This window comes from Arthrobacter halodurans, from assembly GCF_041877255.1.
Lineage (GTDB): Bacteria > Actinomycetota > Actinomycetes > Actinomycetales > Micrococcaceae > Arthrobacter_N > Arthrobacter_N halodurans.
This window is the reverse complement of record NZ_JBHDLJ010000006.1, coordinates 112,963-169,283: the sequence shown is the minus strand read 5'-3', so window position 1 is coordinate 169,283 and position 56,321 is coordinate 112,963. Positions and strand designations below refer to the sequence as shown.

At 72.8% G+C, this 56,321-nt stretch carries 52 protein-coding genes (2 of these 52 only partly in view); 24 read left to right on the top strand and 28 right to left on the bottom strand.

From position 1 onward, the window contains the following. The 3 genes from gdhA to ACETWP_RS09560 all read right to left on the bottom strand — a co-directional run. On the bottom strand, positions 1–743 hold the 5' portion of the coding sequence (gene gdhA / locus ACETWP_RS09570; RefSeq protein WP_373972008.1) for an NADP-specific glutamate dehydrogenase. Its footprint begins 598 nt before the window's first position; only the first 743 of its 1,341 coding nucleotides appear in the window; it begins with the start codon at positions 741–743; its stop codon lies beyond the left edge, outside the window. A gap of 386 nt (positions 744–1,129) precedes the next feature. Continuing rightward, entirely contained in the window at positions 1,130–1,873 is a 744-nt protein-coding gene (locus ACETWP_RS09565; RefSeq protein WP_373972007.1) for an ArsR/SmtB family transcription factor, read from the bottom strand. A 79-nt stretch (positions 1,874–1,952) separates the two neighbouring features. Continuing rightward, positions 1,953–3,155 (bottom strand): acetoin utilization protein AcuC, encoded by a 1,203-nt coding sequence (locus ACETWP_RS09560; protein WP_373972006.1) that lies wholly within the window; start codon positions 3,153–3,155, stop codon positions 1,953–1,955. Positions 3,156–3,309: 154 nt separating this feature from the next. On the opposite strand from ACETWP_RS09560, the gene ACETWP_RS09555 reads away from it, so the two are divergent. Both ACETWP_RS09555 and ACETWP_RS09550 read left to right on the top strand, forming a co-directional pair. Continuing rightward, on the top strand, positions 3,310–4,728 hold the full coding sequence (locus ACETWP_RS09555; RefSeq protein WP_373972005.1) for a TrkH family potassium uptake protein: 1,419 nt from the start codon (positions 3,310–3,312) through the stop codon (positions 4,726–4,728). Continuing rightward, positions 4,721–5,392: a potassium channel family protein gene (locus ACETWP_RS09550; protein WP_373972004.1), complete on the top strand. Its 672-nt coding sequence runs from the start codon at positions 4,721–4,723 to the stop codon at positions 5,390–5,392. Before ACETWP_RS09555 ends, ACETWP_RS09550 begins: the two co-directional genes overlap by 8 nt. On the opposite strand, the gene proC is transcribed toward ACETWP_RS09550, so the two are convergent. From proC to ACETWP_RS09520, 6 genes are all read right to left on the bottom strand, one after another. Then, a complete protein-coding gene (proC, locus tag ACETWP_RS09545; protein WP_373972003.1) occupies positions 5,389–6,258 on the bottom strand; it encodes a pyrroline-5-carboxylate reductase in 870 nt (289 codons plus the stop codon). The two genes, ACETWP_RS09550 and proC, sit on opposite strands and share 4 nt — an antisense overlap. 111 nt (positions 6,259–6,369) lie before the next feature. Beyond that, positions 6,370–7,200, bottom strand: coding sequence for a sugar phosphate isomerase/epimerase family protein (locus ACETWP_RS09540; protein ID WP_373972002.1), 831 nt, complete (start codon positions 7,198–7,200; stop codon positions 6,370–6,372). Positions 7,201–7,216: 16 nt separating this feature from the next. After that, complete coding sequence (locus tag ACETWP_RS09535; protein ID WP_373972001.1) at positions 7,217–8,236, bottom strand: Ppx/GppA family phosphatase; 1,020 nt, start codon at positions 8,234–8,236, stop codon at positions 7,217–7,219. Between the two features lie 19 nt (positions 8,237–8,255). After that, entirely contained in the window at positions 8,256–10,997 is a 2,742-nt protein-coding gene (gene topA / locus ACETWP_RS09530) for a type I DNA topoisomerase (RefSeq protein ID WP_373972000.1), read from the bottom strand. Between the two features lie 147 nt (positions 10,998–11,144). Further along, on the bottom strand, positions 11,145–11,786 hold the full coding sequence (locus ACETWP_RS09525; RefSeq protein ID WP_373971999.1) for an ArsR/SmtB family transcription factor: 642 nt from the start codon (positions 11,784–11,786) through the stop codon (positions 11,145–11,147). Positions 11,787–11,797: 11 nt separating this feature from the next. Beyond that, the gene (locus ACETWP_RS09520) at positions 11,798–13,450 is read right to left on the bottom strand and encodes a DUF7059 domain-containing protein (protein ID WP_373971998.1); all 1,653 of its coding nucleotides are present in this window, start codon (positions 13,448–13,450) and stop codon (positions 11,798–11,800) included. 74 nt (positions 13,451–13,524) lie between these two features. Here ACETWP_RS09520 and ACETWP_RS09515 point away from each other — a divergent pair, with 74 nt between their 5' ends. Beyond that, a complete protein-coding gene (locus ACETWP_RS09515; RefSeq protein ID WP_373971997.1) occupies positions 13,525–14,082 on the top strand; it encodes a hypothetical protein in 558 nt (185 codons plus the stop codon). Positions 14,083–14,137: 55 nt separating this feature from the next. Beyond that, a complete protein-coding gene (locus ACETWP_RS09510; RefSeq protein ID WP_373971996.1) occupies positions 14,138–14,710 on the top strand; it encodes an N-acetyltransferase in 573 nt (190 codons plus the stop codon). Here ACETWP_RS09510 and trhO read toward each other — a convergent pair. Further along, complete coding sequence (gene trhO / locus ACETWP_RS09505) at positions 14,646–15,605, bottom strand: oxygen-dependent tRNA uridine(34) hydroxylase TrhO (protein WP_373971995.1); 960 nt, start codon at positions 15,603–15,605, stop codon at positions 14,646–14,648. The genes ACETWP_RS09510 and trhO overlap by 65 nt on opposite strands. A 161-nt stretch (positions 15,606–15,766) precedes the next feature. Here trhO and ACETWP_RS09500 point away from each other — a divergent pair, with 161 nt between their 5' ends. Together ACETWP_RS09500 and sftH are read left to right on the top strand one after the other, a co-directional pair. Continuing rightward, positions 15,767–16,432, top strand: a complete 666-nt coding sequence (locus tag ACETWP_RS09500) for a GNAT family N-acetyltransferase (RefSeq protein WP_373971994.1) — start codon at positions 15,767–15,769, stop codon at positions 16,430–16,432. A 47-nt stretch (positions 16,433–16,479) separates the two neighbouring features. Beyond that, the gene (sftH, locus tag ACETWP_RS09495) at positions 16,480–18,789 is read left to right on the top strand and encodes a DEAD/DEAH box helicase (RefSeq protein WP_373972065.1); all 2,310 of its coding nucleotides are present in this window, start codon (positions 16,480–16,482) and stop codon (positions 18,787–18,789) included. Here the strand turns inward: sftH and ACETWP_RS09490 are convergent. The 7 genes from ACETWP_RS09490 to ACETWP_RS09460 form a co-directional block, all read right to left on the bottom strand. Then, positions 18,786–19,226 carry an Rv3654c family TadE-like protein gene (locus ACETWP_RS09490; protein WP_373971993.1) on the bottom strand — a complete coding sequence of 147 codons (441 nt, stop codon included), beginning with the start codon at positions 19,224–19,226 and terminating at the stop codon, positions 18,786–18,788. The two genes, sftH and ACETWP_RS09490, sit on opposite strands and share 4 nt — an antisense overlap. Further along, the gene (locus ACETWP_RS09485) at positions 19,216–19,635 is read right to left on the bottom strand and encodes a TadE family type IV pilus minor pilin (RefSeq protein WP_373971992.1); all 420 of its coding nucleotides are present in this window, start codon (positions 19,633–19,635) and stop codon (positions 19,216–19,218) included. Before ACETWP_RS09485 ends, ACETWP_RS09490 begins: the two co-directional genes overlap by 11 nt. Before the next feature lie 9 nt (positions 19,636–19,644). Beyond that, a complete protein-coding gene (locus ACETWP_RS09480) occupies positions 19,645–19,842 on the bottom strand; it encodes a DUF4244 domain-containing protein (protein WP_373971991.1) in 198 nt (65 codons plus the stop codon). A 165-nt stretch (positions 19,843–20,007) separates the two neighbouring features. Beyond that, positions 20,008–20,607, bottom strand: coding sequence for a type II secretion system F family protein (locus ACETWP_RS09475; RefSeq protein ID WP_373971990.1), 600 nt, complete (start codon positions 20,605–20,607; stop codon positions 20,008–20,010). After that, positions 20,604–21,458, bottom strand: coding sequence for a type II secretion system F family protein (locus tag ACETWP_RS09470; protein ID WP_373971989.1), 855 nt, complete (start codon positions 21,456–21,458; stop codon positions 20,604–20,606). Before ACETWP_RS09470 ends, ACETWP_RS09475 begins: the two co-directional genes overlap by 4 nt. Continuing rightward, positions 21,446–22,708, bottom strand: a complete 1,263-nt coding sequence (locus ACETWP_RS09465; RefSeq protein WP_373971988.1) for a TadA family conjugal transfer-associated ATPase — start codon at positions 22,706–22,708, stop codon at positions 21,446–21,448. The genes ACETWP_RS09470 and ACETWP_RS09465 overlap by 13 nt, the downstream gene beginning before the upstream one ends. Next, on the bottom strand, positions 22,705–24,045 hold the full coding sequence (locus ACETWP_RS09460; RefSeq protein ID WP_373971987.1) for a CpaE-like family protein: 1,341 nt from the start codon (positions 24,043–24,045) through the stop codon (positions 22,705–22,707). The genes ACETWP_RS09465 and ACETWP_RS09460 overlap by 4 nt, the downstream gene beginning before the upstream one ends. 191 nt (positions 24,046–24,236) lie before the next feature. On the opposite strand from ACETWP_RS09460, the gene ACETWP_RS09455 reads away from it, so the two are divergent. Together ACETWP_RS09455 and ACETWP_RS09450 are read left to right on the top strand one after the other, a co-directional pair. Beyond that, on the top strand, positions 24,237–25,949 hold the full coding sequence (locus tag ACETWP_RS09455) for a bifunctional 3'-5' exonuclease/DNA polymerase (RefSeq protein WP_373971986.1): 1,713 nt from the start codon (positions 24,237–24,239) through the stop codon (positions 25,947–25,949). Between the two features lie 112 nt (positions 25,950–26,061). Beyond that, on the top strand, positions 26,062–27,705 hold the full coding sequence (locus ACETWP_RS09450; protein WP_373971985.1) for a WXG100-like domain-containing protein: 1,644 nt from the start codon (positions 26,062–26,064) through the stop codon (positions 27,703–27,705). On the opposite strand, the gene ACETWP_RS09445 is transcribed toward ACETWP_RS09450, so the two are convergent. The 3 genes from ACETWP_RS09445 to ACETWP_RS09435 are packed head-to-tail and all read right to left on the bottom strand — an operon-like array spanning position 27,614 to position 30,453. Further along, the gene (locus ACETWP_RS09445) at positions 27,614–28,315 is read right to left on the bottom strand and encodes an NUDIX hydrolase (protein ID WP_373971984.1); all 702 of its coding nucleotides are present in this window, start codon (positions 28,313–28,315) and stop codon (positions 27,614–27,616) included. The genes ACETWP_RS09450 and ACETWP_RS09445 overlap by 92 nt on opposite strands. A gap of 22 nt (positions 28,316–28,337) precedes the next feature. Then, complete coding sequence (gene nth, locus ACETWP_RS09440) at positions 28,338–29,123, bottom strand: endonuclease III (RefSeq protein ID WP_373971983.1); 786 nt, start codon at positions 29,121–29,123, stop codon at positions 28,338–28,340. Next, positions 29,116–30,453: a hypothetical protein gene (locus tag ACETWP_RS09435; protein ID WP_373971982.1), complete on the bottom strand. Its 1,338-nt coding sequence runs from the start codon at positions 30,451–30,453 to the stop codon at positions 29,116–29,118. The genes nth and ACETWP_RS09435 overlap by 8 nt, the downstream gene beginning before the upstream one ends. Before the next feature lie 245 nt (positions 30,454–30,698). On the opposite strand from ACETWP_RS09435, the gene acs reads away from it, so the two are divergent. From acs to ACETWP_RS09420, 3 genes are all read left to right on the top strand, one after another. Then, positions 30,699–32,684, top strand: a complete 1,986-nt coding sequence (gene acs, locus ACETWP_RS09430; protein WP_373971981.1) for an acetate--CoA ligase — start codon at positions 30,699–30,701, stop codon at positions 32,682–32,684. A gap of 69 nt (positions 32,685–32,753) precedes the next feature. Further along, the gene (gene aroQ / locus ACETWP_RS09425) at positions 32,754–33,206 is read left to right on the top strand and encodes a type II 3-dehydroquinate dehydratase (RefSeq protein ID WP_373971979.1); all 453 of its coding nucleotides are present in this window, start codon (positions 32,754–32,756) and stop codon (positions 33,204–33,206) included. 13 nt (positions 33,207–33,219) lie between these two features. After that, complete coding sequence (locus ACETWP_RS09420; protein ID WP_373971978.1) at positions 33,220–34,260, top strand: DUF2332 domain-containing protein; 1,041 nt, start codon at positions 33,220–33,222, stop codon at positions 34,258–34,260. Positions 34,261–34,328: 68 nt separating this feature from the next. Here ACETWP_RS09420 and ACETWP_RS09415 read toward each other — a convergent pair whose 3' ends face one another. Further along, complete coding sequence (locus tag ACETWP_RS09415) at positions 34,329–35,504, bottom strand: MarP family serine protease (RefSeq protein ID WP_373971977.1); 1,176 nt, start codon at positions 35,502–35,504, stop codon at positions 34,329–34,331. 216 nt (positions 35,505–35,720) lie between these two features. Between ACETWP_RS09415 and ACETWP_RS09410 the strand changes: the two genes are divergently transcribed. Next, positions 35,721–36,398, top strand: a complete 678-nt coding sequence (locus tag ACETWP_RS09410) for a Crp/Fnr family transcriptional regulator (RefSeq protein ID WP_373971976.1) — start codon at positions 35,721–35,723, stop codon at positions 36,396–36,398. Between the two features lie 136 nt (positions 36,399–36,534). On the opposite strand, the gene ACETWP_RS09405 is transcribed toward ACETWP_RS09410, so the two are convergent. The 3 genes from ACETWP_RS09405 to sp36 all read right to left on the bottom strand — a co-directional run bounded on the left by ACETWP_RS09405 (position 36,535) and on the right by sp36 (position 38,215). After that, entirely contained in the window at positions 36,535–37,440 is a 906-nt protein-coding gene (locus ACETWP_RS09405; RefSeq protein WP_373972064.1) for an NUDIX hydrolase, read from the bottom strand. 121 nt (positions 37,441–37,561) lie between these two features. Then, on the bottom strand, positions 37,562–38,038 hold the full coding sequence (locus ACETWP_RS09400; protein ID WP_373971975.1) for a RidA family protein: 477 nt from the start codon (positions 38,036–38,038) through the stop codon (positions 37,562–37,564). Between the two features lie 21 nt (positions 38,039–38,059). Beyond that, on the bottom strand, positions 38,060–38,215 hold the full coding sequence (gene sp36 / locus ACETWP_RS09395; protein WP_373971974.1) for a Sp36 family protein: 156 nt from the start codon (positions 38,213–38,215) through the stop codon (positions 38,060–38,062). A gap of 37 nt (positions 38,216–38,252) precedes the next feature. On the opposite strand from sp36, the gene ACETWP_RS09390 reads away from it, so the two are divergent. The 4 genes from ACETWP_RS09390 to ACETWP_RS09375 all read left to right on the top strand — a co-directional run bounded on the left by ACETWP_RS09390 (position 38,253) and on the right by ACETWP_RS09375 (position 45,435). Further along, entirely contained in the window at positions 38,253–40,676 is a 2,424-nt protein-coding gene (locus ACETWP_RS09390) for a transglycosylase domain-containing protein (RefSeq protein ID WP_373971973.1), read from the top strand. 2 nt (positions 40,677–40,678) lie between these two features. Beyond that, on the top strand, positions 40,679–41,632 hold the full coding sequence (locus ACETWP_RS09385; protein WP_373971972.1) for a metallophosphoesterase: 954 nt from the start codon (positions 40,679–40,681) through the stop codon (positions 41,630–41,632). A gap of 159 nt (positions 41,633–41,791) precedes the next feature. Further along, positions 41,792–43,630 carry an ABC transporter ATP-binding protein gene (locus tag ACETWP_RS09380; RefSeq protein WP_373971971.1) on the top strand — a complete coding sequence of 613 codons (1,839 nt, stop codon included), beginning with the start codon at positions 41,792–41,794 and terminating at the stop codon, positions 43,628–43,630. After that, positions 43,627–45,435 carry an ABC transporter ATP-binding protein gene (locus ACETWP_RS09375; protein ID WP_373971970.1) on the top strand — a complete coding sequence of 603 codons (1,809 nt, stop codon included), beginning with the start codon at positions 43,627–43,629 and terminating at the stop codon, positions 45,433–45,435. The genes ACETWP_RS09380 and ACETWP_RS09375 overlap by 4 nt, the downstream gene beginning before the upstream one ends. 129 nt (positions 45,436–45,564) lie before the next feature. On the opposite strand, the gene ACETWP_RS09370 is transcribed toward ACETWP_RS09375, so the two are convergent. Continuing rightward, entirely contained in the window at positions 45,565–45,774 is a 210-nt protein-coding gene (locus ACETWP_RS09370) for a hypothetical protein (RefSeq protein WP_373971969.1), read from the bottom strand. A 158-nt stretch (positions 45,775–45,932) separates the two neighbouring features. On the opposite strand from ACETWP_RS09370, the gene ACETWP_RS09365 reads away from it, so the two are divergent. After that, the gene (locus ACETWP_RS09365) at positions 45,933–47,171 is read left to right on the top strand and encodes a helix-turn-helix domain-containing protein (RefSeq protein WP_373971968.1); all 1,239 of its coding nucleotides are present in this window, start codon (positions 45,933–45,935) and stop codon (positions 47,169–47,171) included. 78 nt (positions 47,172–47,249) lie between these two features. Here ACETWP_RS09365 and ACETWP_RS09360 read toward each other — a convergent pair whose 3' ends face one another. Beyond that, positions 47,250–48,155 carry a phosphoribosylaminoimidazolesuccinocarboxamide synthase gene (locus ACETWP_RS09360; RefSeq protein WP_373971967.1) on the bottom strand — a complete coding sequence of 302 codons (906 nt, stop codon included), beginning with the start codon at positions 48,153–48,155 and terminating at the stop codon, positions 47,250–47,252. Next, on the bottom strand, positions 48,155–49,522 hold the full coding sequence (purD, locus tag ACETWP_RS09355; protein ID WP_373971966.1) for a phosphoribosylamine--glycine ligase: 1,368 nt from the start codon (positions 49,520–49,522) through the stop codon (positions 48,155–48,157). Before purD ends, ACETWP_RS09360 begins: the two co-directional genes overlap by 1 nt. A 96-nt stretch (positions 49,523–49,618) precedes the next feature. Here purD and ACETWP_RS09350 point away from each other — a divergent pair, with 96 nt between their 5' ends. The 7 genes from ACETWP_RS09350 (at position 49,619) to ACETWP_RS09320 (ending at position 55,552) form a co-directional block, all read left to right on the top strand. Continuing rightward, the gene (locus ACETWP_RS09350; RefSeq protein ID WP_373971965.1) at positions 49,619–50,224 is read left to right on the top strand and encodes a class I SAM-dependent methyltransferase; all 606 of its coding nucleotides are present in this window, start codon (positions 49,619–49,621) and stop codon (positions 50,222–50,224) included. A gap of 46 nt (positions 50,225–50,270) precedes the next feature. Then, positions 50,271–51,275, top strand: coding sequence for an asparaginase (locus tag ACETWP_RS09345; protein WP_373971964.1), 1,005 nt, complete (start codon positions 50,271–50,273; stop codon positions 51,273–51,275). An 8-nt stretch (positions 51,276–51,283) separates the two neighbouring features. Then, on the top strand, positions 51,284–51,667 hold the full coding sequence (locus ACETWP_RS09340) for a sterol carrier family protein (protein ID WP_373971963.1): 384 nt from the start codon (positions 51,284–51,286) through the stop codon (positions 51,665–51,667). Positions 51,668–51,841: 174 nt separating this feature from the next. Then, on the top strand, positions 51,842–52,195 hold the full coding sequence (locus tag ACETWP_RS09335) for a hypothetical protein (protein WP_373971962.1): 354 nt from the start codon (positions 51,842–51,844) through the stop codon (positions 52,193–52,195). Positions 52,196–52,265: 70 nt separating this feature from the next. Continuing rightward, the gene (gene purF / locus ACETWP_RS09330) at positions 52,266–53,816 is read left to right on the top strand and encodes an amidophosphoribosyltransferase (RefSeq protein WP_373971961.1); all 1,551 of its coding nucleotides are present in this window, start codon (positions 52,266–52,268) and stop codon (positions 53,814–53,816) included. Between the two features lie 14 nt (positions 53,817–53,830). Next, complete coding sequence (gene purM / locus ACETWP_RS09325) at positions 53,831–54,976, top strand: phosphoribosylformylglycinamidine cyclo-ligase (protein ID WP_373971960.1); 1,146 nt, start codon at positions 53,831–53,833, stop codon at positions 54,974–54,976. Between the two features lie 96 nt (positions 54,977–55,072). Further along, positions 55,073–55,552, top strand: a complete 480-nt coding sequence (locus ACETWP_RS09320) for a 2'-5' RNA ligase family protein (RefSeq protein WP_373971959.1) — start codon at positions 55,073–55,075, stop codon at positions 55,550–55,552. Positions 55,553–55,581: 29 nt separating this feature from the next. Here ACETWP_RS09320 and ACETWP_RS09315 read toward each other — a convergent pair whose 3' ends face one another. Next, on the bottom strand, positions 55,582–56,321 hold the 3' portion of the coding sequence (locus ACETWP_RS09315; RefSeq protein ID WP_373971958.1) for a Sir2 family NAD-dependent protein deacetylase. Its footprint extends 187 nt past the window's final position; 740 of the gene's 927 nt are visible here — the last part of the coding sequence; its start codon lies off the right edge, out of view; it ends in the stop codon at positions 55,582–55,584.

The following is a 56,321-nucleotide window of genomic DNA, read 5'->3' as shown; positions in this document are numbered from 1 at the left end:
GCGATGGCGTTGATGGCCACGTTGCCGGAACCCGAGACCACCACCCGCTGCCCGTCCAAGCCCGCTCCCCGGGTCCTCAGCATCTCCTGCGCGAAGAGCACCGCGCCGAAACCCGTGGCCTCCGGCCGCACCAGGGACCCGCCCCAACCGGTTCCCTTGCCCGTCAGGACACCCGACTCGTAGCGGTTGGTGATCCGCTTGTACTGCCCGAACAGGTAACCGATCTCGCGCGCTCCGACGCCGATGTCTCCGGCCGGCACGTCCGTGTGCTCGCCGATGTGCCGGTACAGCTCCGTCATGAACGACTGGCAGAAGCGCATGACCTCGCCGTTGGATTTGCCGCGCGGGTCGAAGTCCGATCCGCCCTTGCCGCCGCCGATCGGCATGCCGGTCAGCGCGTTCTTGAACACCTGCTCGAAGCCGAGGAACTTGACGATGCCCAGGTACACCGACGGGTGGAAGCGCAGCCCGCCCTTGTACGGCCCGAGCGCCGAGTTGAACTCCACCCGGAAGCCGCGGTTGATCTGCACCCGCCCGGAGTCGTCGACCCACGGGACGCGGAAGATGATCTGCCGCTCGGGCTCGCACATGCGCTGCAGGATCGCGGCTTCCGCGTACTCGGGATGGCGCGACACCACCGGTTCGAGGCTCTCGAAGACCTCGGTGACGGCCTGGTGGAACTCCGCCTCGCCCTGGTTGCGACGGAAGACGTCCTCGCGGATGTTCTCCAGGTGCCGGTCCATGTGGGTTGCTCCTTGCGCTGCGCCGAGGATGCCGCGTCGCATCCCGGGGGCCGAAAGCCCGCCTCGACCCTGCCACGGAGCCGCCGGGCTCCGCCAACGGCGCGGAAACATGGGGCGGGATTCGCGTAACGATCGGCGCGTCCCGCGAGACGCGGGCTACCGTCCCCGCCGCGGGTAGCGGCGCCGGGCCCGTTCGCGGGCGATCCCCGACCGTCCCGCTACCGCCGCGGGTAGCGGCGCCGGGCCCGTTCGCGGGCGATCCCCGACCGTCCCGCTACCGCCGCGGGTCGCGGCGCCGGGCCCGTCCGCGGGCGATCCCCGACCGTCCCGCTACCGCCGCAAGTCGCGGCGCCGGGCCCGTTCGCGGGCGATCCCCGACCGTCCCGCTACCGGCGGCGGCCGAACTTCGGCTTGGGCAGCCTGTCCAGGAGGTCCTGCGCGCGTCCGGTGACCTGCTCCACGGTGCGGCCGACCGTCCGCCCCAACTGCTGGGCCGACTGCTGGGCCGACTGCGCGGTGGGAAGGACCGACGCGGGGGGGACGGGGTGGCGCGCCGCCGGGGCAAGCTCCGACCCGGCCGCCGTTGTGGGTGGCGCGCCGGGCGACGACGTGGCCGTGGCCTGCCGCGCGGGCGCGTGCCGACCGGCCTGGGGCGTCGGGGCGGAGTGCTGAGCGGGAGCGTGTTGCCCGGGGACGGGCTGCCCGGCGACGGCGGCCGGCGCGGGTCGCGGCACCGGCCTCACGGAGGCCTCGGGAACCGACTCCTGGGCGAGTGCCGCGCGCGGCGGCGCGGCATTCGCCGGTCCCTGCGGTCGGCTGTCTGCGGCCGGGCCGGCAGGTCGACGCGGCGCCGCGGCGCCCGGGTCCGCCGCCGTCGCGAAGTCGGTCAGCCACGCGGCCGCCTCGGCCAGCGGCACCGGATCCACGGAATAGTAGCGGCGCTGGCCGTCCGCCCGCGTGGTGACCAGACCGGCCTCGCGGAGGACCTTGAGGTGCTTGGACACGGTGGGCTGGCTGACGCCGAGGGTGTCGACCAACTCCCCCACCGACTGGTCTCCGGGCCGCAGCGCCTCGAGAATCCGGCGCCGGTTGCGTTCGGCGATGACAGGAAAGACGTCGTCGTGGGGCATGCCATCACCCTAACTGCATATACTCCTGCGGGCATGCCCCGCGCCGGAGTGTCACCGGATCCCGAAGCGCCCGGGGGGCTCAATCGAACCAGGGGTCCAGCCCGTAGAGCGGGAAGACCTCCTTGCGCGTGGCCATGATCGTCCGGTCCACCGGATCCGCCGGGTCGTAGCCGACCTCCCAGGAGCGCCACCAGATGTCGGCGTCGTCTCCCATCATGGCCGGCGCCTCGGTCCCGTAGAGTTCGGCGACATGGTCCCGCCAGGGCTGCGGCACCGGCGTGCGCGCCGGCACGGGGCGGCCGCCGGCGATGGCGATCAGGTGGCTCCAGGCGCGCGGGACGACGTTCGCGACGTTGTAGCCGCCACCGCCGGTGGCGATCCAGCGCCCCTCGCACAGTCGGTCGGCCAGGTCCGAGACGTCGAGCATGTTTTGCCGCTGCCCGTCGACGCTCAGGCGCAGGTTGCTCAGCATGTCCAGCGCGTGGCCGTCGCAGCCGTGCTGGCTCACGATGACCCCCGGGTCGAAAGCCGTCGCGATCTGCGGGACCACGGCATGGAAGGCACGCAACCAGCCGGCGTCGCCGGTCCCCGCGGGGACGGCGACGTTCACGGCCGTGCCCACGGCGTCGGGCCCGCCGATGTCGTTGGCGAATCCCGTGCCCGGGAAGAGCGACATTCCCGACTCGTGGAGCGAGATGGTCATGACCCGCGGCTCGTTCCAGAAGATGCGCTCGGTGCCGTCGCCGTGGTGGGCGTCGACGTCGATGTACAGGACCCGGGCGACCCCTCCGTCGAGCAGCCGCTGGATGGCCAGCGCGGCGTCGTTGTAGACGCAGAAACCGCTGGCGTGGCCGCGGGCGGCGTGGTGCATCCCCCCGGCGATGTTGACCGCGTGCAGCGCGGCCCCGCTCAGTATGCCTTCGGCCGCCACGAGCGATCCGCCGGCCAGGCGGGCGCTGGCTTCGTGGATGCCGGGGAAGAGCGGGTTGTCCTCGGTGCCGAGGCCGGCGGCTTCGTTGGGCTCGCCGGGGGACTCGCTGGCACGCCGGACAGCCGCGACGTATTCGGGGTCGTGGACCGTCTCCAGCTCGGCGTCGGTGGCGACCGGGGGCTCGACAACCGTGTAGTTGGGGCGCGCGAGCGTTCCGAGCTCCGCAGTCAGCCGCATGGTCAGATCCAGCCGCGCGGGGTGCATGGGATGGCTGTCGCTGAATCGATAGGCCATCAGGTCACCGCTCCAGATAACCTGCGTCGGCGGCGACGGGGCTGCGCTCTTGCTCATCACCTCCACAGGCTACGCGAACCGGCGGGCTTCCGCCCGTGGTGCGCGCGCCGGGGTCCGCGCCCGCCCCCGGGCCCGCGCGAAGTGGTTTACTGTGAACTGTCGCCAGGAGGGTCCTGCGCGGCAGCAGCAGTCCACGGATCCGCCGGAAAACATGCCCACATCACAGCAAGTGCCACGCCCCACGCGCCTGGGGCCCCTGGGACGCGTCTTCTTCGGCGCCCGCGATCTCGTCGACCGCCTCGCCGCCAGCTCACCCGCCCGCCTCGCCCTCACGGTGTTCGGGCTGGTCATCACCCTCTTCACGGCGCTGCTGTCGCTGCCCGCGTCGTCCAGCGCCGGCGGGTTCACGCCGCTGCACGACGCGCTGTTCACCGCCGTCTCGGCGGTGTGCGTCACCGGACTGACGGTCGTGTCCACGGCCACCCACTGGTCCTTCTTCGGGCAGGTGGTGATCCTCGTGGGCATCTTCGTCGGCGGTCTCGGCATCCTCACGCTCGCGTCCCTGCTGTCGCTGGCGGTCAGCAAGCGCCTCGGCGTGCGCGGGAAGCTGCTGGCCCAGCAGTCGATGAACACGCAGAACGTCGGACGGCTGGGCGAGGTCGGCACGCTGCTGCGGATCGTCATCACCACCTCGGTGGCGATCGAGGTGCTGCTGGCCCTCATGCTGACGCCGCGCTTCCTGGTGCTCGGCGAGCCGTTCGGCCAGGCGCTGTGGCACGGGATCTTCTACGCAATCTCGGCCTTCAACAACGCCGGGTTCACCCCGCACTCCGATGGGCTCGTCCCCTACGAGACCGACCTGTGGATCCTCGTCCCGCTCATGCTCGGCGTGTTCATCGGCAGCCTCGGCTTCCCGGTGGTGATGGTCCTCATCACGTTCCGGTTCCAGATGCGCCAGTGGACGCTGCACGCCAAGCTCACGCTCGCCGTGACGTCGATCCTCATGGTCGCCGGCGCGTTCGTCTGGCTGGTCCTGGAATGGAACAACGCCGCGACCATCGGGGGGATGGGCGTCGGCGACAAGCTGGTGCACTCACTCTTCGCCTCCGTCATGACCCGTTCGGGCGGATTCAACCTGGTCGACCAGAACGAGCTCGAATCCTCGACCATGCTGCTGACCGACGCGCTGATGTTCGCCGGCGGGGGCTCCGCGTCGACGGCCGGCGGCATCAAGGTCACCACGATCGCCGTCCTGTTCCTCGCGATCGCCGCGGAGGCCCGCGGCGACTCCGACGTCAAGGCCTTCGGCCGGCGCATCCCGGAGGGCGCGCTGCGCGTCGCGATCTCCGTCGTCGTCCTCGGCGCCACGCTGGTCAGCCTCGCGACGGCGCTGCTGCTGGGCATCAGCGGCGAGGCGCTGGACCGGGTGCTGTTCGAGTCCATCTCGGCCTTCGCCACGGTGGGCCTGAGCACCAACCTCAGCGCAGAGCTGCCCCCGGAGGGCAAGTACGTGCTCGCGGCCCTGATGTTCGCCGGGCGCGTCGGCACCATTACACTGGCCGCGGCGCTGACGCTGCGCCAGCGTGACCAGCTGTACCACTTCCCGGAAGAGAGGCCAATCATTGGCTGAGAACAAGACGGACCACAACGCCCCGGTCCTGGTCGTTGGCCTCGGCCGCTTCGGCGCGGCCGTGGCCGAGCAGCTGGTCCGGCAGGGGCGCGAGGTGCTGGCGATCGAGCGCAACGCCGAGCTGGTCCGGAAGTGGGCCGGCGCGCTGACGCACGTCGTCGAGGCCGACGCCACGAACGTGGACGCGCTGCGCCAGCTCGGCGCGCAGGACTTCTCGTCCGCCGTCGTCGGAGTGGGGACATCCATCGAGTCCTCCGTGCTGATCACCGTCAACCTGGTCGACCTCGGCATCGAGCACCTGTGGGTCAAGGCGATCACGCCGTCCCACGGCAAGATCCTCAGCCGCATCGGCGCGAACCACGTCGTCTATCCGGAGGCCGACGCCGGGGTCCGCGCGGCGCACCTGGTCGGCGGTCGCATGCTGGACTTCATCGAGTTCGACGACGGCTTCGCGATCGTCAAGATGTATCCGCCGAGGGAGACGCAGGGCTTCACGCTCGCCGAGTCGCAAGTGCGGTCCAAGTACGGCGTGACGATCGTCGGCGTGAAGTCTCCCGGCGAGGACTTCACCTACGCGCAGCCGGACACCAAGGTCACGCGGCGCGACGTCCTGATCGTCTCGGGCCACGTCGATCTCCTCGAACGCTTCGCCTCCCGGCCCTAACCCGCGAGCTCCCGGCTGATCTCGGCCGCGCGGTCGGCCGCGGCGCGGGCCGCGCGGGCGATGATGTCCGGGACGCCCTCGGCGTCGAAGGTCGCGATGGCCCGCTCCGTGGTGCCGTTCGGGCTGGTCACGGCGCGGCGCAGCGCCGACGGTTCCGCGCCCGGCTCCTCCAGCATGCGGCCCGCGCCCGCCACGGTCGCACGCGCCAGGTCCCGGGCCAGCGTGGGCTCGAGCCCCAGCTCCTCCCCCGCCCGCGCCATCGCCTCGGCGAGGTAGAAGGCGTACGCGGGGCCGGAGCCGCTGACCGCCGACACGGCGTCCAGCTGTGCCTCGGGCACCACGCGGACCAGGCCGGAGCCGGCGAACAGCGCGGCCACGGCGTCGACCTGGGCGTCGGTCGCATGGGTCCCGCCGCTCAGCCCGACGGCGCCGCGGCCCACCGTCAGCGGCGTGTTCGGCATGCTGCGCACCACGGGCTGTCCCGGGGCCAGCGATCGCTCGATCATGTCGATGGTGACGGCCGCCGCCACGCTGACCACGACGGTTCCCGGGCGGAGGGCGCCGGCGATCTCACGGCAGAGCTCCTGGATTCCCACGGGCTTGACGCCGAGGAAGACGATGTCGGCGCCCATGGCGGCGTCGATGTTGGCGTCCGCGTCGACCGACGTCGCCAGCGCCACCACGCCCGTGTCCGCGGCCAGGTCCCGCGCCTTCTCGGTGCCGCGGACCGTGGCGGTGATCCGCGACGGCTCGACGCCGGAGCCCAGGATCCCGCGCAGGATGGCGCCGTTCATGGATCCGGCGCCCAGGAAGGCCAGGCGGTGCGGGGACGTGTCGACGGGGTAGTCGGTGTGCGGTTTCTCCATGCCGCCATTGTTCCACGGGGCGGGAGCCCAATGCCGGGCCCCTGATTAACAGGGTTCTCCCAGCTTCCTGGGGGCTGGCGCACAACCTCGATGCTTAGAGTGAGGCGTACCTCATTTAGGTGCGAGTGATGAAGGATCGGACACGGCTTCGACACCGTTCCGGTCCAGGTGTCGGCGAGCGAACGCGAGTGTTTCCCCCAACCACTCCTCCCGCTCGCCGGCACCTTTCGCTTTGCGCGTGGAGACCTCGACCGCCACGACGCCGCCCCAGCCCGAATCGCGCAGGTGCCCCATCGCCTCCGCCACGGGTTGCGTCCCGCGACCGGGCACGAGGTGCTCGTCCTTGCCGTTGTCCTGCCCGTCGCAGAGGTGCACGTGGGAGAGCCTGTCCCCCAGCGACACCATGGCCTCGTGGGAGTCCATGTTGGAGATCGCCGCGTGGGAGAAGTCCCAGGTCACGAACTCGTAGGGCTGCGGCACCGGGTTCCAGTGCGGGAGGTACATCTTCGCCTCGCGGCCGCGGGCGCGCCACGGGTACATGTTCTCCACGGCGATCTTCACGCCGTACTGCTCCATGATCCGCGCGACGCCGTCGGCGAACCCCGTCGCGTAGGTGCCCTGCCAGCGGAACGGCGGGTGCGCGACCACGACGTCGCACCCCACGTCCCGCGCCATGGCCGCGGACATCTCGATCTTGTTCCACGCGCTGCCCCACACCTGCTGGGTCAGCAGGAGGGTGGGCGCGTGGATCGCCATGATGGGCTGGTCGTAGCGCGAGCTGAGCTCCGCGAGGCGGGCCGGGCTCTGGGAGATCTGGTTTCCGGTGACCAGAACCTCGACGCCGTCGTAGCCGAGGTCGCGGGCCACCGAGAAGGCGTCGTGGACATTCAGCGGATAGACCGAGGCGCTCGACAGCGCCACCGGGATGAGGTCCTTCGTCATTGCGCGGCTTCCCGTCTCATTCGTTCACATCGACTGCGGGAACCCCGGGCCGTTGCCCGAGTTCCACCTGCCCCACACCCACGCTACTACCCAGCGGCAGGGGGCCGTCGAACATCAGGTGGTCGAATCGCCGCAGGATGAGCCCCTCCCGGAGGGCCCAGGGGCAGATGCGCAGGGACTTGATTCCGAACGCGGCCATGGCGGCCTCCGCCACCACGGCCCCGGCGAGGAGCTGCGGGGCGCGGACCTCGGACACCCCCGGCAGCTCCGCGCGCTGCCCGGCGGTCATGGCCGCGAGCCGGTGCGTCCACAGCTTGAGGTCGGCGTGCCGCAGGACCCGCTTGACGTAGGGCCCCTCGGCGCTGGGCGCGGCGCCGGTGATCCGCGCCAGCGAGCGGAAGGTCTTGGAGGTGCCGGCGACGAGCGTGGGGGCGCCGAACGCCGCCAGCTCGCCGACGGGCGCGCTCAGCGTCTCCCGGACGTACGCGCGCAGCGCCTTCAGGTCACGCGTGCCGGGCGGATCCCCCGGGAGCCGCTCGCGCGTGAGGCGGCCGGCACCGAGGGGGACCGAACGTGCCGCCGCCGGGAAGTCGTCCGTTCCGATCGCCATCTCGAACGAGCCGCCGCCGATGTCGAGGTCGAGGATGGTCTCGGCCCCCCAGCCGAACCAGCGCCGGACGGCGTGGTACGTCATGCCGGCCTCCTGCTCGCCCGTCAGTTCGGTCAGCGTCACGCCGGTCTGTTCGACGACGCGGTCCAGCACGGCCTGCCCGTTGGCGGCCTCGCGGATCGCCGAGGTGCAGAAGGCCAGCAGGTCCGCGGCCCGGTGGCGCTTCGCGAAGCGGGAGGCCTCCTGGACGAAGTCCACCAGCTCGCGCTGGCCCTGCTCGTTGATGGCCCCGGCGTCGTCGAGGAAGCTCACCAGCGCGAGCGGGCGCTTGTGCGAGGCGAACGCCGCCGGACGCGCGCCCGGGTACGCGTCCACCAACAGGAGGTGGACGGTGTTCGAGCCGATGTCCAGGACGCCGAGCCTCACCGCCGGTGCCGCCCCGCCGCTACTTCTTTTTCGCGGCGGGCCGCCGGGCCGCCGGCTTCTTCGCCCCGCGCTTGACCGGTCCCTTGGCCCGCTTCTCCGCCAGCAGCTCGACGGCGCGCTCCCGGGTCAGTTCCTCGATGGCCGTGTCCCGCGGGACGGTGATGTTGGTGACGCCATCCGTGATGTACGGGCCGAAGCGCCCCTCCTTCACCACGATCGGCTTCTCCGTCACCGGGTCGTCTCCGAACTCCGCAAGCGGCGGCGCGGCCGTGCGTCCGCCGCGCTGCTTGGGCTGCGAGTAGATTTCCAGCGCCTGCTCGAGCGTGATCGTGAAGATCTCCTCCTCGGATCCGATGGACCGCGAGTCGGAACCCTTCTTCAGATACGGGCCGAAGCGGCCGTTCTGGACGGTGATCTCGGTGCCCTCCGCGTCCGTGCCCAGGACGCGCGGCAGCCGGATGAGGCGCAGCGCCTCCTCGAGGGTGACCGTCTCCACGGACATCGACTTGAAGAGCGAACCCGTGCGCGGGCGCTCCTTCACGGGCTTCTTCGGCGGCTTGGGCTTGCCGTTCTTGTAGTACTCGACGGGCAGCGCGGCGAGTTCCTCCGGCGTGGGCTCGTGGATGACCTCGGTGACGTACGCGCCGTACCGTCCGTCCTTCGCGACGATCGCCCGGCCCGTCTCCGGGTCGACGCCGAGTTCGCGCTCCTCGGGTCCCGCGGCCTCCATGAGCTCGCGCGCCTTCTCGGCCGTGAGTTCGTCCGGCGCGAGGTCCTCGGGCACGTTGGCGCGCTGCGGCTCGGTGCCCTCGGGCGCGTCGGCCGGCAGTGGCTTCTCCAGGTACGGCCCGTACTTGCCCACGCGCAGGACGATGCCCGGGGCGATCTCGACCGAGTTGATGGCGCGCGCGTCGATGTCGCCGAGGTTCTCGACGACGGCTTGCAGGCCGGCGGCCTCTTGGCCCTCGCCGAAGTAGAACTTCCTCAGCCACGCCGAGCGCGCCAGGTGGCCCTTGGCGATCTCGTCGAGGTCGTCCTCGAGCCGGGCCGTGAAGTCGTAGTCCACGTAGCGGGCGAAGTGCTCCTCCAGCAGCCGGATCACGGAGAACGCGATCCAGCTCGGCACGAGCGCGCCGCCGCGCTTGGTGACGTAGCCGCGGTCCATGATCGTGGAGATCGTCGGCGCGTAGGTTGACGGGCGGCCGATCTCGCGCGCCTCGAGCTCCGCGACGATCGAGGCCTCGGTGTAGCGCGGTGGGGGCGAGGTCTCGTGGCCGGAGGCCTCGATCGCCTTGCCCGTGAGCGGGTCCGCGACCTTGAGCACCGGAAGCCGGCGCTCGGCCTCGTTCTCGGCCTCCTCGGCGGGGGAGATGTCCCGCCCCTCCTCGTAGGCGGCCATGAAGCCGCGGAAGGTGATGACCGTGCCCGACGCGGAGAATTCCGCCGTGCGGCCATCCCGCGCCTGTCCGGAGAGCCGGACGGAGGCGGTGGAGCCCTTGGCGTCGGCCATCTGCGAGGCGACGGTCCGCTTCCAGATGAGCTCGTAGAGCTTGAACTCGTCGGCGCCGAGCTGGCTGCGGACGTCGACGGGACGGCGGAAGGAGTCGCCCGCGGGGCGGATGGCCTCGTGCGCCTCCTGCGCGGTGTCGGACTTGCCCTTGTACAAGCGCGGCTTGGCGGGGACCGCGTCCGCCCCGTATAGCTCCGCGGCCTGCTTCCGGGCCGCATTGACGGCCTCGTTGGACAGGAACACGGAGTCCGTACGCATGTACGTGATGTAGCCGTTCTCGTACAGGCGCTGCGCCACCTGCATGGTCGACTTGGAGGACCAGCGCAGCTTGCGCGAGGCCTCCTGCTGCAGCGTCGACGTCGTGAACGGGGCCGCGGGGCGGCGCGTGTAGGGCTTGGTGTCGACGCTCTGGACGGCGAAGGCGGCCCCCTCCAGCCCCTCGGCCAGGGACGTCGCCGCGTCGCGGTCCAGGGGCACGACGCCGGTCCCGGACTTTGGCGTCTTCAGCTCGCCGCGGTCGTCGAAGTCGCGTCCCGTGGCGACGCGGGCGCCGTCGACGGCGACCAGCTTGGCGCGGAAGGACTCGTCGGCGGCGGTGGCGAACTCGCCCGAGAGGTCCCAGTAGGACGCGGAGCGGAACGCCATGCGTTCGCGCTCGCGCTCGACGACGAGCCGGGTCGCGACGGACTGCACGCGGCCCGCGGACAACCCGCGGGCGACCTTGCGCCACAGCACCGGGGAGATCTCGTAGCCGTAGAGCCGGTCCAGGACCCGGCGGGTCTCCTGGGCGTCGACCAGGTCGGTGTCGAGCTCGCGGATGTTCTCGAGGGCGCGGGCGATGCCCTCCTTCGTGATCTCGGTGAACGCCATGCGGTACACCGGGACCTTCGGCTTCAGGACCTGCAGCAGGTGCCACGCGATGGCTTCGCCTTCGCGGTCCGCATCGGTTGCGAGGTAGAGCGCGTCGGCGTCCTTGAGTTGCGCCTTGAGGTCCGCCACCCGCTTCTTCTTGTCCGGATAGACGACGTAGTACGGCTCGAAGTCGTTGTCGATGTCCACGGCGAACTTGCCCACGGACGTCTTCTTGAGTTCCGCCGGCAGCTCCGAGGGCTGCGGAAGGTCCCGGATGTGGCCGACGGACGCGTCGACGACGAATCCCTCGCCAAGGTACTTGGCGATCGACTTGCTCTTGGCGGGAGACTCGACGATCACGAGTTTCTTGCCGGTCTTTTCCTTGGCCTTGGGGGGCACAACACTCCTATTGCAGCCGGTGGCACGTCGGCACGACGAGCCTGCTCATACCTGCTCTAGGGTAGCCGCATCGACGCCGTACCGGGCAAGCGGAGTCCCCGAGTGTGCGCAACGGCGCGTCCGCGGGGCCGGCGGGCCGACCGCGGCCTACGGCGCGGAGCTCCTGATCTCCGGGAGGAAGGAAAGCATGTAGTAGAGGCGCTCCCCGTCGATGCCGCGCTCCTCCGGGTCCGCGAGGGCCTCGTATTCGTCGACCAGTGCGTAGACGCGCTTGACGAACTCGTCCCGCTGCTCCTCCCTGAGGAACACCATGCCGGTGGTGAGGACCGGCGCGCGTCCGGGGGACGGCTCGATCCCGGCCTTCCGGTCGGCGTCGCGCCGGGCGATTTCGGCGCTGAGCCGTTCGCGGAACGCGTTCAGCTGCACGTTCAGGAACGCGTTCTTCGCGGCGGTGGAGTCGCTCAGCGTGCCCACGACCAGCTGGTCCCCGGCCGCCTTCCACCGGCGCTCGCGCCCGTCGCCCTCGTTCGCCGCGCGCTCGACGTACCCGTACTTCTCCAGGGCCCGGAGGTGGTAGCTCATCGCGCTGGGGGTGAGGTTGCAGCGGGAGGCCAGCTCGGTCGCGGTCCGCGTCGACTGGGAGGCGAACAGCTCCTCGAGGACCTCCAGCCGCGCCTCGTGGGCGAGGGCGCGGATGGCCTGCGGGTCGCTGATCACGACCGGGTTCGCCGTCTGCCGGCGCACTTCCCTGCTGGGGGCCGCGTCCTTCGCGGATGTGTTCTGCGTCATGTGGAAAAACTTTAGCCTTCGTTTCGCATCTGGCACAGGAAACCGCGCGTAACAAGTCGGACAACACCGGCCATGAGATCTCCGACGGTCTCGTCGCGGTCCATGCCCAGCAGCGAGGCGATGGCGCCGGCGATCTGTCCCGCGGTCAGCTCGCCGTCGCAGGCCGAGACGAACCCGGCCTCCTGGGTGCTCAGCAGCGTCGTCCGCCGCAGGCCCGCCCCCTGCCGCAGAAGGATCACGCCGGGGTGCTCGGCGCCGGGGCGCTGGTGGCGCTCCTCGGTCACGTCGTCGCGCACCACCAGATGCAGGTCCTCGAGCCCCACGCCGCACAGGTCGTCCGCCGCCCGGATCTCCTCGGCGAGGTAGGGCCCGACCGGCTGCTCGATCGGGTGGCCGATCTCCTCGAACCGGAGGCCGAAGGGGAGCTCGCCCGGCGTCGGCGGACGGCGCAGCCAGACCATACCGAAGCCGACCGCCTCGACGCCCCGCGCGGCGAAGTCCTGCAGGTATTCGGCGTAGCGCCGCCGGTAGCGCGCGGCGTCGCGGACCTCCGAGGCGTCCTGGAGCCACGTCTCCGCGTACTCGTGCGGCGTGGCCGACTCGCGTTGGATGAACCAGGCTTCCGTGCCCTCGGCGACCCATGAGCGCGGCCGCCGTGCCCAGTCGGCGCCGGCGTCGTCCCCCGCCGTGGGATCGCCGGACGCGCCGCCGTCGTCCCCGCCCCAGATCTCCCAGTTGGCCAGCATCTGCGCGGTGCCGCCCGGGGCCAGCACGGCGGGCAGGCCGGCGATCAGCTCGGCGACCAGGCGGTCGCCGGCGAGGCCGCCGTCGCGGTAGGTGAAGACATCGCGCGCGGTTTCCCCGGCGGTGCGCGGGGTGATGACGAACGGCGGGTTCGAGACCACCAGGTCGAACAGCTCGCCCCGCACCGGCTCGAGCAGGCTGCCCCTCCGGAGCTGGATGCGGGCCTCGGGATCCGCTGGATCGACGGCGAGCGCCCGGTGGTTGAGCAGCACGTTGAAGCGGGTGAAGGCGAGCGCGCGCTCGGACACGTCGGTGGCCACCACCTGCTCCGCGTGCGAGAGCAGATGAAAGGCCTGGATTCCGCAGCCGGTGCCCAGGTCGAGGGCCCGGGCGACGTCGCGGCGCATCGTGGTCTGGGCCAGCGTCAGCGAGGCGCGGCCGATGCCCAGCACGTGGTCGTGGCGCAGGACCCCGGGCCGCTGGTGCGCGCCCAGGTCGCTCGCGACCCAGAGTTCGGCGTCGGCGTCCGACGCGTGCGGCCGCAGGTCGACGGCGGCGCGCAGCCGGGCGGGGTCCGGCGCCGGCGCGGCCAGGCCGAGCGCGAGCACCCCGGCGGCCCCCGTGCGCGGCAGGGCCGCGTCGAGGTCCGCGGCCTCCACCTCCATCCCCAGCAGCCAGAAGGCGATCGCCAGGGCCAGCGGGGGCGGCGACGCGGCCCCCAGAACACGGTCCACGACAATCAGGGCGGGCACCGGCTGATCGCGGATCAGCGCCGCGTGCGCTTCCTCGCCGAGAAACCCCGTGACGGCGTCGTGCCGGAAACCGGCCCCCTCGAGATCCGCCGCGAGATCCGCGAGGAGCTGCGGATCGTGGCTCTGCGGGGCGTCCGGAATGCGCGAAAAGTCGTCGGTGGAGTGCACTGGTCGAGTCTATCGACTCGGCTGCGGGGCCGGGCGGCAACCGGGGTCCGGGATCCGCCGCCTAGGATGGGTCAATGCCTGACGACAGCCCCGCATGCCGGACTTCCCGCCCAACGCGACAGCGGATCCTGGCCGCGGCCGCCGGCGTGTGCTCCGCCGCCGCGCTCTCCGCCTGCGGCTCGGGGACCGCCCCCGCGCCCGCCGGCGCCGCGGAGTCCACCGTGCCGGTGCCGACCTTCTCCCGGGAGCCCGTCGAGCCGGTCGAGCCCGCGCGGCCCATCGACGTCGCGGCCTTCTCCGAGGGCGGCCCGCTGCTGGCGGCCGCCAACCGGCTGGTCGAACCGACCTCGAAATCCACCTCCCTGGCCATGTCGGGTCCGGAGCTGCAACCCGGCCAGTACACGCTGACCTTCGCCTGCTCCTCGCCGAACGGCCCCGCCGTCGTCACCGGTCTGGTCCGCGATCCGGAGCTGAACGTGCTGGCCGTGGCCGAGGGCGAATGCGCCACGGACCCGAAGTCCAGCGAGCACACGGTCGACTTCCTGGTGCAGACCAAGGGGGTGGAGATCCTCCTGGATACCTCCCGCCCGGGGATAGCCCTGGCCGGCCGCGTCGACTCCACCGCGGGCTAGGCACGGCCGGGTTCCGGCGCCGCGGCGCGGGTGGACCCGCGGATACGATGGCGGGATGCCCCGCATCGTGACGACCCACCTCCAACAGCTCTCCCCCGACGCCCTCATCCCGGCGGCCCGGCGGCTGCCCGATGGTTGCCGCATCGAGCGCGCGGAGGACATCAGCCCGGAGTTCAGCAAGTTCCTCTACCGGTCGGTGGGCAGCGCGTGGCACTGGACCGACCGGCTGCCGCTCTCCCGCGCCGAGTGGGAGGCCGCCGTCCGGAGGCCCGGCACGGAAACATGGGTTCTGTACGCCGCGGGCTCGCCCGGCGGGTACGTGGAACTCGCCGGGGCGGGAGGCCCGGACGGTACGGAGGTGGAGATCGTGTACTTCGGTCTTTTCCCCGAGCGCATCGGGGCCGGGCTGGGCGGCGCGCTCCTCGAGGAGGGCCTGCGCCGGGCCTGGAACCTGCATGAACGGTGGCCCGGCCTCGCACCGGTGCGGCGCGTCTGGGTCCACACGTGTTCGCTGGACGGCCCGGCCGCCCTGGGCAACTACCGCGCCCGCGGACTCGAGGTCTTCAGGACCAAGGAGGCCGACCAGGATCCGCAGGACGCGTCGGTCGGACTGTGGCCGCGACACTAGCCTGTCCACCGCCGCAGTCCGGGCAGAGCCGCAGCCCGTCGTCGGCCGCGCAGTCGCCGCAGAACAGCCGGAGATTGCGGCACGTCAGCTCGGCGCAGTTCTCGAACTTGCTGGTGGGAGCGGAACAGGCGACGCACCGCCCGATGGTTTTCGCCTCCGGAGTGAACTCGAGGTGCATCCGCTTGTCGAAGACGTAGAGCGACCCCTCCCACAAACCGCGATCACCGAACTGCTCGCCGTAGCGCGCGATCCCGCCCTGGAGCTGGTAGACCTCCGTGAAGCCGCGGTTCACCATCAGCGAGGACAGGACCTCGCAGCGTATTCCCCCCGTGCAGTACGTGACGACCGGTTTGTCCTTGAGATCGTCGTACTTCCCGGAATCCAACTCGCGGATGAAGTCGTGGGTCGTGTCGACGTCGGGGACCACCGCGTCCTTGAATCTGCCGATCTGAGCCTCGAAGGCGTTGCGGCCGTCGAAGAAGACCACGTCCTCGCCCGCGTCGCGTTTGGCGTCGACCAGCCGGTGGAGCTCCTCGGGGCGCAGATGGGTTCCGCCGCCGACCACGCCCCCGGCGTCGACGAGCAGTTCGCCCGGCGCGCCGAAGGAGACGATCTCGTCGCGCACCCTCACCGAGACGCGGGGAAAGTCCTCGGCGCCCCCGTCGCTCCACTTGACGTCCATCTTCCTGAACGCCGGATATTCGCGGGTGGCCTTCACGTAGGCCTTCACCGCACGGATCTCGCCGCCCGCGGTGCCGTTGATCCCGTCCTTGGACAGCAGGATGCGGCCGCGTAGGCCCCATTGCTCCAGCAGCGAGCGCTGCCAGAGGCGCACGGCCTCGGGATCTGGCAGGGGCGTGAAGGCGTAAAAGAGGACGATGCGGTTCTGGGACACGCCTTTAAGCGTAAGGCCGGGCCGCCCGTCCCGCCGATCCCCGGCGGGGTTCGGGCGCCGCCGGGGCCGTGTCGGCGCGCCCACGGCCGTTCATCCGGCGGTCACGCAACGGTTAGGCATCGCCACTCCACACGCCCGTGGACTCGGAGTAGTGTCGTGCCATGGGATCCACAGCGAGCGATGAATTGATCGGCACCTGGGTCACCGGCTGGGCCGGGGCGCGTGGGTACGAGTGCCGCCACGAGGGACGGGTCCATGCGGCCCTCCGCCACGACACCACCGGCGACTGGGAATACGTCATCTACGAGCCGACCGCCGAGGAACTCGTCGCCGTGGGTGAGACCCTGGGCAAGCATCCCGCTCGCCGCCTGACCGCCTTCTCCAACGACACGATGTCGCTCGGCGAGGCGGCGGTCGCGGCCGGCCTCTCGGTCGTCGAGGCCGACGAGGCCCTGATGGTGGCCGACATGGACGGGCAGGACGTGGAGGACCCCCGGCCGCCCGAGGGCTTCACCATCGCGACGAAGCGGGACGGCCGGCACTCGTACGTCTCCATCCACGTGGCCGACGACCCCGACGTCGTCGCGGCCAGCGGCCACGTGTCCGTCGTCGGCGACTACGCCGTTTTCGACCGGATCATCACGGCGCCGGACTTCCGCCGCCGCGGCCTCGGCAGCCTGGTCATGCGCGCCCTCGTGGCGTTGGCGTTGGAGCACCAGGTCGACGAGGGCCTGTTGATCGCCTCCCTCGACGGCCAGGCGCTGTACCGCTACCTGGGCTGGACACCGCTGGGCACGGTCGTCACCCTGGCCGGCCAGCACACCTAGGCGTCGGCGCGGGGTGCCACAATGATGCGGTGACAGACTTCCGCACGATGGTTCCGCTCTTGGGCCACGGCTCCGACCCCGAAGCGCTGCGCCACCTGCGGATCCTCCCGGCCCGGGACGCCGTGCATGGCCCGTGGCCCGCGTGGGTCCACCCCGACGTCACCGGGGCCTACGCCCGCCTGGGGGTCCACGAGCCGTGGCTGCACCAGGTGCAGGCGGCGACCCACGCCCACGAGGGGCGACACACGATCATCTCCACCGGGACCGCCTCCGGCAAGTCCCTCGCGTACCAGCTCCCGGCGGTCGACGCCATCCACCGCTCCGCGCTCGAGGACGCCGTCACGCTGGAGGCCAGCGGCGCAGTCGTCCTCTACCTGTCCCCTACGAAGGCGCTGGCCGCCGACCAGCTGTCCGCCGTCCTCTCCCTTGGCCTGGCGAGCGTGAAGGCGGCCACCTACGACGGCGACACGGAGGCCGGGGAGCGCCGGTGGATCCGCGACCACGCGAACTTCGTCCTGGCGAACCCCGACATGCTGCACTTCGGCATCCTGCCGAACCACCCGTGGTGGGCCCGGTTCTTCCGACGGCTGTCCTTCGTGGTCATCGACGAGGCCCACAGCTACCGAGGCGTCTTCGGATCGCACGTGGCGAACCTGTTGCGCCGCCTGCGCCGCATCTGCGCCCACTACGGCTCCGATCCCGTGTTCATCGGCGCCTCGGCGACGAGCGCGGAGCCCGAGGAGTCGTTCGGCCGGCTGGTCGGAGCGCCGGTGGTCGCGGTGACCACGGACTTCTCCCCCCACGGGGAGACGGCGGTGGCCCTGTGGGAGCCTCCGCTGACGGAGTTCCGCGGCGAGAACGGGGCGCCGCGGCGGCGCACCGCGGTGGCCGAGACGTCCGACCTGCTGGCGCACCTGGTCTGCTCCCAGGTGCGGACCATCGCGTTCATCAAGTCGAGGCGCGGGGCGGAGACCATCGCCACCATGGCGCGCCGCCTGGTCGACGAGGTGCATCCGGGGCTCCCGGGACGGATCGCCGCCTACCGGTCCGGCTACCTGCCCGAGGAACGGCGCGAGTTGGAGCGGCGCCTGCGCAGCGGCGAGCTGCTGGGCATCGCCTCGACCTCGGCGCTGGAGCTGGGCATCGACGTCGCCGGGCTCGACGCCGTGTTGGTCGCCGGGTGGCCGGGCACCCGCGCGTCGTTCTACCAGCAGATCGGCCGGGCGGGACGCGCGGGGCAGAACGCCCTGGCCGCCTTTGTCGCCAGCGACGATCCGCTGGACACCTACCTGGTCAACCATCCGGAGGCCATCTTCGACGCCGCGTTGGAGGCCACCGTCTTCGACCCCGGCAACCCCTACGTCCTCGGTCCGCACCTCTGCGCCGCCGCCGCCGAGCAGCCGCTGCGGCCCGAGGAGGTCGAGCTGTTCGGTCCGACGGCGACCGGGTTGCTGGAGTCCCTGGTCGAACGCGGCTACCTGCGCAGGCGGCCGTCGGGTTGGTTCTGGACGCATCCGGAACGTGCCGCGTCGCTGGTCAGCCTCCGCGGGGACGGCGGCGGTCCGATGAGCATCATCGACTCGGAGACCGGCTCGCTGCTGGGCACCATGGACTCCCCGCAGACCCACTACCAGGCGCACACCGGCGCCGTGTACGTCCATCAGGGATCCACCTACGTCGTGGACGAGCTGAACGAGACCGACCACTGCGTGCTGGTCCACCGCGCGACGCCGGACTTCTACACCCAGGCCCGCGACATCACGACCATCGAGGTGCTCGAGTCCCTGCGCAGCGAGGAGTGGGGCAACGTGACGGCGCATTTCGGCGATGTGCGGGTCACCACGCAGGTCGTGTCCTTCCAGCGCAAGGCCCTGGTCAGCAACGAGATCCTCGGCGAGGAGCCACTGGAGCTGGGAGCCCGCGACCTCTTCACCAAGGCCGTCTGGTTCACGGTCCCCGAGCCGCGCCTCGTCTCCGCGGGGATCGTGCCCGGGTCCATTCCCGGCGCCCTCCACGCGGCCGAGCACGCCGCCATCGGCCTGCTGCCGCTGGTCGCCTCGAGCGACCGCTGGGACATCGGCGGGGTGTCGACGGCCCTCCATGCGGACACCGAGATGCCGACGATCTTCGTCTATGACGGGCACGCGGGGGGCGCGGGTTTCGTGGAACGCGGCTTCGAACGGGCGCGGACCTGGCTCGCGGCGACGCGCGACGCGATTTCCGCCTGCGAGTGCGAGTCCGGCTGCCCGTCCTGCGTCCAGTCGCCAAAGTGCGGAAACAAGAACAACCCCCTGGACAAGGCCGGCGCGATCGCGCTGATCGGCTCGCTGCTGCGGGACGCGCCGCCCGCGGGTTAGGGCGACGGGCCCCGCGCGGGGCCCGTCGGAGGGCCGGTCCACGGCCGGGGCGGGGGCCCTGCCCGGGATCTCCCCTCTGCCGTCGCGCCCACCGATCCGAGCCACGTCCACCCGGCGCCGAAGGGCGCCGACGTCCGAATATCGACGATCTCGCCCGACGGTCCGCTGCGGCGGCAGTCGAGGAGGTCCCCGCCGTTCACCCGGGCCGTTTCGGCGGCGACGGCGCACGGCTCCCCGGTCAGCAACCCGCGCGCGGCGTCCGCCGCGGCCAGCGCCGCGAGGTCGGACGCGGTGGCGGCCCTGCCCGCCGCGCTCGCGGCCGCAGTCAGGGCCAGCACGAGGCCGATGCCCAGCAGCGCCGCGGCCACGATGCCGAGGACCAGCGCACCCGCTCCGCCGGCCTCGGTCCGCGGCCGCGCCGCCGCCTCACGGCCCAAGGGAGCCGCCCCCGCCGTCGTCGACCTCGGACCGCGCCTCCGCCTCTGCGGAGAGCACGATCAGTCCGGCCAGGGGCGTTCCGCGGCCCAGGTCCGGGAGGGCGGACCCGGTGGTCAGACGCACGCTGCGGTAGCCCGCCCGCCCGCCGATCTCGATGCCGATCCCGTCCCCCGCCAGCCTCCGCGCGGTGTCGGCCGCCGTGGCGGCGCTCTCGCCGCGCGCCAGCTCGCGTGCCGCGGCGCGGGCCGCCTGCTCCAGCCGGATCTGGGTGGAGCCGATGGCCCCGGCGCAGAGGGCGACCGCGAGCAGTCCCGCCACGGCCGGCAGCAGGACGGCGAACTCCGCCGTGCTGCTCCCCCGCCGGCCGCGCCCGGGCTCCGCCGGGGGTCGGAAACGTGACCGTGACACCGCGCGACCCTAGTAGGACAGCGCCTGGCGAACCAGGCCCAGCAACAGCTCGCGAACGTCTCCGCTGGTGAGGATGGTCACCAGCAGGCCGGCGAAACCGACGGCCGCCAGGGTGACGATCGCGAACTCGGCCGTGGCGATGCCGTCCTCCGCGCCGCCTGGTCCCGGGGCTGCGGACCGGTCCGATGAATCTTCCGCGTGTTCCATGAGATTGCGCCTTCCTCGAGGTTTCTCGATCCCGTTTCGGGGTCGGTTCCACCCTCGCGCGCCCGGCGCGCGTCCGCCGGGGAGAAGCCCGGGATCTGGATGGGCCAGCGCGGGCCGGGCCTGTGGAGGGGCAGTGGCGGTCGGCGCGGCCACCGGCGGTCGCGGTCAGCCCAGGCGCGGGAGGAGGGAGACCACCACGGGCACGACCCCGAGGCAGATGAACGCGGGCAGTGCGCACGTGCCCAGGGGAATGACCAGTTTCACGCCGAGCTCCGCGGCCCTGCGTTCGGCATCGCGGGCGTCCCGGCGCCGCCGCTCATCCGCGGCAGCCCGCAGGAGGTCGGCCGTCGCGGCACCGGTCAGGTGGGCAAAGGCCAGTGACTCGCCCACGGCGGCCAGCGTCGGCGGCGTCTCGGCCCAGGCGCGCTCCCAGGGGAGGGAGAGCTCCAGCGAGTGCACGACGGCGCCCAGCGGCTCGCATCCCGGCACGTCCCGCGCGAGCGCGCGGAGGATGGCGGTCAGGGGAAGCCCGGCGCGCAGCAGGGTCCCGCAGAGGTCGAGCAGCAGCGGCTCGTCGTCGGCCGACAGTGCCGAGGGCACGGGGCCGCGCCCGGTCCGGCGGCCGGTGCGTTCGCGGACGCGCCGGGCCACGGGACCGGCGGCTGCCGCCGACGGAACCGAGGGCGACGGGCGTGTTCGTGCGGCCGCGCCGGCCAAGAGCCATGCGGCGATCGCGGCGGCCAGCACCGAGACGAGGAGGCTCACGGGCCCGGTCCGCCCGTTGCGGCGCCCGCCAGCATCCTGGCTCCCCAGACCCGGTTGGCCCACCACAGCGCGGCGCCGGCGACCAGGGAAAGGCGGCCGACCGGATGCCACAGCAGCACCGCCAGCGGGTCTGCGCCGATGAGTTGGGCCAGGGCCAGCCCGACCGCCGGCAGCCACGCGAGGATCCTCTGCGTCGCTCGGGGACCGGCGAGCGCCGCATCCAGTGCGCGCCGCCGGTCCTCGCCGGCCTCCAGCTGTCCCGCGAGCCGGTCCAGCAGGTCCGACAGCGCCGCTCCGGTCGACTCCGAAAGCCGCACGCACCACACCAGTCTCGACCACGCGCCGGCGTATTCTGGGCCGCAGGAGCGCAGGTGGCGTTCCAGTCCGGCCGACGGCGGCGCGCCCACGGTGTGCGCCATGCGGGCCGCCCGGCAGGCTTCCGTGACATCGCGCGCCCCCGCGGACCCGTCCGCCGTCGCGCCCGTGGCGGCCCCGCCGGCCGCCGCCCGCGCTCCCCGCCCCACTCCCTGGCCGGCCCGCCGGCCCCGCGCCGGCGCGGCCTTGCCCTTCCAGGTGGACTCAAGCAGGGCCCACGCCTCGGCCGGGGGGCGGCCGGAGCGCAACAGGGCGGAAAGCTGGCGGATCGCGCGCACGTGCGTCTCGAGCTCCGGTGGTCCTTGGCGGCGCCGCTGCGCCTCCCGCCACCGCGCCGCCAACCTCCCGAGGACACGGGTGGCCTCCCCGCCCGGCCCGCGTTCGGCGACCGGCACCGCGCCTCGCCCCACCGGCAGGGCCAGCCAGGCCGCCGCCGCGGCGCACGCCGCCGCCGCCGCCACGATCACCACGGACATGCGACGGACCGATCCGCCAACAGGTCTGCGAACCACCGGGCGGCGGGCCCGGTGCGCAACGCGTCCCCGCGACCGCGCCCCACGACCTCCAGCATGGACAGCGCGGGCCCCGGGGCGGCGACGATCCGGCTCAGCTGCACGGGACCGCGGCGGCCCCCCTCGCGCGACATGTGCACGACGAGGTCCAGCGCGCTCGCGGCCTGAACGGCCACCGCCTCCGGCGTCAGCTCGGCGAGCGCGCCCATCGCGGCGAGCCGGGCGGGAACGGCGGACGCGGAGCTCGCGTGGATGGTCCCGCCCGCGCCGTCATGGCCGGTGTTCATCGCGGCGAGGAACTCGCGGACCTCGGCACCGCGGCACTCGCCGACGACGAGCCGGTCCGGGCGCATGCGCAGCGCCTGGCGGATCAGGTCGACCATCGTCACCGAGCCGGCTCCCTCCACGTTGCCGGTGCGGCACTGCAGTCCCACGACGTGCGGATGCCGGGGCGCGAGTTCCTGCGCGTCCTCCACGATCAGCAGGCGCTCCGCCTCCGGCGCCTCGCCGAGCATCGCGCCGAGCAGGGTGGTCTTGCCGGATCCCGTGCCGCCGCTGACGAGGAAGTTCAACCGCCCGCGGACGATCGCCCCGAGCACGGGCAGCCAGGGGTCGCGGTCTCCTTGGCCGAGGATCTCCCGCAGCGCCGGTGCCGCCGACTCGCGGATCCGCACGGAGAGGAGCGGCCCGCCGGTGGACACGGGGGGCAGCACCGCATGCACCCGGTAGGCGCCCAGCACGACGTCGGCGAAGGGTTGGGCGTCGTCGAGCCTGCGTCCCCCGGCCGCGGCGAGGCGCACCGCGAGCCGCCGCACGTCGTCCGGTTCCGCGAAGCGCAGCCCCGTGGGCGCGAGACCGTCGGGGCCGTCCGCCCAGACCTGCCCCCGGCCGTCCACCAACACGTCGGTGGTCCCGGGAACGTCGGCGACGGCCTGCAACGGGCCGAGGCCCCGGAGGTCCTCCTGCAGCAGCCGGATGGCGCGCTCGGCGCTTCCGCTGCCGACGACGATCCCGGACGCCCGCACGGCTCCCGCGAGGTCGGCACCCGAAAGCGCCCCCGGCCCGTCGCCCGCACGGCTCCGGACCTCCTCGAGGATCCTCCGGTCCACCGGCCCGCCGGCCGGCTCGTCGCCGGAGCCCCACCTGCGCCTGCCGTGGCGCGGCGCACCGCCGTGGCCGTCGGCTCCGGCCTCGGGACGCGGCCCGGCGCTCACCCGGGGCCCCGGTCTCGCGGCCGGGCGCCGGACAGACCGCGCGCGAGCGCCCCCAGCGGCTCGAGCAGCCGCCGCACGCCGCGCCGGCCCATAACGGACACGAGCATTCCGTCGGCCGCCGCCCGAGGCACGGCGCGCAGCGGCGGGAGGTAGCACGCCAGCCGCAGTCCGGTCCGCGCCGCGATCCGCGCGGCGTCCTCTCCCGAGGGCAGGCGCCCCGTCACGGCCACGCCCCACGGCAACGCGGCCCCCGCCCCGTGGTCCATCAGGCTGGGATGCGCGGGCGTGCCGGCGGACCAGACCTCGAGGCCCTCGTCGGCGAGGGCACACAGCGAAGGATCGACTCCCGCCGACCGGCCGGCGTCGACGACGACCGTGTCGTAGATCCTGCGCGAGGCGGCCACGACCTCGCCCAGCACGGGCATCGGCGTCACGTCCCCCCGGGAGCGCGAGCCCCACGTGAGCACCGCGGTCCCCTGGGCGAGCGGGAGGATCTCCGCGAGGTGCGCGGGCGCGACCTGCCCCCGCGAGCGGGCGAGGTCCTCCCAGCCGACGCCCTCCGGGACCCGGGGCTTGAGGATCGGCCACAGGCCCCGGCTGTGCGGATCGGCGTCGATCAGCAGGGTGCGGGCTCCCTGGAGGGTGGCGGCCGCCGCGGCCAGCACGGCGAGTGTGGTGGTGCCCGCCCCGCCCGACGCCCCGGCGACCAGCAGGACGCGGCCCGGGCCGCCGCGCAGGCCCAGCTCGCCCAGGAATTCCCCCAACCACGCCGACGCGCGGGGCAGGACGGCGACCCGGGCCCCCGGATGGCGCGCGGCGACCCGCCACAGGACGTCTTCGTCGGCGGCGTGCCCGACCAGGACGGCCGCCGTTCCCGCCCGGTGGGCCGCGTCGGCGACGGCCGCGTCCGGTCCGAGCAGCAGAACGGACGCAGGTTCCGGGCGCGCCGCGGCGGCGTCGCGCCGGACGCTCAAGACGGCGCCGGCCGCCGCTGCCACCAGTGCCACCTGGTCCGCGAGCACGCCGTCGCCGGTGATGAGCAGGCAGTCGGCGGCGCGCGGCGGATCGGTCGGCGGCGCGGGTGCGGGAGAGGTGTCCGGGGTCTGGCCCGGGGCCGGAGCCGGGTCCGGGTCCGCGGCGAGACCTTCGTCCGCACCTTCGCGCGGACCAGGCGCCTCTGGGGCGTCCCCTCGGGGGAGGCCGGGCGGCCAGCGGGCGGTCCCCGCGCGCGGGGGAACCGCGTCGGTGCCCCGCGTGCCGCGCCGCCCACCCGCGGGTCCGCGCCCCGTCCCGCGTCCGGGTTCCGGGGTCGCCACGAACCGCTCGGTGTCGCTCATGCCACCAGCGTCCCGCATCCGGGGCCCCGGCGGCCGCGGAGGGCGTCGATTGTGGACAACTCGCCACCGCCTGGCGCGTCCCGGGCGCCGGCGCGGCAGACGAGGGCAGGGCGGAGCCGCCGCGCTCAGGTTTCAACCGCGCCGCCCGCACCGCGGGATCGACGGCGCGGCGCGGCTGGCACAATGGTCGGGTGCCCCGATACGCCCTGTTGGCAACCCACTCCCTGGGCCAGCCCGCGTCCGACGCCGGAGAGGACGTCGCCGCCGTCGTCCAGTTGCTGGGAACCGACGGCGAGCCCGAGGGGGCGCTGGAGCCCGTGACGCGGGACCGGATTCCCGCCGTCGTGGCCGCCATCGAGGCGCGTGGCCTGCGGTGGGTGTGGGACCGTACCGGCGACTGGTACCCGTCGCTGCTGGCGGCGGGAGTGTCGGTCGAGCGCGCGCACGACCTGTCCCTGTGCCGGAACATCCTGCGCTTCTCCACGTCCGCCGACGAGACCGCCTACGTCGATTCCCTGCGCCGGCAGGACCCGGACGCGGCCGACGGCCCGCCGCAGGCGCTGGCGCCGCCTCGCCCGCCCGAGAACCAGGGGGCCCTCTTCGAGGAGGCCAAGCCGGCCACGGCCGCGGCGGAGACCCTCGCCGAGGAGTTCAGAAGGCAGCTGGAGGCCGTTCCCCGGACCCCGCGCGGCCGGCGGCTTCAGCTGCTGCTCGCCGCGGAATCCGCGGGGGCCGTCATCGCCGCCGAGATGCGCCACCACGGCATCCCGTGGCGCAGCGACATCCACGCGGCCCTGCTCCGGGACGAGCTGGGTCCACGCACCGCGCACGGCGTGCGGCCGGCGCGCCTCGAGGAGCTGGCGCACCTCCTGCGGTCCCTGCTGGGCGACCCTGCGCTCAACCCGGACTCGCACCAGGATCTGCTGCGCGCCTTAAACCGCGCAGGCGTCCCCGCCAAGAGCACCAGCCAGTGGGAGCTGCAGGAGTACACCCACCCGGCCCTGAAGCCTCTCCTGCGCTACAAGAAGCTCTCCCGGCTGCTCAGCGCCAACGGGTGGGCCTGGCTGGACGCCTGGGTCGCCGACGGCCGCTTCCGGCCGGAGTACGTTGTCGGCGGCGTGGTGACCGGGCGGTGGGCCTCGCGCGGCGGCGGCGCCCTGCAGATCCCGCACGGCATCCGCGATGCGGTGCGCGCGGATCCCGGCCGCGTGTTCGTGGTGGCCGACGCGGCCCAGCTGGAGCCCCGCGTGCTGGCGGCGCTGGCCGGCGACCGCGCCCTGGCCGACGCCGCTCGCGGCCGCGACCTCTACCAGGGGATCGCGGACCGCGGGTTCGGCGGGGACCGCGCCAGCGCGAAGATCGCCATGCTCGGCGCCATGTACGGGGCGACGACGGGCGAGTCGGGGCGCCTGTTGCCGCAGCTCGCCCGCACGTTCCCGCGCGCGGTCGGCCTGGTCGAACAGGCCGCCCGGCACGGGGAGGGAGGCGGCGAGGTCTGCACGTTCCTGGGACGCTGTTCCCCTCCGGCTTCCCCGCAGTGGCTCGCTGCACAGCGCACCTCCAGCGCCGAGGAGCAGCGCCGCGCGGACCAGGCGGCCCGCACCCGCGGCCGCTTCACGCGCAACTTCGTGGTCCAGGGCACCGCCGCGGAGTGGGCGCTGTGCTGGCTCGGCGAGCTGCGTCGGCGGCTGCGGGCCGAGCGCGCCGCCGGCCGCGAGGTCGGCGAGGTCGTGTTCTTCCTGCACGACGAGGTCGTGCTCCACGTGCCCGCCGCCTTCGCCGCGGACGCCTCGGCGATCGTCGAGCAGGCGGCGGCCGCCGCCGCGGAGCTCATGTTCGGGAGCATCCCCGTCGAGTTCCCGGTGAGCGTGGCCACCGTCGACTCCTACGCCGACGCCAAGTAGCGGCGCCGCGGCGTTATCCACAATGGCGGCACGCCCGACGACGCGCGCCGCCCCAGACCGTAGGCTCGCCAGCACGACGGGGCGGAGGGGCCCTGCTGGCGAGGCGGGGGACATGGCACTGCTGGTGGTGGATCCGGAGGCGATGGCCGCCGCGGCGCGGACGACGGCGCGGCTCGCCGGCGATCTCGACGCGTCCCTGGCTTCGCTCGGGGGCGAGCTCGGGGGAAGCGGCGGCATGGCGGGTCCGGACGCCTCCGGCCGCGACTTCGCCGTGGCGTACGACGGCGCGGTGGACGCGCTGCTCGGGGGGCTCGCGGCGACGGCGACCGGATTCGCGGACCTTGCCGACGTCCAGTTCGCGTGCGCGGACGCCCACGCGGCCGCCGAGGCCGTGAACGCGGGCACGGCGGCACCGGGCCCCTTCGGCGCGGTGGCCGCCCGCCCTGCATGGTGCCCGCCGCAGCCGCCGCGCGCCGCGGGGCCCTCCTCCGGCGGCGGTCCCGGACCGCACCAGTGGGTGCTGGACGCCTGCGGCCTCGTCTGGCCGGGCGCGGACCCGCCGGCCCTGCGGCTGGCCGGGGACGCCTGGGCGCGGGCGTCGCGTCGGCTCGGAGGGCTGGCGCACGCGCACCCCCGCGACGCAGCCCGGCTCCTGTCCGGATGCGTGTCCGAGGACACCGCGCTGATCGTGGGGGCGCTCGAACGCGGCGCGGAAGACGTGTCGGCCCTGGCGGAGGCGTGCGGCGCGGTCGGCGACGCCTGCGCCGAGTTCGCGGGCCACGTCGAATGGGCGCACTCCGAGGTCGCCCGCGAGGCCTGGCAGGCGGGGGCGGAGGCCGCCCTCCTCACCGGCCTGACCTTGGCGGCGGCCCCGCTCACGTTCGGCGGCTCCGTCGCCGCCGGGGCGCTGGCCTCGTCCGGCCGGGCGGCCGCCGTCGCGTTGCGCCTGGGCGCCGTCGTCGACCGGCTGGCCGCGCTCGGCAGCGCCGTGGCGTCCCGGCTCGCGGCGCTCGCCGCGGCGTGCGGATCGACCCTCGCCTCCCTGGGCCTGGGTGCGCGCGGTTTGGCGCGGACCGCCGGACGGGTCGGAGGCCCGATCGGGCGCCGCGGTTTCGCCGTCGGCCGGGAGACGGCGCGCTCGCTGTCGGCGCTGTCGGGGACCCGTCTCGGCCGCGCGCTGGCCCTCGGCCGCGACGTTGTCGGCGGCGGGGCCCCGGCGGCGCTCGCGGGCCGGCTCGGAGAAGGCGCGGCCGGCGTCGCGCGCACCGGGGCAGCGAGGACGGTGGCGGCGGCGGCCGGGTCGCGGCGGGCCGAGGCCCTGTGGGCGCGGGCGCTGCGGGACCCGGGCATCCGGCGTGCCGCGGCGCGCGGCCAGCTGCTGGCCCCGGCCGCCGGACGCTACGCCGCGGCCCTCGTCGGCGCCAAGGCCGCGGTGGATGCTGGCGTGGCCACGGCGGACGCCCTCATCCCGGGACGCGCCTATGCCGACGGACGGGCCGCGCGGGGCGCGCGGGTGTCGGTCTCGGTGACGCGCAAGCTCTCCGCCGCGCGGGAGCGGGCCGAGGGCGCCGGCACGCTGCGCCCGCCGTCCCCGGGGCGACCGGCCGCCTCTCGGCGAGCCGACATCCCGGGCCGGAGCGCCGATCCCCGCCGGCCCGACATCGCTAGCCGAACGGAACGACGAGTTCCGCTGCCGCGTCCCATTCCTGTGTCCAGCCCAGATCGTCGAAGAGCCGCGAGAGGACGATACCCGTGAAGCCCCAGATGGTTTCGCCGTCCACGGTGAACGCGGGCGACGTGTGGCGCAGACCCCCGCGCTCGATGACGGCCGAGACGCGGTTGGCGGGATCGAGAAGGTCTGCGACCGGAACCCGGAACACCTTGGCCGACTCGCCCGGATCCACCACGAAGACGTCGCTGGGCCGCGCCCACCATCCGATGACGGGGGTCACCAGGAAGTTGGTGATCGGCAGCTCGGCGTCCGGGAGGCTGCCGATGATCTGCACGCCCGCCGGGTCCAGGCCGGTCTCCTCCACGGCCTCGCGCAGCGCGGCGTCGGCGGTGGACGCGTCGGTCTCGTCGATGGCGCCGCCCGGGAAGGCGATCTGTCCGGGGTGCTGGCGGAGCGTGTCGGCCCGCTGGACGAACAGGACGTCGAGATCCGCAGGCACGGCGCTGGAGGGGTGGTGCGCCGGAACGTCGTCGAGGCGCCCGAACAGGATCAGGACCGCGGCGCGCCGGGCGGCCGAGCGGTCCATGTCGCGGAAGACCCACGTGTCCGGCATCGGGGTGATGCCCCCCTCCCCCGATGCGGTGCCGGGACGGTGCCGTTCGACGAGCGCGGCCAGCTCGTCGTGCGCGCTCACGGGACCGGCCCGTCGCCGGGGCTCACGCGTCGAGCCCGTGGCCGAGTTCCCGGAGCTCGCGGCGGGTCCGGCCCTGGCGCATGAGTTCCAGGAGCTCGGAGCGGTGCGGTGCCAGCTCGTACTTGAGGAGCTTGGCGGCCTTGGCCGGGTCCGTCTCCCCCTCGCCGTAGGAGGGGCACAGCGTGGCCACGGGGCAGGCGCCGCAGGCCGGCTTGCGGGCGTGGCAGACGCGCCGGCCGTGGAAGACAACGCGGTGGGACAGCATCGTCCAGTCCCGCGGCTCGAAGAGGGCGCCGACCTCGTGCTCGATCTTCACGGGATCCTGCTCGTCGGTCCAGCCGAAACGCCGCGCCAGGCGGCCGAAGTGCGTGTCCACCGTGATCCCCGGCGTCCCGAAGGCGTTGCCGAGCACCACGTTCGCCGTCTTGCGGCCCACGCCGGGGAGCGTCACGAGGTCCTCGATGGTCCGGGGCACCTCGCCGTCGTATTCGTCGACGATCCGGCGCGACAGCGCGATGAGGTTGTCGGCCTTGGCGCGGAAGAACCCCGTGGGCCGAACCAGCTCCTGGAGCTCGGGCGGCGCCGCTTCGGCCAGCGCCCGCGCGTCCGGGTAGCGCGCGAACAGGGCCGGGGTCGTCGCGTTGACCCGGACGTCCGTGGTCTGCGCGGACAGGACCGTCGCGACGAGCAGCTGGAAGGGGTTCTCGAAATCCAGTTCGGGAACCGCGTACGGGTACGCCTCGGCGAGCACGCGGTGGATCTTGCGCGCCCGCCGCTTCCGGGCCAGGGGCGTCTCCGCGCTAGGCACGTTCGACGTTCGTCAGGTCGCGCAGGACCCCGACGCGGCCGTCGGTGTCCTGGACCAGGAACTCGTCGCCGCGGTCCTCGAGGGCCAGGATCCAGGCCCCGGGCTCCGCCGTGAAAACCTGGCGTCCCGAACGCTCGTCCACCACCTCGCGCGGCCGCGGCACCGCGAACCAGAACGCCTGGTAGGCGGGCGGCTCGTCGCCGGACCGGGTCGCCTCGAAGGGTTCGTCGTCGGTGTCCTGCCCGTCGCGGTCCGCCGGGGTCGCGCCGTTACCGGACGTGGCCCCGTACGCGGGGGCTCCATCGGCGCGGGCCTCGGCGGCCGGGGTGCCGGTGTCGACAGTGCGCGCGGCGGCGGTGTGCGCGTCGCGCGGAGCTTCCACCGCGCCGGACGACGGCGTGGCCTCGTCCCGCGGCACGACGTCTCCCAGCGCGGTGGCGTCGTCCGGCATGGCCGCCTTGTGCAGCGAATCGGAGCCGTCCCGCGGAGCGGCCTTGTCCACCGCATCGGAGTCGTTCCACGAAGCGGCGTCCAGCGGAGGCGCCTCCTCATGCGGCGTGGCGCGGGCGTCGGAGACCGTCCGCGCGGGTTCGGCCTGGCCACGGGCCGGCTGGTCGCCCGTCGGCCCCGGGGCTGCGGGGGCCGCGGCGGCACTCTGCCAGGCGGACGCGTCCTGCGCCGGCATCGGCGAACCCTCGGATGCCGACGACAGCGCCGCCGGTTCCGCCTTCCGGGCGGCATCGGCCTCACCGGGGCCGCCGGAACCGGCGGCCACCGCGGCGGACGTCGGGGCGGCGGCGCCGGTCTCCTCCGAGTCCCGGGAGGGCGCACGCTCGGCGCGCGGCCCCGCCGGGCGGATCGGGCGCGTCAGGACGTGGCCCTCGCCGTTCTGGAAGTCCTGGGCGAAGCCGGGAATGACCGAGGCCGCCGTGGTGCCGGCCAGAAGCGCCAAGGCACCGAGCAGCCCCAGCAGGAAGGAGGCGTTCAGGGTCAGCACGACACCGAGGAAGAAATACAGCACGGTCAGCACCGCCACCACGGACGCCAGCTGGTCGAGGGTCAACGAACCCACCACCACCCGGGTCCGGCCGGTCAGGCGGCGCCATGCGAAGGCCCCCGCGACCAGGACCGGGAGTGCCAGCGAGACCAGCTGGTTGAAGACCAGGCCATTGAACACCCAGATGTTGACCGGCAGACCGCCGAACTGGAACGGAAGGACGGAACCGAGAAGGAGCAGCAGGCCCCCGCCGATGACCACGGCCTCCCGCAATGTGAACGGGCCCGCGATCGTGCGGGCCTCCGTCGAATCCTGCGCAGTTTGGTACACCATGGTGACTCCTTCTCCCCCCACCGCCGGACGGCGGGCCGCATGCGGCTACTGGCCTTAGTTTAACGTCGTGCACGGTGCCGGGCGCCATAGCGCCGCGCACCCGGAACGGGTCTTCGTCGCGCACTCCGACCGTTCACCGCACATTTGGGGCCCTCCACGTCTCGTGGTGTGACGGAAGCCACCACACCCGCGCTCCGGCTGTAATCTGGCTCACAGCACCCCCTACCGTTCCGAAAGGACCCAACGTGTCGGACATCAACATCTCCACCCTGGACAACCTCATCCGCGAGGGACGCAAATTCGCCCCGAGCACGGAGTTCGCCGCCAACTCCGTGGCCGACGCGTCGCTCTACGAGCGTGCGGCCGCGGACCGGCTCGGCTACTGGGCGGACCGCGCCCGGGAGACGCTGACCTGGGACACCGACTTCACGGAGACCCTGGACTGGTCCGAGGCGCCCGTAGCCAAGTGGTTCGTCGGCGGAACGGTGAACGCCGCCTACAACGCGCTGGACCGGCACGTGGAGGCCGGGCTCGGCGAGCGCGTCGCCATCCACTTCGAGGGGGCGATGGGCGACACCCGCACCTACACCTACGCCGAGCTGACCGACGAGGTGAAGAGGGCCGCGAACGCCTTCGAGGCCCTCGGCGTCGCCAAGGGCGACCGCGTGGCCGTGTACCTGCCCATGATCCCGGAGGCGGTCATCACCATGCTGGCCTGCGCGCGGATCGGCGCGATCCACTCCGTGGTCTTCGGCGGCTTCTCCGCGGAGGCCCTGCGCTCGCGGATCGACGACGCCGAGGCGAAGCTCGTCGTGACCGCGGACGGCACGTGGCGCCGCGGCAAGCCGAGTTCGCTCAAGCCGGCCGTCGACGAGGCCCTGGCCGAAGGCGCCCACACCGTGGAGAACGTCGTGGTCGTGAAGCGCAACGGCGAAGACGTCGTCTGGAACGACTCGCTGGACCGGTGGTGGGACGACGTCGTCGGATCCGCCTCCGCCGACCACGCCCCCGTCGCCCACGATTCGGAGCACCCGCTCTTCGTCCTCTACACCTCCGGCACGACCGGCAAGCCCAAGGGCATCGTCCACACCACGGGCGGCTTCCTGGTGCAGACGGCCGCGACGCACAAGGACACCTTCGACCTGCACCCGGAGACCGACGTCTACTGGTGCACGGCGGACATCGGCTGGGTGACCGGGCACTCCTACGTCACCTATGCGCCGCTGGTGAACGGAGCCACGCAGGTCATCTTCGAGGGCACCCCCGACTCCCCGCACCAGGGCCGTTGGTGGGAGATCGTCGAGAAGTACGGCGTCACCATCCTCTACACCGCCCCGACGGCCATCCGCACCATGATGAAGTGGGGCCGCGACATCCCGGACGGCTACGACCTCTCGTCGCTGCGCGTGCTCGGCTCGGTCGGCGAGCCCATCAACCCCGAGGCGTGGATGTGGTACCGCGAGGTCATCGGCACGAACGGCGGAAAGAACGGGGAGCGCAAGGAGCACCCCACCCCGATCGTCGACACCTGGTGGCAGACGGAGACCGGCGCACACATGATCGCGCCCCTGCCCGGCGTCACGGCGACCAAGCCGGGCTCGGCCCAGGTGCCGGTTCCCGGCATCACCGTGGACGTCGTCGACGAGATGGGCGAGTCCGTGGGGAATGGCGAGGGCGGCTACCTGGTCATCCGCGAGCCCTGGCCCTCCATGCTGCGCGGCATCTGGGGGGACATGGAGCGCTACCGCCAGACCTACTGGTCCCGCTTCGAGAACATGTACTTCGCCGGCGACGGCGCCAAGAAGGACGAGGACGGCGACATCTGGCTGCTGGGCCGCGTCGACGACGTCATGAACATCTCCGGCCACCGGCTCTCCACCACGGAGATCGAATCGGCGCTCGTCTCCCACCCGCTGGTGGCCGAGTCCGCCGTCGTGGGAGCCAGCGACGAGACCACGGGCGAGGCGATCGTCGCGTTCGTCATCCTGCGCACCGAGCCCGGCGAGGGGATCGACGTCGTCCAGGTCCTGCGCAACCACGTCGCCAAGGAGATCGGGCCCATCGCCAAGCCCCGCACCATCCTGGTCGTCCCCGAGCTGCCGAAGACGCGTTCGGGCAAGATCATGCGGCGCCTGCTTAAGGACGTCGCGGAGGGCCGGGAGGTCGGCGACGCGACGACGCTGGCGGACAACACCGTCATGGCGCAGATCGCCGAATCCCTGAGGAAGTAGGGCGGACGACGGCGGCGGCCTCCGCACCCGCGGAGGCCGCCGCCGCGGCATCGGGGGTTTAATGGGGGCATGACAGACGCCACCGCGACGCCGCGGAAGATCCTCGTCCTCAACGGACCCAACCTGAATCTGCTCGGCACCCGCGAGCCCGCCATCTACGGGCACCAGACGCTCGCCGACGTCGAGGCGCTCTGCCGGGAAGCCGCGGCCGGAGCGGGCTTCGGGCTCGGCTTCCTGCAGTCCAACCACGAGGGCGCCCTCATCGACGCCCTCCACGCCGCGCGCGGCGAGGCGGCGGGCATCGTGTTGAATCCCGGGGCCTTCACCCACACCTCGGTCGCCATCGCGGACGCGATCTCCGGCATCGGGCTCCCGGTGGTGGAGGTGCACATCTCCAACGTGCACCGGCGTGAACCCTTCCGCCACCATTCGTACGTGTCGCCCGTCGCGGCGGCGGTCATCGTGGGCGCGGGTACCAACGGCTATCGGCTGGCCATCCACCATCTGGCCAGCCTGGTCTGACGGCCGGACCGCGATGGAACCGGGCGCCGCGGCCGGCGTGGCCCGCCAGTACGCGCACTACGCGCGGGTCTGGTTCCCGGGCCACTCGCCGCTCTATGCGCAATGGGCCGCCGGGGTGGCCGCGGATCCGGGTCTGACCTCCCTGATCGCCACGCTGCCGGAACCCAAGCGGCAGCCGAACCTGGTGTTCGCGTCCGCCCGGTTCCGGGGCTCCGGCGACGCCCCGTTCCCCGAGTTCGCCGCATTCCTGCGGGAACGGTGGGACGACGTACGCTCGACAGCCCTCCGGCGCCGCACCCAGACCAACGAACCCGGTCGCTGCGCCACGTTGCTTCCCGCCCTCGCGCGCGTGGCCGAGCGCGACGGGAGGCCGCTGGCGCTCATCGAGGTCGGCCCGTCGGCGGGGCTGTGCCTCCTGCCGGATCTCTACGCGTACCGGTACGACGACGGTCCGCTGCTGGGCGCGGGCCGTCCGGTGTTGCGGTGCCGCACCTCCGGGGCGCCGCCCCTGCCCCGGGCGCTGCCGCGGGTTGCCTGGCGCGCGGGCGTGGACCTGAATCCGCTGGACGGGACGGACCCGGACACGCGTCGGTGGCTGGAGTGCCTGGTGTGGCCAGGCCAGGACCACCGGTTGGCCCAGCTGCGGGAGGCCCTGTCCACGCTCCGGGCCACCCCCGAGGCCGACCGGCCGCAACTGGTCCGCGGAGACCTGAACGAGCGCGTCGCGGAACTGGTCGGCCGGGTGCCCCCGACCGCCCGCGCCGTCGTGTTCCACTCGGCCGTCCTGGCCTATCTCGACCCGGCCGATCGCGACCGGTTCGCGGACACCGTCCGCGGCTTGGACTGCAGCTGGATCTCGAACGAGAACTTCTTCATGGACGAGGAGCGCGGCACCGTCCCCGCGGCGCGCGAGGGCTACTTCACGCTGGCGCTGGACGGCGTGCCGCTCGCGCACGCGGGACAGCACGGCGCGGAGCTCCACTGGCTGCCGGGTGCCGGCGGGGCAGGGGCCAGCGAGGCCGGGGCCGGCGGGACCGGGGCCGGCGTCGCGTAGAGGTGCCCCGGAGGACTCCTTGCCGGCGGGGTCCTCGTGGCCGGCGGAACTAGGGCAATCGACGCGGCTCAGGTGGCAGAGCAGGCGCCAGTGGACACGGCGTCGACGTAGCCGGGGGCCGCATCGACCACGGGTTCGACCTCGTCGAGCGACAGGGCGTAGCCCACGGCGAGGTCGCCCTTGGCCTTGGCGAAGACGACGCCGGCGAGCTCCCCGTCGCGACCCAGCAGCGGCCCGCCCGAGTTGCCCTGCTCGACCTCGGCGCCGAGCTGGTAGATCTCCAGCGGGGACGGGTCGGCGCCGTAGATGTTCTGGACCATGACGGTGCGCAGCGACTGGACCGTGGCGCCCTCGCTGCTGAACGGCCCTCCCGCGGGGTAGCCCAGGAAGGCGCCCGAGTCGCCCTTGGCCAGGTCCTCGCCGACCGGGATCGGTTCGAGTCCCAGGCCCTCGACCGCCAGGACGGCCAGGTCCGTGGCGGTGTCGAAGTGGACGACGCTGGCCGGCAGCGCCCTCCCGTCGCGCGTGTTAACGACGGGCTCGGTGATGCCGGAGACGACGTGCGCGTTGGTGATGACCCGGTCGGGGGCCGCGGCGAACCCCGAGCCCGTCTGGTTGACGCCGCAGGCGAAGGCGGTGCCGGTGATCTTGACGACCGACTCCCCGGCGCGCTTCAGGGCCTCGGTCGAGGGCGCCGGGGAGGGGGCCTCGGCGTCGTCGACGGGGGCGAAGGGCTCCAGCAACTCGGGGATCGTCTGCCCCATGACGGTGGCGCGCGCCTGGGCCATGACGGCGGCGACGGGATCCGGGGTCACGTCGCGGATGGTCCTGATGACCTGCGAGCCCGCGATCTGCTGCGAGAGCAGGGGCACGCCCATCGTGGCGACGGAGAAGGCGATCGCGGAGATCACGAGCCCGGCGACGGCGACGTTGGCGACGCCGCCGAGGAGGCGGTCGAAGCTGCGGAGCACCGGGAAGTTCAGGCCCAGGCGGATCCGCGCGCCGATCGCCACGCCGATGCCGTGGCCGAGCAGCATGAGGACGACGGCGGTGGCCACGACCCAGAAGAGGCGCCAGCCGGCGTCCTGGACCCAGCTGGAAACCAGCGGGATGGCGAAGAAGGTCGCCACCCCTCCGGCGACGAAACCGGCGATGCCGCCGAGGGTCACGAAGAGCCCCTTGCGCAGGCCGGACACCAGAAACCCCACGAACAGAACGACCAGGAGGATGTCCAGCCAACTCACACCGAATGCCACCGAAGAGACTCCAAACCCTAGCGTCCGCGCACGCGACCTGACCGGTCACTCACCGACGCGGCCGCAGTCCCATTCTACGGGGGCGGGGGCCAGCGGTCCGCCCGCGGGAACACAAAAGGAGCGGCCGGCGCTGTGGAAGGTGTCACATGGGCATCGACTACGGCACAATGAAACCAGCGGCAACAACACTTGACAGGAGAATTCATGGACATCGAGGTACTTCGCCGAGCCCCACTCTTCACGACTCTGGGCGATGACGTGTTCGCGGCGCTGACCGAGGAGCTGACCGAGGTCGACCTCTCGCGCGGCGCGTCGGTCTTCCGCGAGGGCGACCAGGGCGACCAGCTCTACTTCATCGTTTCGGGAAAGATCAAGCTCGGCCGCACGGCACCCGATGGACGCGAGAACCTGCTGGCCGTCCTCGGCCCGGGCGAGCTCTTTGGCGAGATGGCCCTCTTCGACCCGAGCCCGCGCAACGCGACGGCGACGGCCGTCTCCGAGACGCGCCTGGCCGGCCTGCGCCACGAGAACCTGCGGAAGGTCATCCAGACCAGCCCGGAGGTCTCGGTGCAGCTGCTCCAGGCGCTGGCCCGCCGCCTGCGCCGGACCAACGAGTCGCTGGCCGACCTGGTCTTTTCCGACGTCCCCGGCCGCGTGGCCAAGGCGCTGCTGGACCTCGCGGACCGCTTCGGGCGCCCGGCGACGGACGGGATCCTGGTGGCCCACGAGCTCACGCAGGAGGAGCTGGCCCAGCTCGTCGGCGCGTCCCGCGAAACCGTGAACAAGGCCCTGGCCGAGTTCGTGCAGCGCGGCTGGCTGCGCCTCGAGGCGCGCGCCGTCGTGATCCTGGACATCCAGCGCCTGCGCCAGCGTTCGCGCTAGCCGACGCGCCCCGGCCGACGGCCTCGTCGGCGAACGCCGGTACGACGACGGCGCCGCACCCCTCGGGGTGCGGCGCCGTTTCGCTGTCCTCCCGGTGCGCCGTCCCGACCGCGGCACAGCGGGGAACCGCCTGCCGTCAGCGGCCCCGGGCCGTGGCGCCGCCCTCGGCCGCGGTGCTGATCGTCACGTCGAGCAGGAAACCGCCGTCGCCGGCCAGGAGTTCGGGATGGTAGGACTTCAGTTCCCGCCGGTGCGAGAGATACGCGACGGTGCCCCGCGTGGTGGCGATCTTCTCGAGGATGAACTCGACCGCCGGCGTCGTGATCTGGCTCAGGGGCAGGCCGCGCGTGTCCGGCTGACCCACCTCGTCGCCGAGTGTCGGCTCGGCGCGGGTCTCGAGGACCTCGGCCGCCGGTTTCCACGCGGCCCAGACGCCCTTCCCGCGCAGGAGCGTCGCCGCCTGGTTGACCGGGACGGCCGCGGCGAAGTACCGCGTGTCGAAGCGCCGGTGGGCGAAGTCGGGGCTGATCCAGTGGGACAGCGGGCGGAGCAGGTCGGTGCGCAGGCCCAGCCCCCGCTTGGCCAAGACGGACGTGAACGACTTGTCCTGCCCCGCGACCGCCTCGCGGACATCCATCCACTCCGACGTCGAGCAGTTCTCGACGATCGAGAGCTCGTCGGCGCCGGCGAGAAGCACCCCGGTCTCCTCGAACAGTTCGCGGATCGCGCAGACGATGTGGCTGCGGGCGACCCGGTGGTCCAGGATGCCCATGCGGGCCGCCCAGGCGCCGGGTTCGGGGCCGAACCAGGCGAGGTTGTCCTCGTCGCCGGGCTCGAAGCTGCCGCCGGGGAAGGCCACCGTTCCCAGCGGGGAACCGCCGGGCCGGTAGCCCAGGTACGTCTCCACGCCGCGGGGACTGTCGCGGACCAGGACGACCGACGACGCCCGCCGCGCAGCCCGCGGGGTCCGCACTCCGTAGGCCACCCAGCTCTCCGCCGCGCCGAGCTGGGACGGAGGCAGCGGGAAGAGCCTGCGCAACAGGCCGGTCGCGGGTCGCTCGGCCGCCGGTTGCCCGGCCGCCGCGGGTCGCCCGGCCGCCGCCCGGCCGGCTGTCGGCCGGTGGCCGTCGCCGTCGGACGGCGGCCTGGCAATCCCCTCAGCGTCAGCTGAATTCGGCAACCAGCTCGACCTCCACGGGCGAGTCAAGCGGCAGGACCGCGACGCCGACGGCCGACCGCGCGTGGACGCCCGCGTCGCCGAGGACCTCGCCGAGGAGTTCGGAGGCCCCGTTCACGACGCCGGGCTGGCCCGTGAAGGAGGGGTCGGAGGACACGAAGCCCACCACCTTGACGATGCGCGTGATCCGGTCCAGGTCGCCGATCACGCTCTTGACGGCCGCGAGCGCGTTCACGGCGCAGGTCGCCGCGAGGCGGCGCGCCGTTTCCGCGTCGACCTCCGCGCCGACCTTGCCCGTGGCCGGGAGCTTCCCGTCGACGAACGGCAACTGCCCGGAGGTGTAGACGTGGGATCCCGACACGACGGCGGGGACGTACGCGGCCACCGGGGCGGCCACGGGCGGAAGCTCCAGCCCGAGCTCTGCGAGGCGGCGTTCGACGGCGGAGGTTGGCTGTTGTTCCACGGCTCTTGGTGCCCTTCCGCGCTACTGCTTGGGACGCTTGAGGTAGGCCACGGGGGCGTTCCCGTCGGGGCCCGTGATGACGGTGACGAGTTCCCAGCCGTCCTCTCCCCATTGGTCCAGAATCTGCTTCGTGGCGTGGATGATCAGCGGCAATGTGGCGTACTCCCATTTGGTCATAACGGATAGGTTAGCCGCTCCGGCTAAACTGGAGAGTATGGCCGGTCGAAAGTCTCCTTTCTTTGATACTGCAACCACCCTCGGGAAGATCGTCGCGTTCTTCGGGGTGAGTGCCGTCTGCGGTGTGCTCGCCGCCGGACTGCTGGTCCCCGCGGCCTCGGTCGCCGGCGCCTCCGCGACCGCCGGCATGGAGTTCTTCGACGCCCTGCCGGCGGAGCTGCGCGAGGAGCCGCTGTCGGTGCCATCCCGCGTCCTGGCGAACGACGGCTCGACCATCGCGACGTTCTACGCGGAGAACCGCGTCCCGGTCACCCTCGACAAGGTGTCCGACCACATGAAGAAGGCGATCGTCTCCATCGAGGACGAACGCTTCTACCAGCACAACGGGGTGGACCTGCGCGGCATCACCCGCGCGGCGATGCACAACCTCACCAGTTCCACCCAGCAGGGCGCCTCCACGCTGACGCAGCAGTACGTCAACAACACGCTGATCAACGCCGACAGCCTCCGCGGCGTCGACAAGGCGGACCTCACGATCTCCGGCACCAAGTCCATCGGCGACAAGATGCGCGAGGTCAAGCTCGCCATCGCCGTCGAGAAGGAGTTCTCCAAGGACGACATCCTCCAGGGCTACCTGAACATGGTGCTGTTCTCCGGAACCACCTACGGGGTCGAGGCGGCGGCGCAGCGCTTCTACTCGGTGCCCGCGTCGAAGCTGAACATCCAGCAGTCCGCCATGCTGGCCGGCATGGTCCAGTTGCCGAACGTCTACAACCCGACCAAGAACCCCGAGGCCAGCCTCAAGCGGCGCAACGTGGTGCTGGGGGCCATGAAGAAGACCGGCGCCATCACGGACGCCGAGTACCGGAAGGCCGTGAAGTCCGGCCTGGGGCTGAAGCCCAAGGTGCTGAAGTCCGGCTGCATCTCCGCCCGGACCGCCGCGTACTTCTGCGACTACGTCACGCACCTGGTGCTGGCCGATCCCGCCTACGGCAAGACCGTGGAGGACCGCACCGCGCTGCTGTACCGCGGCGGCCTCACCATCGGGACGACCCTGGACCCGCGCCTGCAGAAGGAAGCGGAGAAGGAGGCGGCCAACGCCATCGCCGCCGACGACGAGTCCAACCTCGGCGCGGCGATCGTCTCGGTCAAGCCCGGCACCGGCGAGATCCTGGCCATGGCCCAGAACAAGGTCTACGGGCCCCAGGATGGGACCCAGTACACCGAGTACAACTTCAACGTCGCCGCGAACGCCGGCGGGTCCGGCGGCTTCCAGGGCGGCTCCACGATGAAGCCCTACACCACGCTCGCCTGGCTCGAGTCCGGCCGGAACATGTGGGACAACGTCGACGCGACCCGGGACGAGTACCCCGACGGCTACGAGTGGCAGGCGTCGTGCCTCCCCGGCGGCCAGACCCGGACCTACTCCGAGGACGGCACGTGGCCGGTCAACAACGCCTCCGACGGCTTCAAGCACCGCATGACGGTCGACTACGGGCTGTACTGGTCCATCAACACCGCCACGGTCGCCCAGGCCGCGCAGTTGGACCTCTGCGACATCGCCGACGCCACCGAGCGGCTGCGCCTGGTGGACGGCAGCACCGGCGAGCCCCAGTCCCCCGCCTCGCCGGCGTTCGTCCTCGGCACCACGGATGTGACGCCCCTGTCGCAGGCGGCGGCCTTCGCGGCCTTCGCCAACGAGGGCGAGTACTGCGCCCCGCGCGCGCTGACGGCCGTCTCCGACGCCGCCGGCAACAAGTACAAGGTCCCGGCGCAGGAGTGCTCGCAGGAGATCGAACCGCAGACCATCGCGAACCTGAACGGCACGCTCTCCAAGATCGCCGGGGAGCGCGTGGCGAAGGGCACCATCAGCGCACCCATCGCCGGCAAGACCGGAACCAACAACGGCGCCTCGTCCACCTGGTTCGTCGGCTACACCACGGGAGTCTCCACGGCCGCGTGGGTGGGCCGCCACAACGGGAACGCCCAGATCTTCGGTGAGCGCATCAACGGCCGGATCTACGGCTACGCGGACTCCGCGACGTTCGCCTCGCCGATGTGGCTCGCCTACATGCAGGACGTGATCCAGTACTACCCGGCCGAGGAATTCGGGACCCCGGAGACCCGGCCTTCCTCCCAGGTCCAGCCGCAGCCGCAGGACAACAACCCGTTCACCGACGATGGGGACAACGGCGACGGGAACGACGGCGGGGACAACGGCGGCGACAACGGCGACGGGAACGACGGCGACGGGAACGACGGCGGCGACAACGGCGACGGGAACGACGGCGGCGACAACGGCGACGGGAACGACGGCGGCGACAACGGCGACGAGCCGTCGGCGAGGGCCGAGGACTCCGCTCCCGCCGACCCGTCCACATCCGTTCAGCCGTCCGAGCGCGGCGGCAACGGCCGCGGCAACCAGGACGAGACGCCCGCTCCCCCGGGCGGGAACGACTAGGCATGGGCCTCGAAAACGTGAGGGCCGCGTTGCGCTCCCTGGCCACCACTGCCGCGCTCGGCGCGGGCGCCGCCGCCGCCGCCGGGGGCGTCGCCTTCGGCTACGGCCTGTGGGAACGGAACCGGTTCGCCCTGCGGGAGGAGACGGTCGCAGTCCTGCCACCCGGGATGCCGGACCTGAGGGTGCTGCACCTCTCGGACATCCACATGGTGCCCGGTCAGGAGACGAAGCGGCAGTGGCTGCGGTCGCTGGCCGATCTCCGGCCGGGCCTGGTGGTCAACACCGGCGACAACCTGAGCCACCCCGACGCCGTCCCTGCCCTCCTTGAGGCGCTGGAGCCGCTGATGCGGTTCCCGGGAGTCTACGTGCCGGGCTCGAACTGCTACTTCGCGCCGCAGCCGAAGAACCCGTTCCGCTACCTCCTCGGCTCCTCCGGCAGGTCAGCGAGCACCAGCCCGGACCTCGAGCTGCCCTGGCGGCGCATGCACGCCGGCTTCGGCGCGGCCGGATGGCTCAACCTGGCCAACCGGAGCCTCTCCGTGCCGCGGGGACCGCTGCGCCTGGATTTCTCCGGCGTCGACGACCCGCACCTGTTGCTCGACAGCTACGCCGGCTGGCCGCGCGGCTCCTCGACCGCCGCCGAGGCGCCGCACGTGCGGATCGCGCTGGCGCACGCCCCCTACCAGCGGGTGCTCGACACCTTCACGTCCGGGGGCGCGGACATCATCTTCGCCGGGCACACGCACGGCGGCCAGGTCTGCGTCCCGGGCTACGGGGCGGTTGTGACGAACTGCGATCTCCCCACCTGGCGCGCCCGCGGGCTCTCGACGTGGGAACTCGACGGCCGGAGCGTGCCGCTGAACGTCTCCGCCGGCATCGGCACGTCCCGCTTCGCCCCCGTCCGCATCGCGTGCCCGCCGGAGGCCGTGCTGGTCACCCTGACCTCCCGCGGCTGAGCCCAGGCCGGACCCCGCACTGATCCGGGCGCGGGGTCCGCGGCGGGGAAGGGCTCCGCGGGACCGGCGGCCCGATGCGCCGATTGATGCATCTCAACCACTCGGGGTAGCCTTGAGTTGATTGCTGCAGGCAAATAATACGGATCGGGGACGCCGCACGTGGTGCAACACCAAACGGCCCAAGTCAGCCCAGAGAACCACACGTCGCTGTGGCGCACTTTCGCGCGGCTGGGACCGCACCTAAGGCCCATCTTCCCGCGCCTCGCGCTCGGCTTCCTGTGTGCGCTCGCGGCCGGCGTCGTGGCCCTAGCCATCCCGCAGGTGCTGCGCGAACTCGTGAACTCCGTCCTCTACGCCGGCGGCTCGAACCGCGACGTCTGGATCGCCGCGGTCGTCATCGCCGGGCTCGGCACGCTCGAGGCCGTCCTCGTCTTCCTGCGGCGCGTCTTCGTGATCACGCCCGCGGCCCGGCTGGAAACGACCCTGCGCGTCAACCTGTACCGGCACCTGCAGCAACTGCCCGTCGCCTTCCACGACAAGTGGGGATCCGGCCAGCTGCTCTCCCGCTCGATGGCGGACCTCGGACTGCTGCGCCGCTGGCTGGCCTTCGGCTCCATCATGCTCGTCGTCGCCACCGTCACCGTGCTCGTGGGGCTGGCCCTGATGTTCAGCAGCAACTGGATGCTCGGGGCGATCTACCTGGCCGGCGCCGTGCCGATCACCATCCGGGCCTTCTACTTCCGGAACGTGTTCCGGACGGCGAGCCGGCTCAGCCAGGACCAGGCCGGGGACCTCGCGACGGCGGTCGAGGAGTCCGTGCACGGCATCCGCGTCATCAAGGCCTTCGGCCGCGGCCGCCAGTCGCTGGAGGGCTTCAGCGTGCAGGCCGAGCGGCTGCGGGACACGGAGATCAGCAAGGCCCGCTCGCTGTCGGGCTTCCTGATGTTCGTCGTCTCCATCCCCGAGATCACGCTCGGCATCGGGCTCCTCGTCGGGCTGTGGCTCACCGCCGAGAACCAGCTGACGGTGGGCGAGCTGGTCGCCTTCTTCGCCACCGCCGCGGTGCTCGCGGGCCCGGTCGAGGGCATCGGCATGCTCCTGGGGATGACGCTCACCACCAAGACCGCACTCGACCGGCACTTCGACGTAATGGACACCGCCAGCACGATCGTGTCCCCGGCCGAGCCCGTGTCCCCCGGCGAACAGCGCGGCCACCTGCGCCTGTGCGGCGCCACCTTCAGCTACCCCGACGCCAAGCCGGATGCGGCCCCGGTGCTCGACGGCATCGACCTCGACATCCGACCGGGCGAGACCATGGCGCTCGTCGGCACCACCGGCAGCGGGAAGTCCACGCTGCTCCAGCTGGTGCCCCGCCTCTACGAGGTGACGGGCGGCGCCGTCGAACTGGACGGTGTCGACATCCGGGACTACGACCTCGAGGCGCTGCGCACCGCCGTGTCGGTGGCGTTCGAGGACACGACCCTGTTCTCCGCGTCGATCCGCGACAACGTCCTGCTCGGCGCCCGGCCCACACCCGGCCAGACGCCCGCCCAGGCGCTGGACGAGGCGCTCGACGTCGCCCAGGCGGGATTCACACGCGACCTGCCCGACGGCGTCGACACGGTCATCGGCGAGGAAGGCCTCTCGCTCTCCGGGGGCCAGCGGCAACGCATCGCCCTGGCCCGGGCCATCGCGGCCAAGCCCCTGGTGCTGGTGCTCGACGATCCGCTCTCCGCGCTCGACGTCCGCACCGAGGAACGCGTCACGGAGAGGCTGCGCGAGGTCCTCGCCGGGACAACGACGCTGATCGTCGCCCACCGGCCCTCCACCGTGATGCTCGCCGACCGCGTGGCCCTGCTCGACGGCGGCCGCATCGTCGACGTCGGGACGCACGGCGAGCTGCTCGCCCGCAGCGACCATTACCGCTACGTCATCGCCAGCCTGGACGAGCCGCCGACCGTGGAAGACGTCCTCAACGCCGAGGAGGCATCGCCGTGAGCCGGTCAGTGGGAGTCGCCAACGAAGACCAGATCGTCCTCGGCCGCGCCGACCGCGCACGGGTCCGCGCGCGGTCGTGGGCCCTGCTGCGGCTCCTGGCCTCGCCGCTGCGGAGGATGCTCGCGCTGACCGTGCTCCTCGTCGTCGTGTCCAACGCGGCGCGGGCGTCGTTCCCGCTGATCATCGCCTGGGCGATCGACTGGGCGCTGCCCGAACTGATCGCCGACCGCCCCATGGCCCTAGGCATCACCGGCGGCATGTACCTGGTGTCCGCGGTCCTCGCCGGCGTGCTGCTGGGCTGGTACAACCTCTGCACGGCGAAGGTCAGCCAGGCCATGCTGCTGGACCTGCGGCTGCGGGTGTTCCGGCACACGCAGCGGCTGAGCCTGGAGTTCCACGAGAACTACACCTCCGGGCGGATCATCTCGCGGCAGACCTCCGACCTGGAGACACTCCGCGAGCTCCTGGACCAGGGCGTCTCCCAACTCGTCTCCGGCGCGTTCTTCATCCTGTTCACCGCGGCGAGCATCTTCATCCTCGACTGGCGCAGCGGACTGCTGGTGCTGGGGGCCGCCGTCCCGATCGCCATCATCTTCCACTGGTACCAGCGCCGCTCCGAACTCGTCTACCGGGAGTCGCGGGTGGTGTCGGCCCGCCTCATCACGTCCTTCGTGGAGACGATGACAGGCATCCGCGCCGTGAAGGCGTTCCGCCGCGAGCGCGACAACGACGAGCGCTACGGCAACGTCGCTGGCGAATACCGGGACAATTCGATCCGTTCCATCAACCTCTTCGGGGTGCTCCAGCCCTCGCTCGTGCTGATCGGCAACCTCACCGTTGCCGTGGTGCTCCTGCTCGGGGGCTTCAGGGTCCTGGAGGGTGGACTGGCCGTCGGCACCCTGGTGGCGCTGCTGCTGGCCGCCAAGCGCGTCTTCCAACCGGTGGAGTCGATCGCGATGTTCTACAGCTCGCTGCAGGCGGCCACGGCCGCGCTCGAAAAGGTCTCCGGGCTCCTGGAGGAGGAGCCGACGGTCGTGGAGCCCGCGCGGCCCGTGGCCCTGCGCGACGCCGAGGGACGGATCGTCTTCACCGACGCAGAGTTCGGCTACGGGGACGGGCCACTGGTCATGGAGCGGTTCACCCTCGAGATTCCCGCCGGGCAGACGGTGGCCGTGGTCGGGCAGACCGGCGCCGGAAAGTCCACCCTGGCGAAGCTCATCGCGCGGTTCTACGACCTGCGCGCGGGATCGCTGACGCTCGACGGCGTGGAGCTGCGCGACCTGTCGAACACGGACCTGCGCCGGGCCGTCGTCATGGTGACCCAGGAGGCTTTCCTGTTCTCCGGATCCGTCGCGGACAACATCGCCCTCGGCAAGCCGGGGGCCTCGCCGGAGGAGATCATCCTGGCGGCACGCGCCGTCGGCGCCCACGAGTTCATCCTCGCTTTGCCGGACGGCTACGACACCGACGTCAACAAGCGCGGCGGCCGCGTCTCCGCCGGTCAGCGGCAGCTCATCTCCTTCGCCCGGGCGTTCCTGGCCGACCCGGCCGTGCTGATCCTGGACGAGGCGACGTCGTCCCTGGACATCCCGAGCGAACGGCTGGTTCAGGAGGGCCTGCGCAAGCTGCTCGGCGAGCGGACCGCGCTGATCATCGCGCACCGGCTCTCCACGGTCGAGATCGCCGACCGTGTCCTCGTGGTCCACGACGGGCGCATCGTCGAGGACGGCTCGCCGGCGCGCCTCGTCGCGGACGGCGGACGGTTCGCCGCGCTGCACAGCGCCTGGAGGGATAGCCTGGTCTAGCCGCGGCGGCCCGGCCCGGCGGCGGCCAGCGCCCCGGTCCGGCGGCGGCCAGCGCCCCGTCACGAAGAAGGGCCCTGCCGCGCGGTGTGTTCCGCGCGGCAGGGCCCCAGCCCCCCAGAGCTCTTCGTTCTAGTGCGGCCAGTCCCCCACGGACGTGGCCAACAGGTGCGGACGGTCCCCCACGGACGTCATCTTCAGGTGCGGCCAGTCCCCCACTGCCTGCACGGAATGTGGCCAGTCGCCCACATTCGTTGTCGCATGCGGCCAGTCCCCCACTGCCATGAATCCGGCGCCCGCCAAGGCGGATGCCACTGCGAACGTTGCGATGAACTTCTTCATGGTTCTCCTTCTGGAGCTTCTCGACATAGGTACGAGCAAGTGGCGAAGCACTTAACATTCATTGTAAATTGATGGGAACACGTTTCGTCAAGGGTTGGCACCAAGGCTCTCCCCGCCGGCGGATTTGACTGATTATCCACACGAACTAAGGGGTTCCAATGGGCATCAAATTCGGAGAGAAGCTTCGGCAGGCGCGCCTGCAGAACAAGATGACGCAGGCCCAGCTCGGCGCGGGCAAGTACTCGACGAGCTATATCTCCCTCCTGGAGACCGGGAGCCGGGAACCGACGTCGGAGATCATCACCGAGCTTTCGGGCCGCCTCGGCCTGGACCGCGAGGCCATGGAGTCGTGGAACACGCCGGTCTCCGCGGACGAGGCGGAGTTCGTGCTGCTGGAGCACCGGGCGCGCCAGTCCTACACGGCCCGCGAGTACACCGACGCCGAGAAGACGGCGACGGAGGCCGCGGCCGTCGCGCTGCGCCTCAAGAACTCCAGCGCCTGGTGGAACATGATGTTCCTGCGCGCCGAGTCGCTGCGCGACCAGGGCAGGTTCGACGAGTACCGGCTGGTGGCCGAGGAGGTGCTCTCCCACCCGCTGACCGACGAGTCGCTGGCCCTGAAGGTGCGCGCGGAGACGCTGGTGGCCAACGCCTACCTGGGCCTCGGGAAGCTGCACATCGCCGTGGACCACGCCCTCACCGCCGTCGAGCTCGGCCGGGACCTGCCCGGGGACTCGCTCATCTACATCGGCGCACTCTTCGCGCTCGTGGCGTCCCTGGCCGAGTCGGGCCAGCTGGACGAGGCCTGGCGGACCTGCCAGACGCTGTCGGACGCCGTCGCCAAGGGCGCGCCGAGCCAGACGGCGGGCAACGCGTACTGGGCCATCGGGAACGTGGCCTTCAAACGCCAAGACATCGCGTCGGGGCTGGCCAACCACCAGCTCGCCGCCCAGCGCCTGCTGCCCGCAAGCGACATCGAGCTGTGGGCGCGCTTCAACAAGGCGTCCGCGTCGATGCGCCTCTCCGCCGGCGTGGTGGAGCAGGAGACGCTGCAGTGCATCGAGAAGGCGGAGCTGGCGCTCAGCGTCATCGGCGGCAACCCGTCCGAGACCCTCGAGCTGCACCTGATCCGCGCCCGCTGGCTGCACCTCAACGGCCAGCCGGCGGAGGCCCTCGAGCAGCTCAAGCCGGTGGACGAGGACCGCGAGGCGCTCTCGCAGCACCTGCAGGGAGAGCTCGACCTGCTCACCGCGCGCTGCCTCGTGGGCACGGGGCGCCACCAGGACGCGCTGCCGCACCTGAGCCGCGCGCAGCAGGCCTTCGCCTCGGCGGGATCCCCCGACCGGGCCTCGCTGGCGATCGAACTGGCCACCGAGATCCGCTCGGCCAACCGCTAGGACTCCCCCGGCCCCGCGGAGCCGGCGCGCCCGACCGGTGGACTTGTCCCCTGGTCGGCGCCCGCGGGAGAGCCAGCGCTAGGCCGCGAAGATCCGTCCCGTGATGCGCTCGTACGCCTCGATGTACCGCGCCCGCGTCCGCTCGACCACCTCTGCGGGCAGGGCCGGCGGCTCCGCGCCGGAGGACCTGTCCCACCCGGACTCGGGTCCGGTCAGCCAGTCCCGGACGTACTGCTTGTCGAACGAGGGCTGCGCCTGGCCCGGGCGGTACGTCTCGGCGTCCCAGAAGCGGGACGAGTCGGGCGTCAGGACCTCATCGCCGAGCGTGATCGTGCCGTCCGCGGGGTCGATCCCGAACTCGACCTTGGTGTCCGCGAGGATGATGCCCCGCGCCCGGGCGATGTCCTCGGCCCGCGTGTACAGCTCCAGGGTCAGGCGGCGCAGCTCGTCGGCCGGCCCCTCCCCGATGCGCTCCTCGACCTCCGCGTAGGTGATGTTCTCGTCGTGCTCGCCGACCTCGGCCTTGGCCGAGGGCGTGAAGATCGGCGGCTCCAGGCGGGAGCCGTCCCGCAGGCCCTCGGGCAGCGGCAGCGAGCACACGGTGCCCGACTCGCGGTACTCCAGCAGCCCGGAGCCGGTGAGGTACCCGCGGGCGATGCACTCGATGGGGAACATCGCGAGCTTCTTGCACACCATGGCGCGCCCGGCGACCGCCTCGGGGACGTCGGTGGAGACGACGTGGTGGGGAATGCCCGCCAGCTGCGAGAACCACCACAGGCTGAGCTGCGTCAGCACCTTGCCCTTGTCCGGGATCTCGGAGGCCAGCACGAAGTCGTAGGCGCTGATGCGGTCGCTGGCCACGACCAGCACGAGGTCGGCGTCCTCCTGGGTGGCCCCCTCGGGCACGTACAGGTCGCGCACCTTCCCGGAGTAGACGTGCGTCCAGCCCGGAAGCTCCGGGGCCTGCGTCTGCAGCCCGGCCATCAGAGCGACGCCTCGTCGGCCGCGGAACCGGGGCCCGCGGGCTCCGGGGAGTGCGCGGCTCCCGGCGTGAAGCCCGCGGCCCCGGCCGTTCCGGCGGGCATCCCGACCGCGCCCTCCGCGGCCCGCAGCGCGATGTCGGTGCGGTGCTGGCCACCGGCGAGCGAGATCCGATCGACCCCGCGGTACGCCGCGCCACGGGCGGCGTGCAGCTCGGCGCCCAGCCCGACGACGGCCAGCACGCGCCCGCCGGAGCTCACCAGTTCCCCGGCGTCGTTCCGCGACGTGCCGGCATGCAGCACGCTGACGCCCTCCAGCGCCTCGGCCTCCTCGACGCCGGCGAGCGGGTCCCCGAGCACCGGGGCGTCGGGGTAGTTCGCGGACGCCAGCACGACGGCCACCGCGGAGTCCGGGCGCCAGTGCAGCTGTTCGGCGTCGTCCAGCGCCCCGGTCGCCGCGGCGTGCAGCAGGCCGCCGAGCGGCGTCTTGAGCCGGGCCAGCACGGCCTGGGTCTCCGGGTCCCCGAAGCGCGCGTTGAACTCGATGACGCGGATGCCGCGCCGGGTCAGGGCCAGCCCGCAGTAGAGGACGCCGACGAACGGCGTGCCGCGTCGCTCCATCTCGCGGATGGTCGGGTAGGCCACGCGCTCCATCACCTCGTCGACGAAACCCGCCGGAAGCCACGGCAGCGGCGTGTACGCGCCCATGCCGCCCGTATTGGGTCCCAGGTCGCCGTCGGAGATCCGCTTGAAGTCCTGCGCGGGCGCCAGCGGCACCGCGTGCTTGCCGTCGGAGACGACGAAAAGCGAGACCTCGGGGCCGTCGAGGAACTCCTCGATCAGCACCGCGCCGCCGGCCGCGAAGCAGGAGTCGGCGTGGGCGAGCGCCTCGGCCCGATCCTGGGTGACGACCACTCCCTTCCCGGCGGCCAGGCCGTCGTCCTTGACGACGTAGGGGGCCCCGAACGCGTCCAGCGCGTCGGCGGCCTCCTCCGTGTTCACCGCGACCCGCGCCATGGCGGTGGGGACGCCGGCCTCCGCCATGATCTCCTTGGCGAAGGCCTTTGACGCCTCGAGCTGCGCGGCGGCCTTCGACGGGCCGAACACGGGGATCCCCGCCGCGGCCAGCGCGTCGGCGGCGCCGGCGGCCAGCGGCGCCTCGGGACCGATCACCACCAGCGTCGAGCCGAGCTCACGGGCCAGCGCGACGACGGCGGCCGGGTCTTGGGCGTCCACGGCGTGGACGGGCACGTCGGCGGCGATCCCCGCGTTCCCGGGCGCGCAGCGCACCTCCGAGACGTACGGGTCGGCCAACAGGGCTCGGACAATGGCGTGTTCGCGGCCACCGGGGCCGATGACAAGTACCTTCACGAGCCACCAGCCTACCGGCGTGCGCGGCCCCCGCCCACTGCGGGACCCCACCGTGAAGCGGCCCGCCGGCCGGCGCCGGGGCGTAGGCTGGGGAGCGTGGGCAAGGAAACATTGTGGGAGGCGCACCTGCGCCGGAACCCGGGGCATTCTCAGTGGTACATCGACCGCTTCGCGGCCCTGCGGGCCGAAGGCGCCGACCTGCACGGCGAGGTCCGGATGCTGGACGCGCTCTGCCCTCGCGGCGCCCGCGTCCTCGACGCCGGCTGCGGGCCGGGGCGCGTCGGTGGCGAACTGGCCCGCCGCGGGCACACCGTGGTGGGCATCGACGTCGATCCCGTGCTCGTGGCCCAGGCCCGCGCGGACCACCCGGAGGCGGTCTGGCACGTGGGCGACCTCGCGGAGCTCGAGCTGCGCGAGGGCGGGCGCCCCGACGCGTTCGACGTCATCGTCTGCGCGGGCAATGTCATGGCGTTCCTGGCGCCGGGCACCGCGCGGGAGGTCCTGTCCCGCTTCCGGGCGCACCTCGCCCCGGGCGGCCGCGCGGTCATCGGCTTCGGATCCGGACGGGGCTACGCCTTCGGGGACTTCCTGGACGACGCCGCGGCCGCCGGCCTCCGCACGGACGCCACGTTCTCCACCTGGGACCTGCGGCCCCTCGGCCCGGACGCCGATTTCCTCGTGGCGGTGCTGTCCCCGGCCTGAGCCCACGGCGTCCGGGCCCGGGCACGCGGCCCCTAGAATGGGGGCCATGCCCGAAACCTTTACGTCGGCGGACGCCGTCGACCTCGCCGTCGTGGAACGCAACGGCTTCATCGAGTCCCGCCACCGCGGATCCGCGGTGGTGCTCGACGCCGCCGGCGGGGTCGTCACCGCGCTCGGCGACATCGACGCCCCCGTCATGCCGCGGTCCGCGCTCAAGCCGTTCCAGGCCCTGGCGTCCATGCAGTCCGGGGTGCCGCTGCGCGGGGCCGAGGTGGCGCTGGCCTGCGCCAGCCACGTCGGCAGCCGTGAGCACATGGAACTCGCCGCGTCGATGCTGGCCAAGGCCGGCCTGGACGAGGAGGACCTGCTCTGCCCCGAGGCCTGGCCCGGGCACGAGGACACACGGAACGAGCTGGTCCGGAGCGGCCGCGGGAAGTCGCGGCTGGCGTTCAACTGCTCCGGCAAGCACGCCGCGTTCCTGTGGGCCTGCACCGAAAACGGCTGGGACACGGAGACGTACCTGGAACCGGAGCATCCGCTGCAACGCCGCGTCGTCGAGGTCGTCGAGGAGTACGCCGGCGAGAAGATCGCGCACCTGGCCGTGGATGGCTGCGGGGCCCCGGTGCCGGCGTTCTCGCTGCGCGGGCTCGCGCGCGCGACGGGCCGCCTGGCGCGGTCCCCGGGCAGCAAGCACGCCGACGCCCGGGCCGCGACGATCGCCACCGCGATGCTGGACTACCCCTGGGCCGTCCACGGCCACGGCGAGGAGAACACCGTGGTCATGGAGGAGCTGGGGGTCATCGCCAAGCTCGGCGCCGAGGGCGTGCTGATGCTCGGCACCGACACCGGAGCCTCCTGCACCCTGAAGATGCTCGACGGCAACGGGCGGGGCGCCACGCTGGTGGGCCTGACCCTGCTGGCCGCGGCCGGGGCCGTCGACGTCGACCGGCTGGCTCCGGTGCTGGAGCAGGTGGTCAAGCCCGTCCTCGGCGGCGGCGCCCCGGTGGGGCGCGTCAGGCTCGCGGCGCCCGTCGTGGCGCTGCTGGAGTAGGGGCCGGGATGGGTGTGCGACGCCGGATCGCCGCCGACGCCGGCACCGCCGCGGTGCGCGCGTGGCTCGACGCGCCGCCGGAATCCCGGACGGGCCTGCCCCGCCCCGTGCTGGCGACCGCCGTCCGCTACGCGCTCGAGGAGCTGTCCGAGGCCGCCGAGGGCAACTCGGTGGAGGTCAGGGTGCCGCCGTTCGGCGTGGCACAGTGCGTCGAGGGGCCGCGCCACACGCGCGGCACCCCGCCGAACGTCGTCGAAATGGACGCCCAGACGTGGCTCGGGCTCGCCACCGGGGTCCTGCCGTGGGCCGAGGCCCGCGCCGCCGGCTCCGTCGGCGCCTCCGGACTCCGGGCCGACCTCTCGGCCCACCTGCCCCTCTTCGGCCCCGTCTAGGCCCGCCTGGACCTCGCGTAGGCCCCGCGTGGAGCCCGCGGCCCGCACCGTCGGGCCGCACCGCGGGCCCGCCCCGCGGACCGAGGCCGTGAACCGGCGCCGTGGACCGGGCACCCCGCCCCGCGGCCTCCCGCGCGTTCGGCGGCGGGCGGCGGGTTCGGTACCCTTGAGGGCATGGAATCCCCCCGCGACGACGCCCCCAAGATCCCGGAACGGGAGCCCGACCGCGGTTCCGAGGACCGCCCCGCGGCCGCGTCCGTCCCCGTGGTGGTGCGCCGCTCGCCGAAGTTCTGGCCCTTCGTCGGCGCCGGGGCCGTCCTGGGCGTCCTCGTGGCGATCATCTCCGCCTACACGGGGGCCGGCAGCGCCGAGTTCACCCGCGCCTCGGTGGCCGGATTCCTGGCGGTGTTCTTCGGCCTCGCCGGCGTGCTGGTGGGCTGCATCGCCTACCTCGTGGCCGACCGCGTCGGCGCCAAACGGGCCACCCGCACCACCGCGGTGCCCCTCGACGGCCCCGGCGCCCCCTAGCCGCGCCGTCCGCGTCGCCGTCCGGTCACCGAGGACCCCCGCGGCGCCCTCGCGTGAGAGAATGGGGCACATGGCGCGTGGTGACGGAATGCTTTCTCATGATCTCTTGCCCGACGAGAAGGGGCCGCAGGACGAATGCGGCGTCTTCGGAGTCTGGGCCCCCGGCGAGGACGTCGCGAAACTGGCGTACTACGGGCTGTACGCGCTGCAGCACCGCGGCCAGGAGTCCGCGGGCATCGCCACCTCCGACGGCAAGCGCATCAACGTGTACAAGGACATGGGGCTCGTGTCCCAGGTGTTCGACGAGAACACGCTGAACTCGATGACCGGGCACATCGCCGTCGGGCACTGCCGGTACTCCACCACGGGTGCCAGCCACTGGGCGAATGCCCAGCCGACGCTCGGCGCGACGTCCGAGGGCACGGTGGCCCTGGCGCACAACGGCAACCTCATCAACTCGGCCGAGCTCATGGACATGGTGGTCGCCGAGCAGGGCGCCAAGTTCCGCGGCGAGCTGGCGCAGGGCAACACCACGGACACCGCCCTGGTGACCGCGCTGCTGCGCGGGGACGAGGGCCGGACCCTCGAGGAGACGGCGCTGGGGCTCCTGCCAAAGCTGAAGGGCGCCTTCAGCTTCGTCTTCATGAACGAGGGCACGCTCTACGCGGCGCGCGACACCCATGGCGTGCGCCCCCTGGTGCTCGGCCGCCTCGCGCGCGGCTGGGTCGTCGCCTCGGAGCAGGCCGCCCTGGCCACCGTCGGCGCCAGCTTCATCCGGGAGATCGAGCCGGGCGAGTTCATCGCCATCGACGAGGACGGCATCCGGTCCCAGCGCTTCGGCGCGGCGACCCCGGCGCACTGCGTCTTCGAATACGTCTACCTGGCCCGTCCGGACGCCTCCATCAACGGCCGCTCGGTCTACGAGTCGCGCGTGGAGATGGGACGCCAGCTGGCCCGGGAGAACAGCGCGGAGGCCGACATCGTCATCCCCGTCCCGGAGTCCGGGACCCCCGCCGCGATCGGCTACGCGGAGGAGTCCGGCATCCCGTTCGCCCACGGCTTCGTGAAGAACGCCTATGTCGGGCGCACGTTCATCCAGCCGTCGCAGACGCTCCGCCAGCTCGGCATCCGGCTCAAGCTCAACGCGCTGGAGCCCGTCATCCGCGGCAAGCGCGTCGTCGTCGTGGACGACTCGATCGTCCGCGGCAACACGCAGCGCGCGATCGTGCGCATGCTGCGCGAGGCCGGGGCCGCGTCGATCCACGTGAAGATCTCCTCGCCCCCCATCAAATGGCCGTGCTTCTACGGCATCGACTTCGCCTCCCGCGCGGAGCTGATCGCCAACGGCGCCAACATCGCGGAGATCACCGCCTCCATCGGCGCGGACTCGCTGGCGTACATCTCCGAGGACGGGATGATCGACTCCACGCAACAGCCGCGCGAGCGCCTCTGCACGGCCTGCTTCACCGGAACCTACCCGATCGAGCTGCCGAGCTCGGACCGGCTGGGCAAGAACCTCCTCGAGCGCGCGGACGAGACCGAGGGCGGCTGCGACCCCGGCCCCGACGCGGAGTTCGAGCCCACGCTGACGCCCGCCGACAAGACCCCGAGCACCAAGTAAAGGACGCCCCACGCATGACTTCCTCCACGCCCGAGAACCCCGCCGGCATCACCTACGCGTCCGCCGGAGTCGACGTCGAGGCCGGGGACCGCGCCGTCGAACTGATGAAGGGGGCCATCAAGGCGACCCACAACGCCTCGGTGCTCGGCGGCGTCGGCGGCTTCGCGGGCCTCTACGACGCCTCGCGCCTGCTCGCCTACAAGCGTCCGCTCCTCGCCACGTCCACCGACGGCGTCGGCACCAAGGTCGCGATCGCACAGGCGATGGACATCCACCACACCATCGGCCACGACCTGGTCGGCATGGTCGTGGACGACATCGTCGTGGTCGGCGCCGAACCGCTGTTCATGACGGACTACATCGCCTGCGGCAAGGTGGTGCCGGAGCGCATCGCGGACATCGTGCGCGGCATCGCCGAGGCCTGCACCCTGGCCGGCACCGCCCTGGTCGGCGGCGAGACCGCCGAGCACCCGGGCCTGCTGGCGCCGGACGAGTACGACGTGGCCGGCGCGGCCACCGGTGTCGTCGAGGCCGACGCGCTCCTGGGACCGGACCGCGTCCGCGCGGGCGACGTCGTCATCGGCATGGCTTCCTCGGGCATCCATTCCAACGGCTACTCGCTGGTCCGCCGCGTCATCAACCACGCCGGATGGGCCCTGGACCGCGAGGTTTCCGAGCTGGGCCGGACCCTGGGCGAGGAACTGCTGGTGCCCACCAAGGTATATGCCGCGGACTGCATGGACCTGATCCGCACGCTCAACACGGGCGGTGCCGCGCCCCTGCACGGCTTCAGCCACGTTACCGGCGGCGGGCTCGCCGCCAACCTGGCCCGCGTCCTGCCGCAGGGGCTCATGGCCACGGTCGACCGCTCCACGTGGTCCCTCCCCGCGATCTTCACCCTCGTCTCCCAGCTGGGCGGCGTTCCGCAGGCGGACCTCGAGCGGACGCTGAACCTCGGCGTCGGCATGGTCGCCATCGTCGAGGCCTCCGCCGCGGACGCCGCGGTGTCCCGCCTCACCGAGCGCGGCGTGCCGTCCTGGGTCATGGGATCGGTCGGCGCGATCGACGACGAGGCGCCCTCCGCCGGCCCCGACTTCGTCCAGGGCGCCAAGGGGGTCGACGGCGGTGCCGTGCTGCTCCGCGGAGCCTACGCCTCCTAGCGCGGCCTCCTAGGTTGGCCTCCCAGCGCGGCCTCCCAGGGACGCCACGGACGACGCCGGGGCGACCCCGACCCCGCGCCGGCGGATACTGGACGCATGGGTAGCTACGTCCTCGTTGTCTTCGTCCGCCGACTCGCCGAGGGCGCGGTCTTCGAACGGTCGGCCTGGCCGCTGCACGCGACCCTGCTCCGCTTCGACACCCGTGAGGGGGCGGGGACGGTGGCGTCCCGGGTCGGTCCGGCCCTCGCCGGGGTCGGGTCCTTCGCCGCCGAGGTGGGGGCGGAGGCGGGCTTCGGGCGCGACGGCGGCGTGCCGGTCTCCCTGCTCGACCCCGACAGCGGGCTCGCCAGTCTCCACGGGGAGCTGCTCGAGGCCTTCGTGGGGCACGCCACCCTGCCCGGTGCGCAGCACACCCGATCGGGCTACCGGCCGCACGTCTCCCACACCGCCGGGCGGCCGCGGCGCGGGGACCGCCTCCTCGTGGACCACGTCGCGCTCATCGACATGCGGCCCGACGGCGACCCCTCGCGCCGCCGCGTCGCGGCGGTGTGGCCGCTCGTGCCCGCCGGCACCTGATCCCCGCGCGATCCCCGCGCGGCCCGCCGTCAGCGGGCGCCGAGGAGCTCACCCAAGGCCGGAGCCACCCGCGCCCTCCAGCGCCACGCGGCCCGCGAATCCCCGCGGGTCGGACCGGCGTTGATGATGCCCACGGGCTTGCCGGCGCGTTCGGCGTTCAGCACCATCCGGTAGCCGCTCATGACCGCGAGACTCGAACCGACGACCAGCAATCCGGTGGACTTGTCCTCTAGTTCGGAAACGAGGCGCTTGCGCTCCGGGGGCACGTTCTCGCCGAAGTACACGACGTCGGGCTTGAGTTCCACGCTGCCGCAGTTCAGGCAGCCGACCATCGAGAACGCCTCGACGTGCTCCTGCGCCAGGGTCACGTCGCCGTCCGGATTGACGCTCGCGGGATCCAGCTCGACCCGCTCGATGAATCCGGGGTTCGCCGCGGCGAGCCGCCTATCCAGCCCGCGACGCGCCTCGACGTGGCCGCAGTTCAGGCAGACCACGCGGTCCAGGTCCCCGTGCAGGGGAACCACCGCGCGGGAACCGCCGCGGACGTGCAGCCCGTCCACGTTCTGCGTCACCACGCCGCTGAGCCAGCCCCGCCGCTCCATCTCGGCGACGGCGTGGTGCGCGTCGTTCGGCGCGGTGTCCGCCATGTGCCGCCAGCCGACGAAGCTCCGCGCCCAGTAGCGGTGGCGCGCGGTGGGATCGTGCCGGAACTCCTGGTACGTCATGGGGCGGTGGCGGCGCAGGGAACCGTTCGGGCCGCGGTAGTCGG

Excerpts from the sequence above, each read along its gene's own strand:
- ACETWP_RS09565 (WP_373972007.1), bottom strand. The coding sequence starts at position 1,873 with ATGCCCCACGACGACGTCTTTCCTGTCATCGCCGAACGCAACCGGCGC.
- ACETWP_RS09560 (WP_373972006.1), bottom strand. The coding sequence starts at position 3,155 with ATGAGCAAGAGCGCAGCCCCGTCGCCGCCGACGCAGGTTATCTGGAGC.
- ACETWP_RS09555 (WP_373972005.1), top strand. The coding sequence starts at position 3,310 with ATGCCCACATCACAGCAAGTGCCACGCCCCACGCGCCTGGGGCCCCTG.
- proC (WP_373972003.1), bottom strand. The coding sequence starts at position 6,258 with ATGGAGAAACCGCACACCGACTACCCCGTCGACACGTCCCCGCACCGC.
- ACETWP_RS09540 (WP_373972002.1), bottom strand. The coding sequence starts at position 7,200 with ATGACGAAGGACCTCATCCCGGTGGCGCTGTCGAGCGCCTCGGTCTAT.
- ACETWP_RS09525 (WP_373971999.1), bottom strand. The coding sequence starts at position 11,786 with ATGACGCAGAACACATCCGCGAAGGACGCGGCCCCCAGCAGGGAAGTG.
- ACETWP_RS09515 (WP_373971997.1), top strand. The coding sequence starts at position 13,525 with ATGCCTGACGACAGCCCCGCATGCCGGACTTCCCGCCCAACGCGACAG.
- ACETWP_RS09510 (WP_373971996.1), top strand. The coding sequence starts at position 14,138 with ATGCCCCGCATCGTGACGACCCACCTCCAACAGCTCTCCCCCGACGCC.
- ACETWP_RS09500 (WP_373971994.1), top strand. The coding sequence starts at position 15,767 with ATGGGATCCACAGCGAGCGATGAATTGATCGGCACCTGGGTCACCGGC.
- sftH (WP_373972065.1), top strand. The coding sequence starts at position 16,480 with ATGGTTCCGCTCTTGGGCCACGGCTCCGACCCCGAAGCGCTGCGCCAC.
- ACETWP_RS09480 (WP_373971991.1), bottom strand. The coding sequence starts at position 19,842 with ATGGAACACGCGGAAGATTCATCGGACCGGTCCGCAGCCCCGGGACCA.
- ACETWP_RS09470 (WP_373971989.1), bottom strand. The coding sequence starts at position 21,458 with ATGTCCGTGGTGATCGTGGCGGCGGCGGCGGCGTGCGCCGCGGCGGCG.
- ACETWP_RS09460 (WP_373971987.1), bottom strand. The coding sequence starts at position 24,045 with ATGAGCGACACCGAGCGGTTCGTGGCGACCCCGGAACCCGGACGCGGG.
- ACETWP_RS09450 (WP_373971985.1), top strand. The coding sequence starts at position 26,062 with ATGGCACTGCTGGTGGTGGATCCGGAGGCGATGGCCGCCGCGGCGCGG.
- ACETWP_RS09435 (WP_373971982.1), bottom strand. The coding sequence starts at position 30,453 with ATGGTGTACCAAACTGCGCAGGATTCGACGGAGGCCCGCACGATCGCG.
- aroQ (WP_373971979.1), top strand. The coding sequence starts at position 32,754 with ATGACAGACGCCACCGCGACGCCGCGGAAGATCCTCGTCCTCAACGGA.
- ACETWP_RS09420 (WP_373971978.1), top strand. The coding sequence starts at position 33,220 with ATGGAACCGGGCGCCGCGGCCGGCGTGGCCCGCCAGTACGCGCACTAC.
- ACETWP_RS09410 (WP_373971976.1), top strand. The coding sequence starts at position 35,721 with ATGGACATCGAGGTACTTCGCCGAGCCCCACTCTTCACGACTCTGGGC.
- sp36 (WP_373971974.1), bottom strand. The coding sequence starts at position 38,215 with ATGACCAAATGGGAGTACGCCACATTGCCGCTGATCATCCACGCCACG.
- ACETWP_RS09390 (WP_373971973.1), top strand. The coding sequence starts at position 38,253 with ATGGCCGGTCGAAAGTCTCCTTTCTTTGATACTGCAACCACCCTCGGG.
- ACETWP_RS09385 (WP_373971972.1), top strand. The coding sequence starts at position 40,679 with ATGGGCCTCGAAAACGTGAGGGCCGCGTTGCGCTCCCTGGCCACCACT.
- ACETWP_RS09370 (WP_373971969.1), bottom strand. The coding sequence starts at position 45,774 with ATGAAGAAGTTCATCGCAACGTTCGCAGTGGCATCCGCCTTGGCGGGC.
- ACETWP_RS09365 (WP_373971968.1), top strand. The coding sequence starts at position 45,933 with ATGGGCATCAAATTCGGAGAGAAGCTTCGGCAGGCGCGCCTGCAGAAC.
- ACETWP_RS09360 (WP_373971967.1), bottom strand. The coding sequence starts at position 48,155 with ATGGCCGGGCTGCAGACGCAGGCCCCGGAGCTTCCGGGCTGGACGCAC.
- ACETWP_RS09345 (WP_373971964.1), top strand. The coding sequence starts at position 50,271 with ATGCCCGAAACCTTTACGTCGGCGGACGCCGTCGACCTCGCCGTCGTG.
- ACETWP_RS09340 (WP_373971963.1), top strand. The coding sequence starts at position 51,284 with ATGGGTGTGCGACGCCGGATCGCCGCCGACGCCGGCACCGCCGCGGTG.
- ACETWP_RS09335 (WP_373971962.1), top strand. The coding sequence starts at position 51,842 with ATGGAATCCCCCCGCGACGACGCCCCCAAGATCCCGGAACGGGAGCCC.
- purF (WP_373971961.1), top strand. The coding sequence starts at position 52,266 with ATGGCGCGTGGTGACGGAATGCTTTCTCATGATCTCTTGCCCGACGAG.
- purM (WP_373971960.1), top strand. The coding sequence starts at position 53,831 with ATGACTTCCTCCACGCCCGAGAACCCCGCCGGCATCACCTACGCGTCC.
- ACETWP_RS09320 (WP_373971959.1), top strand. The coding sequence starts at position 55,073 with ATGGGTAGCTACGTCCTCGTTGTCTTCGTCCGCCGACTCGCCGAGGGC.